55 protein-coding genes and 3 tRNA genes (2 of these 58 only partly in view) are annotated in these 56440 nt (G+C 69.7%); 26 read left to right on the forward strand and 32 right to left on the reverse strand.

Translation table 11 applies throughout. The annotated features are described in order from the left end of the window. The 4 genes from ABIC28_RS23770 to cmrA form a co-directional block, all read left to right on the forward strand. Positions 1-837: the 3' portion of a glutamine synthetase family protein gene (locus ABIC28_RS23770; RefSeq protein ID WP_354581165.1), read on the forward strand. 537 nt of this gene lie to the left of the window's left edge; the window shows 837 of its 1374 coding nt (coding positions 538-1374); its start codon lies off the left edge, out of view; the stop codon is at positions 835-837. A gap of 90 nt (positions 838-927) precedes the next feature. Beyond that, entirely contained in the window at positions 928-1455 is a 528-nt protein-coding gene (locus tag ABIC28_RS23775) for a PadR family transcriptional regulator (protein ID WP_077042177.1), read from the forward strand. 186 nt (positions 1456-1641) lie between these two features. After that, the gene (locus ABIC28_RS23780; protein WP_354581168.1) at positions 1642-3672 is read left to right on the forward strand and encodes an oxidoreductase; all 2031 of its coding nucleotides are present in this window, start codon (positions 1642-1644) and stop codon (positions 3670-3672) included. 17 nt (positions 3673-3689) lie between these two features. Beyond that, the gene (gene cmrA / locus ABIC28_RS23785) at positions 3690-4493 is read left to right on the forward strand and encodes a mycolate reductase (protein WP_097211480.1); all 804 of its coding nucleotides are present in this window, start codon (positions 3690-3692) and stop codon (positions 4491-4493) included. A gap of 263 nt (positions 4494-4756) precedes the next feature. On the opposite strand, the gene ABIC28_RS23790 is transcribed toward cmrA, so the two are convergent. Next, entirely contained in the window at positions 4757-4984 is a 228-nt protein-coding gene (locus ABIC28_RS23790) for an RGCVC family protein (RefSeq protein ID WP_245220986.1), read from the reverse strand. A 62-nt stretch (positions 4985-5046) separates the two neighbouring features. Between ABIC28_RS23790 and ABIC28_RS23795 the strand changes: the two genes are divergently transcribed. From ABIC28_RS23795 to lysA, 6 genes are all read left to right on the forward strand, one after another. Next, complete coding sequence (locus ABIC28_RS23795) at positions 5047-6225, forward strand: ankyrin repeat domain-containing protein (protein WP_354581171.1); 1179 nt, start codon at positions 5047-5049, stop codon at positions 6223-6225. After that, positions 6215-6784 carry a DUF4274 domain-containing protein gene (locus ABIC28_RS23800; protein WP_354581173.1) on the forward strand — a complete coding sequence of 190 codons (570 nt, stop codon included), beginning with the start codon at positions 6215-6217 and terminating at the stop codon, positions 6782-6784. The genes ABIC28_RS23795 and ABIC28_RS23800 overlap by 11 nt, the downstream gene beginning before the upstream one ends. Next, on the forward strand, positions 6781-7791 hold the full coding sequence (locus tag ABIC28_RS23805) for a hypothetical protein (RefSeq protein WP_097211483.1): 1011 nt from the start codon (positions 6781-6783) through the stop codon (positions 7789-7791). The genes ABIC28_RS23800 and ABIC28_RS23805 overlap by 4 nt, the downstream gene beginning before the upstream one ends. Continuing rightward, positions 7784-8647 (forward strand): hypothetical protein, encoded by an 864-nt coding sequence (locus ABIC28_RS23810; RefSeq protein WP_354581175.1) that lies wholly within the window; start codon positions 7784-7786, stop codon positions 8645-8647. The genes ABIC28_RS23805 and ABIC28_RS23810 overlap by 8 nt, the downstream gene beginning before the upstream one ends. Before the next feature lie 166 nt (positions 8648-8813). Next, positions 8814-9836: a beta-ketoacyl-ACP synthase III gene (locus tag ABIC28_RS23815; RefSeq protein WP_354581177.1), complete on the forward strand. Its 1023-nt coding sequence runs from the start codon at positions 8814-8816 to the stop codon at positions 9834-9836. Positions 9837-9940: 104 nt separating this feature from the next. Continuing rightward, entirely contained in the window at positions 9941-11284 is a 1344-nt protein-coding gene (gene lysA / locus ABIC28_RS23820; protein ID WP_097211486.1) for a diaminopimelate decarboxylase, read from the forward strand. Here the strand turns inward: lysA and ABIC28_RS23825 are convergent. Both ABIC28_RS23825 and sigJ read right to left on the reverse strand, forming a co-directional pair. Beyond that, complete coding sequence (locus ABIC28_RS23825; RefSeq protein WP_354581180.1) at positions 11281-12471, reverse strand: NAD(P)/FAD-dependent oxidoreductase; 1191 nt, start codon at positions 12469-12471, stop codon at positions 11281-11283. The two genes, lysA and ABIC28_RS23825, sit on opposite strands and share 4 nt — an antisense overlap. Positions 12472-12551: 80 nt before the next feature. Further along, on the reverse strand, positions 12552-13493 hold the full coding sequence (gene sigJ, locus ABIC28_RS23830; protein WP_354581182.1) for an RNA polymerase sigma factor SigJ: 942 nt from the start codon (positions 13491-13493) through the stop codon (positions 12552-12554). A 166-nt stretch (positions 13494-13659) separates the two neighbouring features. Here sigJ and ABIC28_RS23835 point away from each other — a divergent pair, with 166 nt between their 5' ends. Continuing rightward, positions 13660-15294, forward strand: coding sequence for an AMP-binding protein (locus ABIC28_RS23835; protein ID WP_097211488.1), 1635 nt, complete (start codon positions 13660-13662; stop codon positions 15292-15294). Between the two features lie 61 nt (positions 15295-15355). On the opposite strand, the gene ABIC28_RS23840 is transcribed toward ABIC28_RS23835, so the two are convergent. After that, complete coding sequence (locus ABIC28_RS23840) at positions 15356-17200, reverse strand: helicase HerA-like domain-containing protein (RefSeq protein ID WP_097211489.1); 1845 nt, start codon at positions 17198-17200, stop codon at positions 15356-15358. Positions 17201-17317: 117 nt separating this feature from the next. Here ABIC28_RS23840 and orn point away from each other — a divergent pair, with 117 nt between their 5' ends. Together orn and ABIC28_RS23850 are read left to right on the forward strand one after the other, a co-directional pair. Further along, positions 17318-17917, forward strand: a complete 600-nt coding sequence (orn, locus tag ABIC28_RS23845; RefSeq protein WP_209926901.1) for an oligoribonuclease — start codon at positions 17318-17320, stop codon at positions 17915-17917. Positions 17918-18006: 89 nt separating this feature from the next. Continuing rightward, positions 18007-18079: transfer RNA gene (locus tag ABIC28_RS23850), tRNA-His, on the forward strand. Positions 18080-18225: 146 nt separating this feature from the next. On the opposite strand, the gene ABIC28_RS23855 is transcribed toward ABIC28_RS23850, so the two are convergent. Then, complete coding sequence (locus ABIC28_RS23855) at positions 18226-19371, reverse strand: L,D-transpeptidase (protein WP_373560250.1); 1146 nt, start codon at positions 19369-19371, stop codon at positions 18226-18228. Between the two features lie 366 nt (positions 19372-19737). Between ABIC28_RS23855 and ABIC28_RS23860 the strand changes: the two genes are divergently transcribed. Beyond that, positions 19738-19810: transfer RNA gene (locus tag ABIC28_RS23860), tRNA-Lys, on the forward strand. A 93-nt stretch (positions 19811-19903) separates the two neighbouring features. Here the strand turns inward: ABIC28_RS23860 and ABIC28_RS23865 are convergent. Continuing rightward, a complete protein-coding gene (locus tag ABIC28_RS23865) occupies positions 19904-20389 on the reverse strand; it encodes an Rv1443c family protein (RefSeq protein ID WP_354581185.1) in 486 nt (161 codons plus the stop codon). Between the two features lie 8 nt (positions 20390-20397). Next, the gene (locus tag ABIC28_RS23870) at positions 20398-20619 is read right to left on the reverse strand and encodes a DUF3618 domain-containing protein (protein WP_077042185.1); all 222 of its coding nucleotides are present in this window, start codon (positions 20617-20619) and stop codon (positions 20398-20400) included. A 127-nt stretch (positions 20620-20746) separates the two neighbouring features. Here ABIC28_RS23870 and bcp point away from each other — a divergent pair, with 127 nt between their 5' ends. Further along, positions 20747-21220, forward strand: coding sequence for a thioredoxin-dependent thiol peroxidase (gene bcp, locus ABIC28_RS23875; protein ID WP_097211554.1), 474 nt, complete (start codon positions 20747-20749; stop codon positions 21218-21220). 15 nt (positions 21221-21235) lie between these two features. Here the strand turns inward: bcp and ABIC28_RS23880 are convergent, their stop codons facing one another. From ABIC28_RS23880 to ABIC28_RS23895, 4 genes are all read right to left on the reverse strand, one after another. Then, positions 21236-22582 carry a dipeptidase gene (locus ABIC28_RS23880; RefSeq protein WP_097211555.1) on the reverse strand — a complete coding sequence of 449 codons (1347 nt, stop codon included), beginning with the start codon at positions 22580-22582 and terminating at the stop codon, positions 21236-21238. Positions 22583-22615: 33 nt separating this feature from the next. Then, complete coding sequence (locus tag ABIC28_RS23885) at positions 22616-23113, reverse strand: hypothetical protein (protein WP_097211492.1); 498 nt, start codon at positions 23111-23113, stop codon at positions 22616-22618. Then, entirely contained in the window at positions 23113-24582 is a 1470-nt protein-coding gene (gene gadC / locus ABIC28_RS23890) for a glutamate/gamma-aminobutyrate antiporter GadC (RefSeq protein ID WP_097211493.1), read from the reverse strand. The genes ABIC28_RS23885 and gadC overlap by 1 nt, the downstream gene beginning before the upstream one ends. 171 nt (positions 24583-24753) lie before the next feature. Then, entirely contained in the window at positions 24754-25560 is an 807-nt protein-coding gene (locus ABIC28_RS23895) for a TetR/AcrR family transcriptional regulator (protein WP_306455727.1), read from the reverse strand. 66 nt (positions 25561-25626) lie between these two features. Here ABIC28_RS23895 and ABIC28_RS23900 point away from each other — a divergent pair, with 66 nt between their 5' ends. From ABIC28_RS23900 to ABIC28_RS23910, 3 genes are all read left to right on the forward strand, one after another. After that, positions 25627-26598 carry an ATP-binding cassette domain-containing protein gene (locus tag ABIC28_RS23900; RefSeq protein ID WP_354581189.1) on the forward strand — a complete coding sequence of 324 codons (972 nt, stop codon included), beginning with the start codon at positions 25627-25629 and terminating at the stop codon, positions 26596-26598. Beyond that, positions 26595-27374: an ABC transporter permease gene (locus ABIC28_RS23905; RefSeq protein ID WP_209926909.1), complete on the forward strand. Its 780-nt coding sequence runs from the start codon at positions 26595-26597 to the stop codon at positions 27372-27374. The genes ABIC28_RS23900 and ABIC28_RS23905 overlap by 4 nt, the downstream gene beginning before the upstream one ends. A gap of 93 nt (positions 27375-27467) precedes the next feature. Further along, positions 27468-28157: a TetR/AcrR family transcriptional regulator gene (locus ABIC28_RS23910; protein WP_245220990.1), complete on the forward strand. Its 690-nt coding sequence runs from the start codon at positions 27468-27470 to the stop codon at positions 28155-28157. An 8-nt stretch (positions 28158-28165) separates the two neighbouring features. Here ABIC28_RS23910 and ABIC28_RS23915 read toward each other — a convergent pair whose 3' ends face one another. The 6 genes from ABIC28_RS23915 to ABIC28_RS23940 form a co-directional block, all read right to left on the reverse strand. Continuing rightward, complete coding sequence (locus ABIC28_RS23915; RefSeq protein ID WP_354581192.1) at positions 28166-28912, reverse strand: MerR family transcriptional regulator; 747 nt, start codon at positions 28910-28912, stop codon at positions 28166-28168. A 20-nt stretch (positions 28913-28932) separates the two neighbouring features. Next, positions 28933-29412, reverse strand: a complete 480-nt coding sequence (locus tag ABIC28_RS23920) for a DUF6194 family protein (RefSeq protein WP_354581194.1) — start codon at positions 29410-29412, stop codon at positions 28933-28935. Positions 29413-29523: 111 nt separating this feature from the next. Further along, positions 29524-29940 (reverse strand): holo-ACP synthase AcpS, encoded by a 417-nt coding sequence (gene acpS, locus ABIC28_RS23925; protein WP_077042191.1) that lies wholly within the window; start codon positions 29938-29940, stop codon positions 29524-29526. Continuing rightward, positions 29940-39242, reverse strand: a complete 9303-nt coding sequence (locus ABIC28_RS23930) for a type I polyketide synthase (RefSeq protein WP_097211497.1) — start codon at positions 39240-39242, stop codon at positions 29940-29942. Before ABIC28_RS23930 ends, acpS begins: the two co-directional genes overlap by 1 nt. A gap of 354 nt (positions 39243-39596) precedes the next feature. Then, positions 39597-39947 carry a hypothetical protein gene (locus ABIC28_RS23935; protein WP_097211498.1) on the reverse strand — a complete coding sequence of 117 codons (351 nt, stop codon included), beginning with the start codon at positions 39945-39947 and terminating at the stop codon, positions 39597-39599. Between the two features lie 74 nt (positions 39948-40021). Further along, positions 40022-41521 carry an MFS transporter gene (locus ABIC28_RS23940; RefSeq protein WP_373560246.1) on the reverse strand — a complete coding sequence of 500 codons (1500 nt, stop codon included), beginning with the start codon at positions 41519-41521 and terminating at the stop codon, positions 40022-40024. Positions 41522-41663: 142 nt separating this feature from the next. Here ABIC28_RS23940 and ABIC28_RS23945 point away from each other — a divergent pair, with 142 nt between their 5' ends. The 3 genes from ABIC28_RS23945 (at position 41664) to ABIC28_RS23955 (ending at position 42829) form a co-directional block, all read left to right on the forward strand. Then, a complete protein-coding gene (locus tag ABIC28_RS23945) occupies positions 41664-42290 on the forward strand; it encodes a TetR/AcrR family transcriptional regulator (protein ID WP_097211500.1) in 627 nt (208 codons plus the stop codon). Positions 42291-42303: 13 nt separating this feature from the next. Continuing rightward, positions 42304-42388 (forward strand) — tRNA-Leu (locus tag ABIC28_RS23950). Between the two features lie 93 nt (positions 42389-42481). Next, positions 42482-42829 (forward strand): VOC family protein, encoded by a 348-nt coding sequence (locus ABIC28_RS23955; protein ID WP_097211501.1) that lies wholly within the window; start codon positions 42482-42484, stop codon positions 42827-42829. 31 nt (positions 42830-42860) lie between these two features. On the opposite strand, the gene ABIC28_RS23960 is transcribed toward ABIC28_RS23955, so the two are convergent. Further along, complete coding sequence (locus tag ABIC28_RS23960) at positions 42861-44003, reverse strand: epoxide hydrolase family protein (protein ID WP_209926932.1); 1143 nt, start codon at positions 44001-44003, stop codon at positions 42861-42863. 63 nt (positions 44004-44066) lie between these two features. Between ABIC28_RS23960 and ABIC28_RS23965 the strand changes: the two genes are divergently transcribed. Then, positions 44067-45056, forward strand: coding sequence for a helix-turn-helix transcriptional regulator (locus tag ABIC28_RS23965; protein ID WP_209926934.1), 990 nt, complete (start codon positions 44067-44069; stop codon positions 45054-45056). 160 nt (positions 45057-45216) lie between these two features. Here the strand turns inward: ABIC28_RS23965 and ABIC28_RS23970 are convergent, their stop codons facing one another. Genes ABIC28_RS23970 through ABIC28_RS23985 form a run of 4 tightly spaced genes read right to left on the reverse strand, consistent with a single transcriptional unit; the run spans position 45217 to position 46940 of the window. After that, entirely contained in the window at positions 45217-45585 is a 369-nt protein-coding gene (locus ABIC28_RS23970; protein ID WP_245220994.1) for a hypothetical protein, read from the reverse strand. Between the two features lie 22 nt (positions 45586-45607). Further along, positions 45608-46252, reverse strand: a complete 645-nt coding sequence (locus ABIC28_RS23975; protein WP_097211560.1) for a DNA alkylation repair protein — start codon at positions 46250-46252, stop codon at positions 45608-45610. A 14-nt stretch (positions 46253-46266) separates the two neighbouring features. Next, positions 46267-46659 (reverse strand): VOC family protein, encoded by a 393-nt coding sequence (locus ABIC28_RS23980; RefSeq protein ID WP_097211503.1) that lies wholly within the window; start codon positions 46657-46659, stop codon positions 46267-46269. Next, on the reverse strand, positions 46656-46940 hold the full coding sequence (locus tag ABIC28_RS23985) for an ArsR/SmtB family transcription factor (RefSeq protein WP_257017449.1): 285 nt from the start codon (positions 46938-46940) through the stop codon (positions 46656-46658). Before ABIC28_RS23985 ends, ABIC28_RS23980 begins: the two co-directional genes overlap by 4 nt. A 244-nt stretch (positions 46941-47184) precedes the next feature. Here ABIC28_RS23985 and ABIC28_RS23990 point away from each other — a divergent pair, with 244 nt between their 5' ends. The 3 genes from ABIC28_RS23990 (at position 47185) to ABIC28_RS24000 (ending at position 49197) form a co-directional block, all read left to right on the forward strand. Then, the gene (locus ABIC28_RS23990) at positions 47185-48357 is read left to right on the forward strand and encodes an MFS transporter (RefSeq protein WP_354581199.1); all 1173 of its coding nucleotides are present in this window, start codon (positions 47185-47187) and stop codon (positions 48355-48357) included. Between the two features lie 88 nt (positions 48358-48445). Then, the gene (locus tag ABIC28_RS23995) at positions 48446-48841 is read left to right on the forward strand and encodes a transcriptional regulator (RefSeq protein WP_097211506.1); all 396 of its coding nucleotides are present in this window, start codon (positions 48446-48448) and stop codon (positions 48839-48841) included. Beyond that, positions 48838-49197, forward strand: a complete 360-nt coding sequence (locus ABIC28_RS24000; RefSeq protein ID WP_027499786.1) for a DUF3817 domain-containing protein — start codon at positions 48838-48840, stop codon at positions 49195-49197. Before ABIC28_RS23995 ends, ABIC28_RS24000 begins: the two co-directional genes overlap by 4 nt. A gap of 243 nt (positions 49198-49440) precedes the next feature. Here ABIC28_RS24000 and rdgB read toward each other — a convergent pair whose 3' ends face one another. From rdgB to clpS, 10 genes are all read right to left on the reverse strand, one after another. Then, entirely contained in the window at positions 49441-50058 is a 618-nt protein-coding gene (gene rdgB, locus ABIC28_RS24005) for an RdgB/HAM1 family non-canonical purine NTP pyrophosphatase (RefSeq protein ID WP_097211507.1), read from the reverse strand. Further along, positions 50051-50839 (reverse strand): ribonuclease PH, encoded by a 789-nt coding sequence (gene rph / locus ABIC28_RS24010; RefSeq protein ID WP_027499784.1) that lies wholly within the window; start codon positions 50837-50839, stop codon positions 50051-50053. Before rph ends, rdgB begins: the two co-directional genes overlap by 8 nt. 26 nt (positions 50840-50865) lie before the next feature. Continuing rightward, a complete protein-coding gene (locus ABIC28_RS24015; protein ID WP_209926936.1) occupies positions 50866-51624 on the reverse strand; it encodes a cyclic nucleotide-degrading phosphodiesterase in 759 nt (252 codons plus the stop codon). 107 nt (positions 51625-51731) lie between these two features. Beyond that, positions 51732-52397 carry a rhomboid family intramembrane serine protease gene (locus ABIC28_RS24020; protein ID WP_097211508.1) on the reverse strand — a complete coding sequence of 222 codons (666 nt, stop codon included), beginning with the start codon at positions 52395-52397 and terminating at the stop codon, positions 51732-51734. Positions 52398-52412: 15 nt separating this feature from the next. Continuing rightward, entirely contained in the window at positions 52413-53375 is a 963-nt protein-coding gene (locus tag ABIC28_RS24025) for a cysteine synthase (protein WP_209926938.1), read from the reverse strand. A gap of 6 nt (positions 53376-53381) precedes the next feature. Next, positions 53382-53654, reverse strand: coding sequence for a MoaD/ThiS family protein (locus ABIC28_RS24030; RefSeq protein ID WP_209926940.1), 273 nt, complete (start codon positions 53652-53654; stop codon positions 53382-53384). An 8-nt stretch (positions 53655-53662) separates the two neighbouring features. Next, positions 53663-54097 (reverse strand): M67 family metallopeptidase, encoded by a 435-nt coding sequence (locus tag ABIC28_RS24035; RefSeq protein ID WP_097211511.1) that lies wholly within the window; start codon positions 54095-54097, stop codon positions 53663-53665. Positions 54098-54123: 26 nt separating this feature from the next. Continuing rightward, positions 54124-55203 (reverse strand): P1 family peptidase, encoded by a 1080-nt coding sequence (locus ABIC28_RS24040; RefSeq protein WP_307861263.1) that lies wholly within the window; start codon positions 55201-55203, stop codon positions 54124-54126. Further along, positions 55200-55775, reverse strand: a complete 576-nt coding sequence (gene aosR, locus ABIC28_RS24045; RefSeq protein ID WP_097211512.1) for an oxidative stress transcriptional regulator AosR — start codon at positions 55773-55775, stop codon at positions 55200-55202. The genes ABIC28_RS24040 and aosR overlap by 4 nt, the downstream gene beginning before the upstream one ends. Positions 55776-55822: 47 nt before the next feature. Further along, the gene (gene clpS / locus ABIC28_RS24050) at positions 55823-56158 is read right to left on the reverse strand and encodes an ATP-dependent Clp protease adapter ClpS (RefSeq protein WP_077043788.1); all 336 of its coding nucleotides are present in this window, start codon (positions 56156-56158) and stop codon (positions 55823-55825) included. Between the two features lie 96 nt (positions 56159-56254). Between clpS and ABIC28_RS24055 the strand changes: the two genes are divergently transcribed. Beyond that, positions 56255-56440, forward strand: the start of a protein-coding gene (locus ABIC28_RS24055) for a nicotinate phosphoribosyltransferase (RefSeq protein WP_209926942.1). It continues 1143 nt past the right edge of the window; the window shows 186 of its 1329 coding nt (coding positions 1-186); its start codon is at positions 56255-56257; its stop codon lies beyond the right edge, outside the window.

Below are 56440 nucleotides of genomic sequence, written 5' to 3' on the forward strand. Positions count from 1 at the left end.
GACCTGCTCACCGCGCTGCGCGAACAGGGCGTCGCGGTGGAGCAGATCCACCCCGAGTACGCGGCCGGGCAGTACGAGCTGTCCGTGGCCGCCGAGGATCCGCTCGGCGCCGCCGACACCTTCGTGCTGGTACGCGAGACGATCCGGGCGCTGAGCGCCGACCGGGGCCTGCGCGCCTCCTTCTCCCCGAAGGTGGTCGCCGACGGCGTCGGGAACGGCGGCCACGTGCACCTGTCCATCTGGCGCGGCGGGGTGAACCTGCACGACGGCGGCGACGGGCCCTGCGGCATGACGGACGCCGCGGAGTCCTTCGCGGCGGGCATCCTGCACCGGCTGCCCGCCCTGCTCGCCGTCGGCGCACCCTCGGTCGCGAGCTACCTGCGGCTCGTTCCCGGCCACTGGGCGGCCCCGTTCCAGGCGTGCGGCCACGAGAACCGCGAGACCGCGCTGCGCCTGATCACGGGCGGCCGCGGCGAGGAGAGCCGCGCGGCCAACCTGGAGGTCAAGGTCCTCGACCAGTCGGCCAACCCGTACCTGTGCATCGCCGCGCTGATCTTCGCCGGCCTGGCCGGGCTCGCCGAGCGCTCACACCTGCCCGGGCTGGTGGACGTCGACCCGGCCGGGCTGAGCGAGGACGAGCGGGCCCGGCTCGGAATCCGCGCGCTACCGGGCACGCTCACCGAGGCCACCGACGCGTTCGAGGCCGACGCCGTGCTGGGGGCGGCGCTCGGGCCGGAGCTCGCGGCCACCGTCGCCGACCTCCGACGCGCCGAGGTGGCACGCTTCGCCGACTCGAGCCCCCGGGAGATCGTGGCCGCGCTCCGCTGGGTCTTCTGACCGTCTCGGGCCGGCGTTCGCCGGCAGGAATCAACTGCGTGGATATGAACTCAGTTGCATAGTCTCCTCGTTGCATAGATACTCGATCCCGTGGCACTCGAACATGCGCTGTTGGTCTCGCTCTCCGAACATTCCGGGTCGGGATACGAGCTCGCGCGTCGATTCGACAAGTCCATCGGCTACTTCTGGAACGCCAGCCACCAGCAGATCTACCGCGTGCTCAAGCGGATGGACGAGGCCGGCTGGGTGGACGGCGAGACCGTCGGCCAGGACGGCCGCCCGGACAAGAGGGTCTACCGCGTCAGCGACGCCGGCCGCGCCGAGCTGCGGCGGTGGATCGCGGAACCGACCGAGGCCGGGAACCTGCGCAACGAGCTGGCGGTGAAGATCCGCGCCGCATCCTTCGGCGACCTCGACGACGTGCGCGCCGAGGTCGGCAGGCACCGCGACGACCACGCCCGGCGGCTCGAGGTCTACCGACTGATCGAGAAGCGCGACTTCCCCGCACCCGACCGGCTGTCCGGCACCGACCTGCACCAGTACCTGGTCCTGCGTGGCGGCATCCGCGTCGAGGAGGGCTTCACCGCCTGGTGCCAGGAGGTGCTCGATGCGCTGTGACCCCTGGTCGCTCCGCGGGCTCTGCTCCTGTGACCCCTGGTCGCTCCGCGGGCTCCGCTCCCGCGCCCCCTGGTCGCTCCGCGGGCTCCGCTCCCGCGCCCCCTGGTCGCTCCGCGGGCTCCGCTCCCGCGCCCCTGACCCCGACCCCACCACTCCAGCCCGAGTCCGACCCGAAAGGCCGCCCACGTGAGCAACCCGTACCCGAACCTGTTGTCCCCGTTGGACCTGGGCTTCACCACGCTCCGCAATCGCGTGGTGATGGGCTCGATGCACACCGGGCTCGAGGACCGGACTCGCGACATCCCGAAGCTCGCCGCGTATTTCGCCGAGCGGGCCCGCGGCGGCGTCGGCCTCATCATCACCGGCGGCTACGCACCGAACCGCACCGGCTGGCTGCTGCCCCTCGGGGCCAAACTCACCACCCGCAAGGCCGCGAAGCTGCACCGCGAGGTCACCGACGCCGTGCACGCCGAGGGCGGCAAGATCGCCCTGCAGATCCTGCACGCGGGCCGGTACTCCTACCAGCCGCTGAGCGTGTCGGCCTCCTCGATCAAGGCCCCCATCAACCCCTTCCGGCCCCGGGCGCTGACCGGCCGCGGCGTCGAGAGCACCATCGACGACTACGTGCGCTGCGCGGAGCTCGCCCAGTCCGCCGGCTACGACGGCGTCGAGATCATGGGCGGCGAGGGGTACTTCATCAACCAGTTCCTCGCGGCCCGCACCAACAAGCGCACGGACAAGTGGGGCGGCAGCGCCGAGAACCGGCGTCGCTTGGCGGTCGAGATCGTGCGGCGCACCCGCGCGGCGGTGGGGCCGAACTTCATCATCGTCTTCCGGCTGTCCATGGCCGATCTCGTGGAGAAGGGCCAGACCTGGGACGAGATCTCAGCCCTGGCAAACGAACTCGAGGATGCCGGCACCACGATCATCAACACCGACATCGGCTGGCACGAATCTCGGGTGCCCACCATCGTCACCTCCGTGCCGCGGGCCGCATTCGTCGAGTTCACCGCCAAGGTCGCCGCGGCCGTGTCGATCCCGGTCTGCGCGTCGAACCGGATCAACATGCCGGAGGTAGCCGAGGAGATCCTCACCCGCGGCGACGCCGAGCTGATCTCGATGGCCCGGCCGATGCTCGCCGATCCCGACTGGGTCCGCAAAGCCGAGACCGATCGCAGCGACGAGATCAACACCTGCATCGCGTGTAACCAGGCCTGTCTCGATCACGCATTCGTCCGCAAGAACGTGTCCTGCCTGCTCAACCCCCGCGCAGGCCGCGAGACCGAGCTGGTGCTTGCACCGACGAGGCGGGCGAAGAGCGTGGCCGTCGTCGGCGCCGGACCCGCGGGCCTGGCCGCGGCCGTCGGACTCGCCCAGCGCGGCCACACCGTCGAACTCTTCGAGGCCGGCGCCGAGATCGGCGGCCAGTTCGGCATCGCCCGGCGGATCCCCGGCAAGGAGGAGTTCGCCGAGACGATCCGCTACTACACCCGGCAGCTGGAACTGAACGGCGTGAAGGTGCACCTGGGCACCAGGGTCGATGCAGGCCGCCTCGCGGAGGGCGGGTACGACGAGGTGGTCCTCGCCACCGGCGTCACCCCGCGGATTCCGAGCATCCCCGGCATCGACCACGCCAGCGTGCTCTCGTACGCCGAGCTGGTCCGTGACGGCAGGCCGGTGGGCGACCGCGTCGCGGTGATCGGGGCGGGCGGCATCGGCGTCGATGTCTCCGAGTACCTCACCCACGCCAGCTCCCCCACCCTCGACCTGGACGAGTGGAAGCGGGAGTGGGGCGTCACCGAGTCCGACGCCGCACCAGGCTCGCTCACCGCGCCCACGACCGAGCCGTCGCCGCGGGAGGTGTACCTGCTCCAGCGCAAGCCCGGCCAGATCGGCGCACGACTCGGCAAGACCTCCGGCTGGGTGCACCGGGCCGCCATGAAGAAGAAGGGCGTGCACCAGCTCTCGGGTGTGAACTACGAGCGGATCGACGACGAGGGGCTGCACATCACCTTCGGCGAGAAGCGCGAACGGGCGCAGGTCCTCGCCGTCGACAACGTGGTGATCTGCGCGGGTCAGGAATCGGTGCGTGAGCTCGAAGGCGACCTGGCCTCGGCCGGGGTGACCACGCACGTGATCGGCGGGGCGGACGTCGCGGCCGAACTGGACGCCAAGCGGGCCATCGAGCAGGGCACCCGCCTCGCGGCGGCGATCTGACCCGCTAGCCTGAGCCCGTGAGCCTGCCTACCCCCACCCCTGATTCCCGCGCGGTCGTGACCGGCGCCTCCTCCGGCATCGGCGAGGCGCTGGCCACCGACCTGGCCGCGCGCGGATACTCGCTGATCCTGGTGGCCCGTCGCGGCGACCTGCTCGACGCGCTGGCGGCGAAGCTGACCGCGGCGCACGGCGTCGAGGTCGAGGTCCGCGCGGTCGACCTGTCCGATCGGGACCAGCGCGGGGGCCTCGTCGACGAGCTAGCCGAACGCCCGATCAGCATCCTGTGCAACAACGCCGGGATCGCCACGTTCGGCCCGGTGTCCGAGCTGGACCCCGCCTACGAGCGGGCCCAGGTCGAGCTCAATGCCGTTGCCGTGCACGACCTCACGCTTGCCGTGCTGCCCGGAATGCTCGCGCGGGACTCCGGCGGCATCCTGATGGTCGGATCGGCGGCGGGCAACATGCCGATCCCGAACAACGCCACCTACGCGGCCACCAAGGCGTTCGTGAACACCTTCTCCGAGTCGCTGCGCGGTGAGCTCACCGGCACCGGCGTGCACGTCACCCTGCTCGCACCGGGCCCGGTGCGTACGGAGATCCCGGACCCGGCGGAGGCCTCGATCGTCGACAAGCTGGTCCCCGATTTCTTCTGGATCTCCAGCGAGTACACCGCCAAGTTGTCGCTGGACTCCCTCGCGAAGAACAAGATGCGCGTGGTGCCGGGCATCCTGAGCAAGGGCATGTCGGTGGCGGGCCAGTACAGCCCGCGCGCGGTGGTCGCGCCGATCGTCGGCACTTTCTACAAGAAGCTGGGCGGCTAGGGGCCTGCGGCCAGGAGCTTGTGGAAACACAGCGCTTTCACAAGATAGCTAGGCTAAGTTCTTGGCTACGCCGGACAATCGGCGATGAGGAAAGTCGGAGGACACCGTGGAATTTGTTGGCTCTGTCGCCGGTATTGCGCAAATGGTCATCGGCACCATCCTCGCCAACACCGGATCGGGCGGTTCCGGGTCCGGCTGGTGAACGCACGACCGGATTCGGCTCGCTGCCCGCGAGCCGAATCCGGTCGAAGGCGATTTCTCGTTCAGTACCGCGTGTAATGCTGCCCGATCACCTGTTCACCGGCACAGATGCACTTCCGCTCGAGGTGACGGTCCGTGGTCGCGGCGCAGAACCGGATACCGAGCGCGTCGTGGGACTCCAGGCTGTGTGGGCACGCCGGGCAGGAGGGCGACGATTCCAGCGCCTGAGCAGGGTCGGGAGACGCAGAATCTGCTTGAGAATTCGACACATCGGTCGGGTTCGACGCCATGGCGGCGCTCCAGTTCTCGGCCCTTCGCCTGCGGACCGGTTGAGCGCCGAGGACGACATGGCTTGACCGCGCATATACGAATTGCCCTCGACATCCACGACGCTACTCTTCCCCGCCTGCCGCTCGGGTTCCGCCCGATGATCAACTACCCGGGCAGATGGACCCGATACAAGGAGGCCCTCGTGGCGAAGCGCAGGACCCTGCCGAAGGATTTCGACGAGAAGCTGAAGACCGAATCGCTTGACGATCTGAAGGCGGTGTTCGACAAGTCGATGCTCGATGCTCGCGGCGGATCCAGCAAGCAGACCGCCATCGGATTCGTCGAGTGCCCGGACGAGCTGATCATCTGGCTGGTCGAGCAGGGACTCGATGTCGACGCCGCGGACCTCTATGAGGACACCCCACTCTGGACGAGAGCATCGAGGGGTCGCGCGGAGCAGATCCCGCTCCTGCTGTCGCTCGGGGCGGACATCCAACGACCGAGCCGGTATGGCGAGTCGCCCCTGCACGCCGCCGCGGGAGGCCAACGCCCCGACGCGACGCGGGTGCTGCTCGAACACGGCGCCGATGCCCGCGCTCTGAACGGCGCGGGCGAGACCCCGATGCTGCATGGTCTTCGTCGGACGCGGAACTTCGTCATCCCTGGCATGGCCCGGGTCGCGAAGCTGCTCCTCGACGCCGGCGATCCCGTCACCGAGGAGATGCGGGCCGCGGCGACCCGGATCGGCACCGAGTTCGAGTTCCACCGGGACAGCTTCAACCCCGACTTCCTCGACGAGACCGACGCCGGCCTCACGGAGCTCTACCGGTTGTTCGGCGTCACGCCCGTTGCCGGGCGTCGGCGGCACGACGGCGTCTCGCCGATCGCGGTTCCCGCGGGCGCGTGGCAGGACCAGCATCAGGCGCTCTGGGAGTTGCTGGTGCCGTCGAACGGCCCTGCGACGACCGTGCAGGGCGAGGTGGTCCGCCTCACCGGACGGATCGCGCGGGAGATCCTCGACGACGGCAGCCCGAACTGGGGCCGCGACTTCAGGCACATGCTCGCCGCGCTGCCCGAGCACTACGCGAGCGGCACCCCGCTCCCGGCCGGCGAACTGCAGGAGGCCCAAAGCCTCTCGCGGGCCTTGAAATCCGGCGACGGGGATGACGCGCAGGTGTATCGCCTGAGCGAACTCGCGGTCGCGTGGGTCGCATCGAATCCGACACCGGTCCCGCTGGGGAAGGTGAACTATGGGCGTTGACTTCGACGAGCTGGAGCTGCGCCTGATGCGCGAGTTCCTGGAGAGTGCGTCCGCGACCGAGTGGTTGGTGACGGCACTCGCGATGAACTACGACGGCAAGTCCGACCTGATCGCATGGATGGCCGCGCATCCGAAGCTCGATCGTGCCACCGCGGCGGCCTTGTACTGGTACTCCCAGCCGGGTTACTACCAGAGGTTCCGCAGCGAGGCCGATGTGCCGTCGGTCAATCGCGCGGGATGGGCGAATGTGCATGTGCTGCAGGACCGTGTCGTCTCCGGCACGGTGGCGGGCGCCGGTGCGTCGTTCGACCCGGCGAACGACCTCTCGATTCCGACCGGGAACCCGAGGCATCCCGGCCAGGACTGGACGGCGGAAGCGCTGGGCGCACACGACGATCCGGGATGGTTGATCCCGGATGTGATGTTCGAGTCCGTCACCGGAGACGCCGTCGACATCCGCGGATACGTGGAGTCCAACGGATGGGACGAGGGTATGCCGCCCACTGTGCTCGAAGAACTTGAAGCTGCATGGCAGGCCGAAGGTGAGGACGACGAATGATGACCTGCTATGCGGAAGTCGAGAACGCCGTTCGTGAGTGTGCAACCCACGCTACGGCCCAGGCGCAGGCCGAGTTCGGGCTCGCGGTCACGCGGGAACTCCTCACAGCGGATGGCGTGGCTGCGGCGGCGGCCGCCGAGCTGACGGAGGCCGGGGCACGCGCCGTCAGCGCGGCGGCCGACGGAGCGGGTACGGCCTCTGCCGAGCAGCTTCGGGTATGGATCGGGGAGATCGACGAGGGCGATCTGTCGGATGGCGACATGGATCCGGATCTCCTGCGCGCGATCACCGCGCTGGAGGCGTGGGCCGCTTATCTGGAGGAACGATCGCCGGAGCGGATCGCCGCACTGGGCATCGCGCTGCTCGAGCAGGCGGACTTCGAGGCGAGTGGGGCGCCGTTGGATGACTTCCTGGCGCCGCCCGAGACTCGGCAGGCGTACGAGCGGATTCGTGCGGCGCTCACCGAGCCGGCGATGCACGGAAGCGAGCCACGGGCCGTGTGGGAGAACAGCATCACGATCGATGCTGTGGACAAGGCGGCTGTCCGGCGGGCCTTCGTCGCTGCGGCGGTGTCGCGTCGCCTGCGGATCGCAGGCGCGATCGCGCTCCCGATCGCGCTGGTCGTCGGCATCGTGTCGGCGGTGTCGGGTCGCCCGGTCGGAGCGTTCGCATTCGGGGTGATCGCAGCCCTCATGCTGCTGCTTGTCGTCTTCGGGGTCATCCTTCGTCGCGTTGCCACGAAGGCAATCGAAGACGGCATGGGTGTCGGATCGCGACTCACGGTGCGGATCGACGCGGACGGGCTGGGGTTGGACGGCGGGTTCGGATCATCGCGCGCCCCGTGGAATTCGCTCTCCAGCGCGGTGCGCATCAAGGGCACCATCGTGTTTCGGAACATGGCGGGGAAGGCGGCGTTCTTCGTGCCGGGTCGCGCGCTCGACGACACCGCACTTGCACTGGCCGAGAAGTACATCAAGCGGGATCGGACAAGGACCGGAGATGAGTGACGAGGGCGGCCGCGATCAGGCGTGGCGGGACGAGCTGATCCGCCTGGGCGGCAGCATCCATCAGGACGAGGCGGAGCCGCTCAGCGATGACGAGGACGCCGTCCAGCAGGCAGGCATCGACCGGTACCTCGCGATGCTCGACGCCCTCGACGGGCGGGCGATCGATCCGGAAACCATCGAGGCGATCCTGTGGTCGTTGCACCCGCTCGACGACTACGGCATCTACGAGGCCGCCTACGGCGTTCTCTCGCAAGCCGATCCGACAACGGCTGGTGCCGCCACCGCCCGGGTGCTGCCGAACTGGCTGGAGTCGCGCGGGGATCACCACAGCATCCGCACCGGCTCGATGTTCGTCACGGGTGCCGAGGACGCGAGCGGCGCGTTCCTCACGGCGACCGATACCTGGGGCGATGCGCAGCGAGCGCTCGTGCGCCGAACGGTCGGCCGCTGGGTCCGTGACGACGAACAGTGGGAACCGATCCACGAGGCACTCGGCGGCACGAACAGGAAGCCGGTGCTCGATCCGATCCCGGACGACTGGCCCGAGGACTGGAGATCCGCGGCCGAGGCGTTCCGCGAGAGCGGTCGGGTCGATCGCGCCTGGACGAACGAGAAGGACTTCCCGAGCAACTTCGACCGCGTGTTCGCGATCGTGGAGCTCGGCCACGGCGCGCGCTGGCGGGAGGTGCCCGACTTCCTCAACGCGCTGCTCATGCGTCGGAGGAACGAACTCCCGAAGTTCATCGGTGCGCTCGCCGCGCTCGCTGACGATCGCCGCGAACGGATCGTCATGGCCGTCGATGCCGCGCGCCCGGACACCGCCGAGTACCTGCGCGGGCTCTTGGAGGAGCGATGAGGGCCGTTGATGCCCTCGACGACCTCGCGGTTGGCGCGGAACGGGCCACCATCTAGGAGACACCCTCTAGGGTGCGATCGATGCCCCCTAGGGTGCCTATCGTCTGGCCCGGCCAGGACCCATGCTGAAGCGGCAAGGCAACATCCGCCCCATCAGGAGATGAACGATGGCCGCCCCGATCACCGTCACCACCGGCTCACCACACAGCGCCATCCTCGGCCTAGGGGTGTACCGGCCGTCCCGCATCGTCGACAACGCCGAGATCTGTCAGAGCATCGACTCCAGCGACGAATGGATCCAGACCCGGTCCGGGATCAAGACCCGACGGTTCGCCGGGCCGGAGGAGTCGATCCTCGAGATGTCCGTCGCTGCGGGACACCGCGCGCTGGCGTCGTCCGGGGTGGCGCCAGAGCAGTTCGGCTGCGTGATCGTCGCGACGTCGACCTACCTGTACCAGTCGCCGGCCGTCGCCCCGCAGATCGCGCACCGGCTCGGCGTCTACGGGGCCGCGTTCGACGTCTCGGCCGGGTGCGCCGGCTTCTGTCATTCCCTGGCGGTCGCCTCCGACATGGTCCGCGGCGGCAGCGCGGAGCACGTCCTGATCATCGGTGTCGAGCGGATGAGCGAATGCCTCGACCTGACCGACCGGACGACCGCGTTCATCTTCTCCGACGGCGCCGGGGCCGTGGTGGTGGGACCGTCGCACACTCCCGGGATCGGACCGGTCGAGTGGGGCTCGGACGGGTCGCAGGCGAACGTGATCTGCCAGGCACCGTCCTGGGATGTCTACCGCGACAATCCGACCGGACCACGGCCGACCGTCAAGCTGGACGGGATGGCCGTGTTCCGTTGGGCGGCATTCGAGATGGAGAAGGTGGCCAGGGCCGCGCTGGACCGGGCGGGCGTTGCGCCCGAGCAGCTGGACGCCTTCGTCCCGCACCAGGCGAACCTCCGGATCACCGACATCATCGCCAAGCGGCTGGGCCTCTCGCCCGATGCCGCGGTCGCGCGCGACATCGTCGAATCCGGGAACACGTCGGCGGCGTCGGTCCCGCTGGCGATGGACACGCTGCTCCGGTCCGGCGAGGCCCCCGCGGGCGGCACGGCCCTGCTGATCGCGTTCGGGGCCGGGCTGTCCTACGCCGCGCAGGTGGTCAGGTTGCCTGCGAACGCCGATTCGTCAGGATGACGTCAAGCCGTGACGGGTCGGCGTCAAGGTCGCGTCAGGGGCCGCGTCCACGCGCCCGAACGCGAGTACTCCGGAGGGTGAACCATCACCCCTAGGAGAACCCGGTGACCCTTCTCGACATCTTCCCGTCGCTCCGCTCCGCCATGTCCCCGCGGCTCGATCCCGCGGTGTGGCCGATCAACACCCACCACGACGAGCAGGGCCGGATCACCGTCGGCGGCGTCGCGTTGTCGGATATCGCCGACCAGTACGGAACGCCAAGCTACGTGATCGACGAGCTGGACGTCCGGCACCGCTGTCGCACCTACCGCGAGATCTTCCCGGAGGCCGAGATCGCGTACGCCGGAAAAGCGCTGATGACCAGGGCGCTCGCCTCCTGGGTGAGCCAGGAGGGGCTGGCCCTGGACGTGTGCTCGGCCGGGGAACTGGCCATCGCCCTCTCGGCGGGCGTCGACGCGCGCCGGATCATCATGCACGGCAACGCCAAGACCCCCGCCGAACTCACCGCCGCCCTCGACGCGGGCGTCGGCCGCATCGTCATCGACTCGCACACCGAGATCGCGGTCCTCGGCTCGGCGCTCGACCACAAGCAGGACGTGCTGGTCCGGGTCACCCCGGACATCGACGTGCACGGTCACCGCGCGGTCCGCACCGGTGTGGCGGACCAGAAGTTCGGGTTCCCCATCGATCACGGCCAGGCGGACGCCGCAATCGCGCGGGTACTCGACCAGCAACACCTGAACCTGATCGGCCTGCACTGCCACCTGGGGTCGCAGATCACCGATCCCGAGCACTTCGGCGCCGCGGTGCACCGGATGATCGCCCAGATGGCTCAGGTGTACCACGATCACGGACTGATCCTGACCGAGCTCAATCTCGGTGGCGGCCACGCGGTCTCGTACGGATTCGACGACATGCCCCTTGACCTCACCCTGCTCGCCGCGACCATCGAGGACGCGCTCGACGAGGCCTGCGCGCGGCACCGGTTCCCGCGGCCGCGGATCACCCTCGAACCGGGCCGTGCCATCGTCGGCAGGTCGGGCGTGACGGTGTACCGGGTCGTGTCCGTCAAGCAGATCGAGGGCGGGCGCACCTTCGTCTGCGTCGACGGCGGCATGAGCGACAACCCCCGCGTCTGCCTCTATGCGGCCAGGTACAGCGTCGCCCTCGCCAACCGGCATCCGGTGGGCGCCCAGATACCGGTCACGGTCGCGGGTCGACACTGCGAATCCGGTGACGAGCTGGCCGTCGACGTCGCCATGGCCGCGGACGTGCGCCCCGGCGATGTGCTGGCGATCCCCGGCACCGGCGCCTACCACCACGGCCTCGCGTCCAACTACAACTCGGTGGGCAGGCCGCCGATCATCGCGGTGTGCAACGGCTCGGCGCGCGAACTGATCCGTCGCGAGACGATCGACGACCTGCTCCGAAGGGAATCCTCGCTCTAGCCGCGTCGCGGGGTGACGAGGCCGGACTCCGCTACGCCGGTTGCCGCAACGTGCCGGCGGCGGCTCGGCATCAGCAGGGTCGGATGACCGATGCCCCAGGCCGCGCCCGAGCAGACGAGCTCCTTGATGCGTGCGGCGGCCCTGCCCGTGATCGCGGTGGGCTTGGCCTGGTCATCGGGAGTCACGGGCTGGATGATTCCGTCGCGGCGCCCCAGGCTGATGCACTGGAAGTTGTAGCCGATCGTGGTCTCGGGGACCTCGCGACCGGTCAAACGTGCGGCGAGGGCATCGGCGGCCTGCCACGCCGTCGGACCGCCCGAGGCGCAGGACATCCGCAGTGGCTTACCGCCCGCACCCTCGGCGAGCACAGCGTCGCCGACGGCGTAGACATCGGGGTGCGAGACCGAGCGCATGCTGCGGTCGACCACGATCTGTCCGTTGCCGGACACCTGGAGTGCGGTGGCAGCCGCGAGCGGATGCGCGGCGAAACCCGTTGTCCACACGGTCATATCGGCCGGGATCTCCCTTGCGGCACCGTCGATCACGGCGCCGGCGGTGACGCGTGTGATGTCGATGTGGTCGTGGACCGTGATGCCGAGCCGGTCGAACGTGCCGCACAGATGACGCTGGGCCTTCTCACTCAGCCAGTCGCCGACGCCTCCGCGAGCGGCGATCGAGATCGCGAGATCCGGGCGGGTCTCGGCGATCTCGGTGGCGGCCTCGATGCCGGTCAGGCCGCCGCCGACGACCACGACCGTTGCGCCCGGGGACAATTCGTTCAGCCGCGCGCGCAGCCGCAACGCGGCCTGCTTGCCTGCGACGCTGTGGGCGTGCTCCGAAACACCGGGGACGCCGTGGTCGGCGCCGACGCTCCCCAGGGCGTAGACGAGGCTGTCGTAGCCGAGGGAATCGCCGCCGTCGAGATCGACGGTCTTGCGATCGACGTCGACCGCGGTGACCAGCGCGGTCACGACCTGCACGCCGGTGCCGGCGAAGTACTCGCGCAGCGGGCGGGGGCGCAGATCCTGACCGGCCGCGAGTTGGTGCATGCGCACCCGTTCGACGAAGTCGGGGTCGGCATTGACGAGGGTGATCAGGGCGTCGTCGCTGTGCAGTCGCTTGGCGAGACGGCCGGCGGCGGTGGCTCCGGCGTACCCGGCTCCGAGGACGACAATGCGGTGCTTCATGGCTCGCTCCTATCGGTGTGGACTCACCTCATGAACCGGATAGGCGCGCGATCCCTGACACGAACGCTATGTGATGTGGGTCACCACGTCACAGCGAGCGGGCTGTGCGGACCCTCCGCCTCCCACTGGCGCGTGATGCGGCCCAGCTTCTCGGGGTTGACCTGGATGTGGACCGCCGCGATGCCGTCCGGAGTGACGTCGAGGGCGAAGACGGCGAAGACCCGCTCACCGACCTGCGCCAACACACCGGGACCACCGTTGACCACGCAGGCATAGAACACCGGATCGCCACCGACATAGCGGCGCTTGGCGTCGGTCAGACGGAAGACGTGGCTCAGGTAGCGCGCGATCTCGAGCGCACCGAGGACCGGCGTCTTGCGGGCCGGGATCCGGCCACCGCCGTCGGCCATGCCGACCGCGTCGTCGGCGAGCATCCGGATCAGCGGATCGGTGTCGCCGCTGAGGACCGCGGCGAGGAATTCCTCGACGATCCGCCGAGTGGCGGCCTCGTCGACCGTGGCGCGGGAACGCCCGGTGACGTGCTGCTTGGCCCGCCGGTAGATCTGCTGACAGTTCGACTCGCTGAGGCCGAGGATCTCGACGATCTCGCGGTGGGGGTAGCCGAACGCCTCGCGCAGCACGTAGACAACGCGCTCGTTGGGCGAGAGGCGCTCCATGAGCAGGAGCATCGCGAGGGAGACCGACTCGCGCTGCTCGGCGGTGTCGGCCGGACCGAGCATCCGGTCTCCGGCGAGCACCGGCTCGGGGAGCCACTGTCCCACATAGGTTTCCCGCCGGGCCCTGGCCGAGGTGAGCTGATTGAGACAGAGATTGGTGAGCACCTTCGTCAGCCACGCCTCGGGCGTCTCGATCCGGTCCCAGTCCGCCGCGTGCCAGCGCAGGTAGGCGTCCTGCACCGCGTCCTCGGCGTCACCGGCCGACCCGAGCAGCCGGTAGGCGATCGCCTCCAGGCGACCCCGGGAGGCTTCGAACAGGTCGGCCTCGTCGGCACTGAGTGTCATCGCCCCATGGTCGGCCATGCGCGCGGACGGTGTCCACCCGCCGGCCATCGGTCACCCACACGAGCAGTCGGGCACACGCCCATTGGCACGATCCTTACCGCCGAGTAAGTTACCGGGGGGCTGTGGCCGTCGCCATAAGACCCCAGATCGAGGAGGAACCGCCGAGATGCCGAGCGTTACCGGAGCAACCGACCTACTCAAGGGACTCGTCCCCGTCACCAAGGCGGGCATCGTCGGCCCGATGGGCCCGAGCAGGCTCGCCGGCGTCGTCTCCGCCTGGTACCAGTGGGACTTCACCGCGGGCGGCCTGCTCGCGGTGGCCGCGCGCCGCGACGGCGACCGGATCGCCGTCATCGACGACCGGGGGCCGATCAGCTACCGGCAGCTCGATGAGGACGCCCACGCGCTCGCCGCCGCGCTGCACGGGCGTGGGCTGCGCGAACGCGGGCGGATCGGCATCCTGGCCCGCAACCACCGCGGCTTCCTGATCGCGATGGGCGCGTCCGCACGGCTCGGCACCGACCTGGTGCTGCTGAACACCGGGGCCTCGACCACCCAGCTCGCCGAGGTGCTTGCGGAACAGAAGATCGACTGGCTGCTGGTCGATTCCGAGTTCACCCCGCTGCTGACGGACACGGCCCCCAGCGTCGCGGTGTTCGCCGACGCGGAGCCCGTGGAGGCTGCGAAGGCCTCGGACCTGGTGGGCTTCGAGGATTTGCTCGTGGACGGGCGGCGGAGCACCGCGCCGCTGGCCCGCCGTCCGAGGCGCGGCCGGATCGTCGTCCTCACCTCAGGCACGACGGGCACGCCCAAGGGCGCAAACCGGCCGGAACCGCGCAGCTGGATGCCCGCGTCCGCCCTGCTCTCGCGGCTGCCCCTGCGCAGCGCCGAGACCACGGTCGTCGCATCGCCGATCTTCCACACCTGGGGCCTGGCCGCCGCTCAGGTCGGCCTTGCCCTGCGCTCGACCATGGTGCTCACCCGCCGATTCGACCCGGCAGGCACCGTGGCCCAGGTCGCCGCACACCGGGCCACCGCGCTGTGGGTGGTACCGACGATGTTGCAGCGGATCACCGACCTGCCTGCCGGTGATCGGGACGTCGATCTCTCCACGCTGCGGGTGATCGCGGCCAGCGGCTCGGCGATCCCGACCGGGGTGGTGCACAAGACCTTCGAGGTGTTCGGGTCCGTGCTGTACAACTTCTACGGCTCCACGGAGGTGAGCTGGGCGTCGATCGCGCAGCCGCACGAGCTGCGTGAGCACCCCACCACCGCCGGCCGTCCCCCACTCGGGACCGTGGTGCGGATCCTCGACGATCGCGGCCACGAGGTGCCGCACGGCACCGTCGGCCGTGTCTTCGTCTGCAACGGAATGCTGTTCGAGGGCTACACCCGCAGCGGGAGCGAGAAGGAGATCAGCGGCGGGCTGATGTCCACCGGCGACCTGGGGCACTTCGACCCGACCGGTCTGCTGTTCCTCGACGGACGCAGCGACGACATGATCGTCTCGGGCGGCGAGAACGTCTACCCGCGCGAGGTCGAGAACCTGCTCAGCGAGCTGCCCGGGGTGCTGGAGAACGCGGTCGTCGGCATCGACGATCCGGAGTTCGGCGCGCGGCTGGCCGCCTACGTGGTGCGCACCGACGACCCCGACGGCGCGGGCCTGACGGAAGACGGGATCAAGTCGCACGTGAAGGCGCACCTCGCCCGGCACTGCGTCCCGCGCGAGGTCGCGTTCCTCGACGAACTCCCCCGCAACCCGGCGGGCAAGGTAGTTCCCCGCTTGCTCCCGAAGGGCTAGGCGGCTGCGCCGCCTGTGCGCGGTTGACGAGTCCATGGACTCGTCAACCGCGCACAGTGCGTCAGCGCTTGCGGCGGCGGCCGGTGCCGAAGATCGAGCGCGAGATCTCGCGTCCGGCGACGGTGGCCGCCGACCGCAGGAAGCTCTTGACCGCCGCGTTCTCCATGATCTTCTCCACCGCGCTCGGCTCGTCCGGCGGCGGGGGCGGCAGGTCCGGCAGATCCGGCAGGGCGGGCGGCAGGTCGAGGCCGTCTACGTTCGGCGCGCCGGACACACTCGCCGTCAGCTTCTCGTAGGCAGATTCCCGGTCGATGGTCTGGCCGTACTTCGCGTGCAGCGGGCTCGCCGCGGCCGCCGCCCTGATCGCCGGCTCACCGATGGTGTCCATCAGCGACCGCGGCGGCGGGATCTTCGCCCACGCCACCGGCGTCGGCGCGCCCTTCTCGGACAGCACGGTCACCACCGCCTCACCGATGCCGAGCGAGGTCAGTGCCTTCTCCAGGTCGTAGTGCTCCGTCTTCGGGTAGGTGCGAACCGTCTTGTTCAGCGCCTTCTGATCGTCCGGGGTGAACGCGCGCAGGGCGTGCTGGATCCGGGCGCCGAGCTGCGAGAGCACGTTGTTGGGAACGTCCGTGGGCAGCTGGGTGCAGAAGAACACACCGACGCCCTTCGAGCGGATCAGTTTGACGGTCTGCTCCACCTGCTGCAGGAACGCCTTCGAGGCGTCCGTGAACAGCAGGTGTGCCTCGTCGAAGATGAAGACCAGCTTGGGCTTGTCCACGTCGCCGACCTCGGGCAGCGTCTGGAACAGGTCGGCGAGCACCCACATCAGGAAGGTGGAGAACATCACCGGGCGGGCCGCCTGCGCGCCCAGCTCGAAGAGCGTGATGATGCCCTTGCCGTCCGGCCCGACCCGCAGCAGATCCTCGGTCTCCAGCTCCGGCTCGCCGAAGAAGGTGTCGCCGCCGTCCGCCTCCAGGTTGACCAGCGCGCGCAGGATCACGCCCGCGGTGGCCGAGGAGACACCGCCGATGCCCTTGAGGTCGGCCTTGCCCTCGTCGGAGGTCAGGTGCGCGATGACCGAGCGCAGGTCCTTGAGGTCGAGCAGCGCGAGGCCCTGGGTGTCCGCCCAGTGGAAGATCAACCCGAGCGTGGACTCCTGGGTTTCGTTGAGCCCCAACACCTTGCTCAGCAGGATCGGCCCGAAGCTGGTGATGCTCGCACGCACCGGGATGCCGATGCCCTCGGTGCCGAGCGAGAGGAACTCGACCGGGAACCCGGTCGGCACCCAGTCGGTGATGCCGGTCGAGACGGCCCGCGCGACCATCTTCTCGCTCGACTCGCCTGGCGCGGAGAGCCCGGACACGTCGCCCTTGACGTCGGCCATCACCACGGGCACGCCCGCGGCCGAGAGCTGCTCGCAGATGCCCTGCAAGGTCTTCGTCTTGCCTGTGCCGGTCGCGCCCGCGACCAGTCCGTGCCGGTTGATCGTGGCGAGCGGAATCCGGACGCGCGCAGCGGGATCCACGACGCCGTCGACGATCACCGTGCCCAGCTCCAGCGCCGCGCCCTCGAACGCGTAGCCCGCGGCGATCTCCTGCGCGGCAGGGCTCGGGGCGGCGGCGGTCTCGACCGGGGCGGGGGCCGCTGCGGCGGGCGTGGCTTCGGCCGCCGGACCGTCGGCGGGAGCGGTTTCGACCGGCGCCGGCTTGGCCGGGGTCTTCGCCGCCTGGACCCGCGCTGCTTCTGCGGCGGCCTGCTCCGCGGCCTCTGCCGCCGCCAGCGCCTCCGCCGCAACGCGGGCGGCCTCCTCGGCAGCGGCCTTGGCGGCCTTGGCCTTCTCCTCGAGCGATACCGAGTCCACCTGTGGAGCGGATTCACCGGATGAGGTTGGATCCACCGTCATTCATGCCCTCCTCGGAGCGACAACGTCGTCGAATGTGTCCGCCGCCGCCCAGCCGACCGGGCCCGCGAAGCGACCAGTTGACCTTAACCCGGCCATCGGCTGACTACTGTGTTCATGGTGCAGGACAAACTTGTGTGGATCGATTGCGAAATGACCGGACTGCGGCTCGGCACGGACAAGCTGATCGAGGTGGCCGCGCTGGTCACCGACAGCGATCTGAACGTGCTCGGAGAAGGTGTGGACATCGTCATCCACGCCGACGACGCCGCGCTGGCCGACATGCCCGACGTCGTCAAGGAGATGCACGAGCGCTCCGGACTGACCGAGGAGGTGCGCCGGTCGACGGTGACGCTCGAGGAGGCCGAACAGCAGGTGCTCGCCTACATCCGCGAGCACATCCCCGCCGCGGGCACCGCTCCCCTGGCCGGCAACTCGATCGCCACCGACCGCGGATTCCTCGCCAGGGACATGCCCGCACTGGACGAGTACCTGCACTACCGGATGATCGACGTCAGCTCGATCAAGGAGCTGTGCCGCCGCTGGTATCCCCGGATCTACTTCGGTCAGCCGGAGAAGGGGCTCGCACACCGAGCGCTGGCGGACATCCAGGAATCCATCCGCGAACTCAAGTACTACCGACGGACCGCGTTCGTCGCGGAGCCCGGTCCCACCACCGACGACATCGCCGCGGTCGTCGAGGATCTGGTCGCCGAATAGATATCGATTGGCATTCCGGCGACGAGTCAGGCTAATATCGTGCACGCCGATACGGAGCAGCCCGCGAGGGTGAAACCGCGCCGGCAATGGTGACTGTAGTTCAGTTGGTAGAGCACCAGGTTGTGATCCTGGCTGTCGCGGGTTCGAGTCCCGTCAGTCACCCGAAGAGAACGCCCCCCGACTCCGGTCGGGGGGCGTTCTCCGTTTCCGGGGCATGCACGGACCCTGAGACCCGGCGCACCGGTCCGTACAACGCGAAGGGCCCCGCACCCTGTTGTGGGTGCGGGGCCCTCGCTACGGCCGCGAGATCAGGCGTTGCCGGCCTTCCAGGTCGCCCACGGGATGTTCCAGTCGCCGAGGCCGTCGGTGCCGGGCAGCGTGCCGCCGACGGTGTTCTTCACGATCGCCAGGTCGCCGCGCTTGGTGTTCTCGAACACCCATCGGGCGTTGGCCGGACTCAGGTTCAGGCAACCGTGGCTCGTGTTGGTGGAACCCTGCTCCCCCACCGACCACGGCGCGGAGTGGAAGAAGATGCCGCTGTACGACATTCGGGTCGCGTAGTCGACGGGAGTCTTGTATCCCTGTGGGGAGTTCACCGGGACGCCGTACGTGGACGAGTCCATGATCAGGTGCTCGAAACGGTCGCCGATGATGTACACACCGTTGTCGGTCGGCGAGCTGTCCTTGCCCATGGACGTCGGCATCGTCATGACCACCTGGCCGTTGCGCTCGAAGGTGACCTGCTTGGTGTTGTCGTCGGCGTACGCGATCATCGAGTCGCCGATCCGGAACTCGCGGTGCTCGTTCGCCTGACCGAACAGGGTGCCGCCGAGGTTACGGCCGAAGACGTTGACGTCCACGGTCACCGCGGTGCCAGGGGCCCAGTAGTTCTCGGGGCGCCAGCGCACCTCGCGGTCGTTGACCCAGTAGAAGGCGCCCGGCACCGGCGGGTTGGTGACGACCGTGATGGCTTCCTGCGCGGCCTTGCGGTCGGGGATCGACTCGTCGAACTGCACCGCGACGGGCTGACCGATGCCGACGACGTCCCCGTCCCCCGGCATCACGTACGGCTTGGTGATGTTGCCCGGCGAACTCGTGGTGAAGCTCGACACCGTTGTGCTCGCGCCGCCCAGCCCGAAAGCGTCGGCCTGAAGACGGTATTCGCCATTGTACTTGAGCGGCTGCGTGTTCACCCAGGATTGACCGTCCGGGGCGATGGCGCCTGCCACCGGGTCGCCGGACTCGTCGAGGAGCGTCACCTTCGACAGCTTGCCGTCCGCCACCCGGACCGCGACGGGGTCGCCAGGCGAGTACCCGACCGCGCCGTCCGCGACGGCGGAGGTCACCTTTGGCTTGATCAGCTCGAACACCGGGTTCAGGTCGATGGCCGCCTGCGCGGGCGCCGCCTCGGCATCCTCACCGAACTGCACCGTGCACCCCGTCGCCACGAGCATCGCTGCCGCTGCGAGAGCCACCGCACTCAGCGTTCCCCGTATGGTCGCCACCCTGATCCCCACCCTCATGTACTCGAAGCCACTAAACACACCATCCACAACCGGCCGCCACAGGGCGCACACCGGACGCGCAGAGCTGTGAACTGCCATGATGCCAGGCTCGGCGCCATGCCAGCCAACAGCGTCCCGGCCGACCCAATAACGTTCACATTCCAATCGCCGCCCGGGCCGCGAGTGTTACCCCGTACAGGCCCCTGACCAGCCCGTCGAGTGCCGACGGGGGGCTGATTTGCATTCGCTCGGATCGCTCGTCTAATGTTCTCCACGTCGCAGAGAGCGGGGCGCGAGTCCCGAGCGAGTGACAATGCGCCTATAGCTCAGTTGGTAGAGCAAGTGACTCTTAATCACTGGGTCCGGGGTTCGAGTCCCTGTGGGCGCACACGAGAAGGCCCCGACCATCACGGTCGGGGCCTTCTTTGTTGTCGGTTGGGGGCCGGCATCGTTGAGGGAAGGGCAGACCGGGGTTCGGTGCTCAGTTCGCGAAGTGCCGTCGCAGCTTTCGGTGCCGGTGCGCGAAGAACCCGCCGATCACCCGCTCCAGCAGCCCGGGCAGCCCGGGGACCGCGGCGATCGGACCGCGCGGCTCGAAACGCACGCGGTCGTGCACGAGGGTCGCTCGCGCGCCCTCGGCGGTCAGGGTCCGCTCATGTTCCCATGTCCGCATCGAGGCCATCGTCGAGCGCTCGAGGAACCGGTGGCCCGGCTCCAATTCGGCGAGCATCAGGTCGTCATGGTCGAACGGGACGATGCCGAACAGGTACAGCCGGCATCGTCCGACCTTGCGGCCGACCTCTACGGTGTCCACCGTCAGCCCCCGAGCGCCCCTGGGCATCGCCATCCGCAGCAGCGGCATCATCTCGTCGTTGATGCCCTGCGGGGTGACGATCCGCGCCCAGACGGCCTCGCACGGCGCCTCGACGACCGAGGTCCGCTCGAAGGTGCGGAATCGGGTGGACACCGCGTCGATCAGCGGAAGATCTTGCGCAGCACCAGTACCGCGACCAAGGCGCCCGCGCCGATCAGGGCGAACTTGACCGGCGGTTCGTTGATCTTGGCGACCAGGCCCGCCTTGGCGTTCTCGACCAGTCGCTTCGGGTTGGTGCGGACGCTCAGTTCGTCGAGCGTGCTGGCGAGCTGGTTGCGCGCCTGCTCGATGTCGCGCTCGATGCTCTCGGTGTCCCTGGGCACGTGGATCCCACTTTCTCTCATCGTCGATCTTGCTTGGTCATGACCGTACCGGTGCGGCGCGCGTGTGCGCAGGGAGGAACCGCCGACGTCCGGTGTCACGGCCGGGGCTGCCAGTAACCTGGTCGGCGTGACCGAGAACATCAGACTCGCCGCCGGGGACACCGCGCCCGGATTCACCCTGCCCGACGCCGACGGCAAGGAGGTCTCGCTCGCCGACTACCGCGGACGCAAGGTGATCGTGTACTTCTACCCGGCGGCCAGCACCCCCGGCTGCACCAAGCAGGCCTGCGACTTCCGCGACAACCTGGCCGAGCTGAACGGCGCGGGCCTCGACGTCATCGGCATCTCCCCCGACAAGCCGGCGAAGCTGGCCAAGTTCCGCGACAACGAGGAGCTCACCTTCCCGTTGCTGTCGGATCCGGAGCGCGAGACGCTCAAGGCCTGGGGCGCGTTCGGCGAGAAGACCATGTACGGCAAGACCGTGCAGGGCGTGATCCGCTCCACCTTCCTGGTCGACGAGCAGGGCAAGATCGAGGTGGCCCAGTACAACGTCCGGGCCACCGGTCACGTCGCCAAGCTGCGCCGCGACCTGTCCGTCTGAGCCCGGCCGCGTAGATCAACGGGTGGCGGCGAACCGTCCGAGGAACAGCGCCTCCGCGACCGCGAGGTTCTCGATCTCGGACGGGTCGACGCTCTCGTTGGGTGCATGGATGAGGCAGCGCGGCTCCTCGACCCCGAGCATCACGATCTCCGCACCGGGGATCATGGTCGCGAAGACGTTGCAGAGCGGGATCGAGCCGCCCTGCCCCACCGTGCCGAGCGGCTTCCCGAAAGCCTCGGCCATGGCGTCGGCCAGGGCCGCGTAGCCGGGCCCGTCCGTACTGGCGCGGAACGGCGATCCGATCTGCTCCGGTTCGACCGTCACCCGCGCACCCCACGGCGCGGCGGCCTCCAGGTGTGCGATCAGCGCGTCCTGCGCCTTCTGCGGATCCATCCCGGGCGGTACCCGCAGATTCAGTCGCGCCGACGCCCTCGGCTGGATCGCGGCGGCAGACCCCACGACCGGCGGGCAGTCCATCCCGAGGATCGTCAGCGCGGGCCTGGCCCACACCGAATCCGCGACCGAACCCGATCCGGGCAGGCCGACCCCGTCGAGCACCCCGGCGTCGGTGCGGAACTGCGCCTCGGCGTATTCGGCGCCGTCCCACCGCTGCCCGGAGTCCAGGCCCTCGACCACGGTGTTGCCGTCCTCGTCGCGGAGCGTGGCCAGCATCTGTACCAGCGCGGCGAGGGCGTCGGGCGCGGGCCCGCCGAACATCCCGGAGTGCACCTCGCCCGCCATCGTCTCGACGTGCACGACGACATTCGCCATCCCCCGCAGGGTGATCGTCGCCGTCGGCTCGCCGACCTCGGCGTTGCCGGTGTCCACCACCAGGATCATGTCGGCCTCGAACAGTTCGGGGCGCTGTTGCACCAGCTCCTCGAGGCCACCGGTGCCCATCTCCTCGGAACCCTCGGCCACCACCCGGATGCCGACGGGGAACGGCGTGCCCAGCGCGCGCAATGCGAGCAGGTGCATCACGATGTTGCCCTTGCAGTCCGCCGCACCACGCCCGTACCAGCGGCCGTCGCGTTCGGTGAGCTCGAACGGCGGGGTGTGCCACAGCTGCTCGTTGCCCGGTGGCTGAACGTCGTAGTGGCAGTAGAGGAGAACCGTCGGAGCGCCCTCGGGCCCCGGCTGGTGCCCGACGACAGCGTTCGAGCCGTCCGGGGTCTCGATCAGTTCGACCTGCCCGATCCCGGCCGCGACGAACGCGTCCCGCACCCAGTTCGCCGCGTCCGTGCACCCCTGCGGCGGGAACTGACGGGGATCGGCCACCGACTTGAAGCCCACCAGCGTCGCGAGCTCCGTGCGCGCCGTGGGCATCAAGTCCCTTACCTTGGAGCGAATCTCGTCCGGCATTGCCACCTCCTGGGCTGTCACCGACGGCTCCCGCTAATTGCCGTCGACAAGTTTCAGATCGTTCAGGGATTCCTCGAACTCGGCCGACTGCTCCGGGCAGTAGACCTCGATCACCAACCGTGCCCCCGCCACCGCGTCGTGGGTCGCGAGAATGGGACGCTGGCCGGGTCCGGCGGCACCGCTGACCAGTTGCTGATTGAGCACACCGGCCTTGAGTGCGCTGCCGGGATCGGTGCACGCGGCACCGCCGTCCGATCCGAGCACCCGCGCTGTCGCCTCGACGTCGAGAGCGCCCAGGCCCGCCGCCTCGAACTGCGCCGCGAGCTCGGTGGCCTTGGCGTCCGCCTCGTCGGTGCGCTTGTTCTCGTTGAAGGTGACCAGACCCCAGGCCGCCAGCCCGACGAACACCGCGAAGGCCGCCAGGTAGAGGATCCAGTGTCTGTTCTCCGGCCGCTTGTGCAGATCGTCGACGGGGGCGACGCTCACCTCGCCGACCTCTGGCCGTGTGTCGCCGTCCTCTGGTGTGGTCATCACGCCTCCTTCTCCAACGGGTCTGCCGAGACTTCCTGTTTCCATGACGGTTTGCGCAGGGCCAGGATCAGGAGCGGGACCCCGATCCCGACGATCCCGAACCCGCCACCGACGATGAGGATGTAGACGAAGACGCTGCCGCCGCCGAACTGAGAGGGCGGCACGAACCCGATGCAGAATGCCGCGAGGCTCGAGACGATGCCGACCCAGCAGAGCAGGAAGAGCGCGGGCGCGCGGTAGCCACGCGGCTGCTCCGGCCGGTTCTTGCGCAGCCGCATCGCGGCCACGAACATCAGCAGATACACCACGAGGTAGACCTGGGTGGTGATCACCGACAGGATCCAGTAGGCGCTGGAGACCTCCGGGATGAAGGCGTACAGCAACGCGATGAGGGTGGTCACCGCACCCTGTGCGACCAGGATGTTCTGCTGGACCCCGTGCTTGTTCAACCGCTGCAGGATCGGTGGCAGGAACCCGTCCTGCCTCCCGATCATGAGCAGCCCCTTGGAGGGCCCGGCCAACCAGGTCAGCATCCCGCCCAGCGATGCTGCGATCAGCATCAACGCCAGAATCGGTGTCGCCCATCCGAATCCGAAGTGCGCGAAGAAGATGTCGAACGCCTGCATCACGCCCGCGGTGAGCGAGAGCTTCTCGGCAGGCACCACCCAGCTGATCGCGATGGCGGGCAGGATGAAGATGGCGAGCACCAGGCCCATCGCGACGAACATCGCGCGCGGGAACTCCTTGGCCGGCTTGCGCAGGCTGGAGACGTGGACGGCGTTCATCTCCATTCCCGAGTACGACAGGAAGTTGTTGACGATGAGCACCAGGCTCGCGATGCCGGTCCACGCGGGGAGCAGCGCGCTGAACTCCATCGGCGCGGCGGAGGGGTTGCCCTGCCCGAGGAACACCACGCCCATGACGATCAGCAGCACGCCCGGGATCAGGGTGCCGAGAACGAGTCCGGCGCTCGAGAGTCCGGCCACGGCCTTCATCCCTCGCGAGGAGACGAAGACCCCGGTCCAGAACAGGGTGACGATGATGATCGCGGTGTAGAGCCCGTTCGAGGCCAACGCCGGATTGATCACGTAGGCGAAGGTGCTGGCCACGTAGGCCAGCAGCGTCGGGTAGTAGAAGATCGTCATCGCGAACTGGCACCAGACGGCGAGGAAACCCGCCTTGTCGGAGATGCCCTCGCCCACCCAGCGGTAGACCCCGCCGGACCAGCCCGAGGCGAGCTCGGCCGCCACCAGCGAGGTCGGCAGCAGGAACACGATCGCCGGAACGATGTAGAGGAACACGCACGCGAGGCCGTATATCGCCATCGACGGCGCGGAGCGCAGGCTGGCAACCGAGCTCGTGGTCATCATCGCCAGCGCGATCCAGGTGATGTATTGCTGCCGGGGCGCGACGGGGAGTCGCCTCGGCGTCGCGGCGCTGTCCGCCGGACCCTCTGTGTCAACGCTCATCGGTTCCCACCAATCGACGTCGTACCGGGTCACCGACGCGACCGCGGGCTTCCCCCTTGCACTATTCCCCCGGCGCAACGGATTTGCAGCGGATCATGCACGTCCAGCGCGCGAATTCACCCGGTTCGGATGAGGGGTGCGCGCCCGCAACAACGGCTGAGGACCGGCCCGTCAGCGGTGCGCGTCGACCAACTTCTCGATGCCGTCGAGCATCAGGCCGAGCGCAAAGGCGAAGTCCGCGTCCTCCCAGTCGACCTCGGGGTCGGCGTCGAAAATGCCGTCCGCGAGCGCCCCGGTCAGGTGGGGGAACTCCGCCGGGGAGAGCAGGCGCGGCAGCAGCACCGGATAGTCCAGTGCGGCGGCGTACTCGGGCGACACGGTGGCGGAGGCAGCCGCGAAGTCCGCTGCGAAACGGGCGCGCCCGATCACGTAGAGCGAGGTGTTGAGGACGATCTGGAAACGCAGCGGCTTCGGCAGCGGCGTGTCGGCCAGGCAGCCGAGTCCGACCTCCAGCCACGCCATGTTGTTGGGTCCGGTCGGTGGCACCCCCCCGAGGGACAGCTGCAGCCACCACCGGTGCCGCATCAAGGCCTCGTACTCGGAGGTCGCCCACTGCGCCAACGCCTCCCGCCACGGCGTACCCGGCTCGATGTGCGGCGCGGGCCCCACCACCCGGTCGGTGATCAGCTCGATCAGCTCGTCCTTGCTCTTGACGTACCGATAGAGCGACATGGTCGTGAAGCCCAGTTCCTTCGCCAGGCGGGCCATCGACAGCGCTGCGGCACCCTCCGCATCCGCGACTTCGATTGCGGTGTCGAGGATCTTCTCGATGCTCAGTCCGCGGCGCGGACCCCGACTGCCCGGTTCGGCCAGCCCCCAGGCGAGCTTGACGGCCCGTGGCAGATCCCCGGCCCCCGCGTTGTCCGCACCACTCGTATCCATATCCGTACCGCTCCCGTCGTCACCTCTTGCGCTCATCGTAAAACTGTGTACCTTATAAACCAAAGTGTATGACATACACAGTTTCGTGAAAGGGACGATCCCATGACCAGACCCGAATCCACCGGCGCGATCTCCGTCGCCGGGCTCACCAAGTCCTACGGCGACCACACCGTGCTCGATGGACTCGACCTGTTCGTGCCCGAGGGCGGGGTGTTCGCACTGCTCGGCGCCAACGGCGCGGGCAAGACCACCACCGTCCGGATCCTGTCCACCCTGATGCCCTTCGACTCCGGCACCGTCAGCGTGGCAGGGCACGACCTGCCCCGATCGGCCCAGGAGGTGCGCCGCAGCATCAGCGTCACCGGTCAGTACGCGGCGGTCGACAAGCTGCTCACCGCCCGGGAGAACCTCGCGCTCATGGGCGAGCTCCATCACCTCGGCAGGCGCGAATCGCGGCGCCGCGCAGTCGAACTCCTGGACCGCTTCTCCCTCTCGGACGCGGCGGACCGGCGGTCCGAGACCTACTCGGGCGGCATGCGGCGGCGCCTCGACCTGGCGATGAGCCTGGTGGCGAACCCGAAGGTGGTGTTCCTCGACGAGCCGACGACCGGTCTGGACCCGCGCAGCCGCCGCGACATGTGGATCGTCATCCGTGAGCTGGTCGCGAGCGGCGTGACCATCTTCCTCACCACCCAGTACCTCGACGAGGCCGACGAGCTCGCCGACCGGATCGCCGTCATCGACGGGGGCCGGATCGTGGCCGAGGGCACCGCCGACGAGCTCAAGCGGCTCGTCCATGGCGGCCACATGGAGCTGCAACTCACCGATCCCGCCCAGCTGGACCGGGCCGCGGGCGCGTTGCCCGGGTCCGTCACGCGCCCCGAGACCCTCACCGTCGAGGTGCCAACCGACGGCAGCATCGCGTCCCTGCGCGCCCTGCTCGACCGCATCGACGACGACATCTCGGTCGAGAAGTTCGCCCTGCACACGCCCGACCTCGACGACGTCTTCTTCGCCCTCACCGGCTCGCCCCGCGACGCCGACGCCCCGACCACGAAAGCAGCAGCCCGATGAGCACCCAGACCCTGCCCCGCACCGCCGTCGCCGCCGACTCGCTGGCAATGCTGCGCCGAAGCCTCAAACACCTGCTGCGCAGCCCGGACTCGATGATCATGGCGGTCGCGCTGCCGATCATGCTGATGCTGCTGTTCGTGTACGTCTTCGGTGGCGCGATCGACACCGGCACCGCATACATCAACTACGTGGTGCCCGGAATCATCCTGCTGTGCGCCGCCTTCGGCGCCTCGACGACCGCGGTCGGCGTCTCGTCCGACATGACCGAGGGCATCATCGACCGGTTCCGGACGCTACCCATCGCCCAGTCCTCGTTCCTGACCGGGCACGTGCTCGCCAGCGTGGTCCGCAACCTGCTCACCACTGCGATCGTCTTCGCGGTCGCCCTGCTGATGGGCTTCCGCCCGACCAGCGACCCGATGAAGTGGCTCGGCGTGATCGGGATGATCGCGGCCTTCGTCTTCGCCCTGTCGTACCTGTCGACGGCCCTCGGCCTGCTGGCGAAGAACCCGGAGGCGGCGGGCGGGTTCACCTTCGTCATCATGTTCCTGCCGTACGTCAGCAGCGCCTTCGTGCCTGCCGAGACGATGCCGACCTGGCTGCGGTGGTTCGCAGAGAACCAGCCGATCACCCCGATCATCGAGACGGTCCGCGGCCTGCTGATGGGCACCCCGATCGGCAACAGTGCCTGGCTCGCGGTGGCCTGGTGCGCGGTGATCGCGGCGGTCGGGTTCGTCTGGGCGAACGTCCTGTACCGCAACCGCGTCACCCGGTAGCTCCCCCGGGTATCCGATACCCCGGGAAACACCCAGAACCCGGGGTTCATCGGATCCGGCGACAAAGACGGATAACCTGGACAGGTGGAGTCCATGACCAGCAGCCGAACCTCGCGCCGCGCGGACCCGGCCCTGGAGGCTGGTGCCGACCCAGCCGCGCTGGAGGAACTGCTCCCCCGCAAGAGGCCGACCCAGGAGCGCAGCCGACGAAAGTTCGACGCCCTGCTCGCCTCGTCGCGGGACCTGCTCACCGATGTCGGGTTCGAGTCGTTCACCTGCGAGGAGGTGGCGTCTCGGGCCGATGTCCCCATCGGCACGCTCTACCAGTTCTTCGCCAACAAGTACGTGATCGTGTGCGAACTGAACCGGCAGGACTTCACCTCGGTGCGCGACGAACTCGAGCAGTTCAACGGCGAGGTGCCCTCACTCGACTGGCTGCGGTTCCTGAACAACTTCGTCGATCACCTAGCGAAGCTGTGGACCTCGGACCCGTCGCGGCGGGAGGTGTGGCTGGCGATGCAGTCCACCCCGTCGACGCGGGCCACCGGAAAGATCCAGGAGCGCCAGCTCGCCGAGCAGATCTCCCGGATGCTCGCCCCACTGACCCCGCGCACCGAACGCGACCGCCGCACGATGATGGCCGAGGTCCTCGTCCACGTCGTGTACTCGATGCTCAACTTCTCGGTCCAGGACGGGCAGAGCCACGCGGATGCCGTCGACGAGCTGAAGCGGCTGATGGCCGCGTACCTGCTCGTCGCCGAGAAGGAATCACGCTCCACCTGAGCGGGCGGTCACGAACCGGCGCGATCGGCGTTCGCCACGATCGCATCGTGCACGTACCACGCGAACCCCGGTGCGATCTCGTCCCACTGCGCGACGGTCGCCGGGTCGGACAGGTAGTGCGCGGCCACCTTTCGGTGCTGCCGATGGCTGCAGGGGAAGAACCAGCGCGCCAGGTGCGTCCGGTGATCCTCGGCGGCCCGCATCGCGACCTCGCCGTCGGCGGGCTCGCCCGCGGCCAATGCGGCCGCGAAGGACGCGATGTCGGAATCGGCCTCCGCCTTGATCGCCGCCCAGTCCTCCTTCGTATAGGCCGCCGTGTGGGCGTCGACCCCCCACTGCTGCTCGACCTCCGCGAGCGCGGAACCGAAGCGGTCGGTGTCGAATATCTCGAGCTGCTCGGCGGCGGTCAGCGCGATGCCCGAGCCGCTCGCCCGCAGTTCGCGTTCGACGGCGTCGAGCAGGCCGTCGATGCGGGCCCGGCGCTCGCGCAGCAGCCGGCGCTGCCTGCGCAGGTGCGCGTCAGGGTGCACCGCGGGATCGGCCAGGATCTCCGCGATCTCCTCGAGGCCGAACTCGAGCTCCCGGTAGAACAGGACCTGCCGCAGCCGCGCGACATCGGCGTCCGTGTACCGCCGGTGGTTGGCGGTGCTGCGCGCGTGCGGCGTCAGCAGCCCGATGGCGTCGTAGTGGTGCAGGGTCCGCACCGAGACGCCGGACAGCCGCGCGAGGTCCCCGACCGTGTACCCGTCGTCCATCACTCGATCATCGCCCACCGTCACCCGGTCCGGCGGCGGCGCGCGGCGCGCGCGCGGGCCCGGTCGAACAGGTCCTGCACCAGCGGGAGGCTCGCCCGCGTGGGACACACGATCGACACCCAGGACTGCGCGGCGTACGTCGGGTGCGGCAGCAGCCGGTCGCCGACGGTGAAGTCGATCCCGTCCGCGTGCGCGGCGTGTGCGGCAGGCGGGTAGCCGAGCAGCTCCTCGAACCCGGCCCGGCCGGCGCCGAAGTTCACGCGGAACGCACCGTCACGATCCAGCGCCGAGTAGGTGTCCCAGCCGGGCACGTCCTGGGTCACGATCGTCGCGAACGGGAACTTCCGGTCCGGGTCGAGGTGGACGAACGAGTCACCCCAGGAGGCTTCGGGCGCCCCGCTCGCCTCGTCGGCGGTCACCACGACCACCCCCGGCAACCGCGTCGCCGCGTCGATCACGTCCTGCTCCGTCAACATCTCGTCGTTCTCGTCTGCAGTCATGCCGCCACGCTAGGACCTCACGTCGCGTCAGGTGCAAGGCCGCCGAACGGGGACGAGGCCGGCCCGCGGATCGCTCCGCGGGCCGGCCTCGTCAATCCGTCGTCCGTTCGCCTAGTCGGCGACCGGCACCACCAGGTCGGGCTCCTCGATGACGACCATGGCGCCCGCCATGTCGCCGTCGTGGGTCAGCGACAGGTGGATGATCGCGCCGGGCAGGAACTCCGCGGCCTCGTCGTGCAGCTTGATGCTCGGCCTGCCCCACGCGTCGTTGACCACCTCGATCTGCGCGTAGGCGTTGTCACCCACTGACGGCGGCCGGGCGAACCGGGACGACGCCCATGCCTTGATCACCGCCTCCTTCGCCGCCCAGCGCACCGCGTAGTGGCGGGCCGGGTCGGGGCTCTTGGACTCCGCGTAGCGGCGCTCCCCCGGCCGGAAGCTGGACAGCATGGCCGTTCCCGGACGGTTCATCTGCTCCGCGAACTCGGTGACGGTGACCAGGTCGTATCCGATTCCCAGAATGGCCATCACTGGCACCCCGGCAATCCGGATCGGTAGACATCGTCGGCGCCGAGCCGGGCCTGCTCGTGCAGCAGCATGTCCGCCTCGAGCTGACGAGCCGCCTTCGCGGGCACCGCATCCCCGCCGAAGCGACGGTCCGCGGGCCGCTCGTACAGGTCCGCTCCCCCGCACATCGCCGACGCGAGTCGACGCTGCCCGGCGATCGTGCGCTCCTGAGCCTTCGCCAGGTAGTCCGCACGCGCGGCCGCCGGGATCGACTCGACGAACGCCTGCGGGTGCACCACCGCGATCAGGCCGGACACGTGACCGAAGCCGAGGCTGGTCAGCAGGCCCGCCCGGAGCGGGAGCCGCTCGCCGAAGCGAAGCGGTTCACGCGGCCAGACCAGGTGCGAGAACTCGGTCATCTTCTCGTCCACGCAGTCCAGGCTGCGGTTCGGCGGGATGACGCCCTTGGCGAGCACCTGGCACAGGCCGATCAGCTGGAACGCCGCGGCGCCGCCCTTCGCGTGCCCGGTCAGGCTCTTCTGCGAGACCACGAACAGCGGGGCCCCCGCGCTGCGACCCAGCGCCGCTCCGAGCCGCTCGTGCAGCTCGGCCTCGTTCGGATCGTTTGCGGCCGTGGAGGTGTCGTGCTTGGACACCACGGAGATGTCGTCGGCGGTGACACCGAGCGCGTTGAGCGAGAGCGCCAGCTGCGAGTCCTGGCCGCCGCGTCCGGCACCGAGCGCGCCGATTCCGGGGGCCGGGATCGAGGTGTGCACGCCGTCGGCGAACGAGCCCGCCCACGCGACCACACCGAGCACCGGCAGGCCCATCTCCAGCGCCAGGTCGCCCCGCGCCAGCAGGATGGTGCCGCCGCCCGCCGACTCGACGAAGCCGCCGCGACGACGATCGTTGGCGCGGGAGAACCGACGCTCGTCGATCCCCTTGGCCAGCATGTCCTCGGACTTCGCCGTCGCGGACATGTCGCCGAAGCCGACGATGCCCTCGATGCCGAGGTCGTCGAAGCCGCCTGCGACCACCAGCTGCGCCTTGCCGAGGCGGATCTTGTCGACGCCCTCCTCGACCGAGACCGCCGCCGTGGCGCACGCCGCGACCGGGTGCACCATCGCGCCGTAGCCGCCGACATAGGACTGGACCACGTGCGCCGCGATGACGTTCGGCAGGGCCTCCTGCAGGATGTCGTTCGCGCGGGACTCGCCCAGCAGGGTGTCGATGTAGAGCGAGCGCATGGACGTCATGCCGCCCATGCCGGTGCCCTGGGTGTTCGCCACCGCGGAGGGGTGCACCCAGCGCAGCAGCTCCGAGGGGGTGAAGCCGCCGGTGAGGAACGCGTCCACCGTGGTGACCAGGTTCCACAGGCCCACCCGGTCCACCGATCCGGCCATGTCCGCGGGGATGCCCCACTTGGTGACGTCGAAACCGGTGGGGATCTGGCCGCCGACGGTGCGGGTCAGCTTCGCCTTGCGGGGCACCCGGATCTCGGTGCCGGCCCTGCGGGTGACCTGCCAATCGCCGCTGTCCGGCACGGCCGCCGCGACCGTGTGCTCCGGATCGGAGTCGACGAAGGCCCTGGCCTCCGCCTCGCTGCCGACCACGAACGTGAGGTCCTTGTCGAGGAACACGGAGGTGAGCAGCGGGGCCGTGTTGTCGACCATGGCGCCCTCGTCCCCGTAGGTGCGGATGCCGCACCGCTCGACGACGGTGTCGTGGTAACGGTCCGCGATCTCCGCCTCGGGCACGAGTTCACCGGTCTCGGTGTCGTACCAACCCGCGACCGGGTCGCTCTCCCAGGTGACCAGACCGGTGTTCCATGCCAGCTCGAGAACGCCTGCCGCCGAGAGCTGCTCGTCGACCTCCATCTCGAAGCGGGTGCGGGACGAGCCGTAGGGTCCGAGCTCACCGGCACCGACGATCACCACCAGGTCGGACGGGGCGACGTCCAACTCGGGCCACGACGGCGCGGCCGGGGCGTCCCCGATCCGCGGCGGCGCGGGCAGCGCGTCGACGGTGTCGGCCGTGTCCTCCTCGGGCTCGTCGGCCGCCGCCTTCTCGGCGTCGGCCGCCTCGCGGGCGAGGGCCACCAGGTCGAGGTCGACCTCCGCCAGGCCGCCGGTCAGGTCCAGCTGGACCGGCGCGGTGACGGCCGCGGTGACGGTCTCCTGCGTGCAGGCCGCCAGCAACTGCTCGGCCATCTCGTCGGTGGACCAGGTGCGCACGCCCTTGGCCTCGACGGCCTCGACCATCGGGTCGTTGCCGCCCATCAGCCCGGTGCCGCGCACCCAGCCGATCAGCGCGTGCACGAGGGTGACCCGCTCGGCCCAGGTCCGCTCCGCGTTCCACCGCATGACCACCGCGTCGAGCGCGGCCTTCGACTCGCCGTAGGCACCGTCGCCACCGAACAGGCCCCGGTTCGGGGAGCCCGGCAGCACCACGTGCAGGTGGGTGTCGACGTCGCGGTCGTAGCCGATCTTCGACAGCCCGCCGATCAGCCGCTCGACCGACCACAGCAGGACCCGCATCTCCATCTCGGCGCGGGCCCCCGCGTCGGAGAGCTCGCCGCCGACCCGGGGCGCGGCGAACGGGAAGAGCATCGTCGGGGTGACGGCCTCCTTGACCAGCTTCTTGGCTCCGCCTGCGGTCTCCGTCTGCTCCTCGCCGATCCAGGAGATCAGCGCGTCGACGTCCGCGTAGGACGCCATGTTGGCGGGCACCACCCAGAGGGCTGCGCCGGCACGGGCGTTGGCGCGGTACAGCTTCCGGTAGAAGCCGAGCCGCTCGGAGTCCAGGCGCGAGGTGGTCACGAAGACCGTCGCGCCGCCGCGCAGCAGGCCACCCGCGACCGAGGCAGCGATGGAGCCCTTGCTTGCTCCGGTCACGACGGCAACCTGATCGGACCAGACGCCGGGCTCGTCGTCGGTGACGGCGGCCGCCGCGGCGATGTCGGCGTAGACCTGGACGAGTTCCTCACGGCCCTCGGCCTCGGCCCGCTGACGCCACCAGTCGGCATGCGCGGCCACGGCACTGCCCGCGCCGGTGAAGTCCGCCTCGGTCACGGAGACCACGGTCGCGTGGTCGCCGATCCACAGCCGGGCCAGGTCCTCGCGGGCGGTCGCCCACCGGTCGTCGATCAGGACGGCCTTGCGTGCGTCGAAGGCCGGCGCGACCAGACGCGGCCAGTCCGAGCCCAGCTCGGTGGACACCAGGTCCACCAGCGCGGAGTCGGTGTCGGCGGGGCCGGAGGTGACCTCGTCGGACAGTCCGAGCTGCTCGAGCACCAGCCGGGCCGCGGAGGCCAGCACGCCGTTGCGGCCGGTGATGTGCTCGGTGAACTCGCCGAGCGCGGCGGCGTCCACGGTGCCGCCTGCCCCGCCACCGGTGGCGGGCAGCGACACGGCGACGCCCCGACGGGAGGCGACGGACTGGACGGCGGCGTCGATCACCGCGTCCACCGCGGCGCCGTCGGCGAGGGCGCCCTCGTGCAGGCCGCCGAGCGCCCCGCCTCGAACGCTCGACCCGTCACGGGTGCCGAGCGCCACCTCGGCGGTGACGTGGCTGGCCCAGCCGGATCCGAGCTCCCACACCTTCGCGACCCGCTCCGCGATGGCGGCGGGGCGACGGCCCGAGGGCCCGAACACCTTGCGCAGGTGGTCGTTCACCGAGTCGGTGAGCACCGGGCCGAACGGCTTGTAGGTGCGCGCCAGCTTGTTGACGGTGACCGCGAGCGAGCCCATGTCGGCATCCGCCGCGCCGTCGATGGCGCCGAGGGACAGCTCCGCGCCGAGGTCGACGAGCAGCTGGTTGCGGCGCGAGGACACACCGTCGCAGAGCGCCTCGATGGTGTCGACGGGGCCGATCTGGTCGGGACGCAGCTTGGTCCACAGCCCGATGAGCACGGCGGTGGCGTCCGAGGCCGAGAACGCGATGTCGTCGGGGCGCGGGCCGCCGGTGGCCGCCGCCGGGGCGGCGACGGGTGCGGGCGCGGCCGCGGCTGCGGGCGCTGCGGTCTCGGCCACGGGGGCCTCGGGCTCGTCGTCCTCGACGGGCGCCGGGTCGGTGTCGGTCGAGAAGACGATGCCCGCCTCGCGCTCGATGTTGAGCACCTCGACCGGGTTGCCGAAACGACCGGGCAGCTTGAGGGTCTGCGAGGCCAGGTTCGCCACGGTGGGCACCGCGCCGAGACCGATCTCGACGAAGCGCTCGACCCCGAGGCCGCCGTCGGCCTCGTCGCCGAAGAGCAGGTCCTGCGTCTCGATCCACCGGACCGGGCTGGCGAACTGCCAGGCCAGCAGCTCGGCGAGCACCACGCGGGTCAGTGCGGACGGGTCGGCGGCGTGCGCGTCGAAGTCGGCGAGCACCGCGGCCAGCTGCTCCGAGGGCACCAGGTCGGCGATCTCCTGCACGAACTCACGCTCGAGCGAGAAGGGCTTCGGCACCAGGTTCGGGATGTACCGCCCGATCAGGATCGCGGGATCGATCTCCTGCGGCAGCAGCGCGAGCAGCCGTTCGCGGAAGTCGTCCACGCCGCCGCGCAGCACGGTGGAGTGGAACGGCACGTCGATGCCGGGGATCTGGATGTAGGCCCGCTTGCCACCGAAAGCCTCACGGCGGGTGTCGATCTCGACCTCGAGCGCGTCCAGACCGGCAACGGTGCCCGCGATCGCGTACTGCGAGCCACGCAGGTTCAGGTTCACGATCTCGAGGAACTCACCGGTCTCCGAGGCGACGCCGGCCACGAACTCCGCGAGGTCCTCGTCGGCGACGCCGATCTGCGACGGCCGGATCGCGGCCAGGCGGTAGTTCGAGCGGCCCGCCTCGTCGCGGGGCACAAGGGCGTGCATCGCGGACCCGCGCTGGAACACGACCTCGAGCACTGCCTCGAGCGGCAGCACGCCTGCGACCGCCGCGAGCGCGTTGTACTCGCCGACGGAGTGGCCGGCCAGCAGCGAGTCCTCCACGAAGGCGCCGGACTCGCGCAGCTCCGCCACCTGGGCGACGCCCAGCACGGCCATCGCGACCTGGGTGAACTGGGTCAGGTGCAGCACGCCGTCGGGGTGCTTGTGGGTGACCCCGCGCGCCTTGAGGACGGTCGGGTTGTCGCGGACCACGGCCAGGATCGAGAAGCCGAGCGCCTCGCGGGTGTGCTTGTCGGCGCGGTCCCAGATCTCCCGCGCGGCCTTGGACCGGGCGCGGGCGTCGAGGCCCATGCCGGGGCGCTGGATGCCCTGGCCGGGGAAGGCGTACACGGTCTTCGGCGCGGCGGTGCGGCCGGAGGCGACCATCACCAGGTCGCCGTCCACCCGGCAGCCGACCTCGATGACCTCGGCGCCGCCGTCGTAGGCGATGCGGTCGACGCGGACGTCGATCTCGGCGCCGGGTCGGACCATGCCGAGGAAGCGGGCGGTCCACGCGGTCAGCCTGCGCGGCGGCACGACCGCCGACGGATCGATGGCGGTGACGACCTGCTGGGCGGCGGCGGAGAGCCACATGCCGTGCACGATCGGGCTGCCGAGCCCGGCGAGCAGCGCGGCCGCGTCGGAGGTGTGGATCGGGTTGTGATCGCCCGAGACGCCCGCGAAGGCGCCCATGTGCCGCGGCGCGACGATCGTGGCCTGGCGGCGACGACGGCGCGGGGTGTCGGTGACCGCATCGGTCAGCGAGCCGCCGGCCCTGGCCGGGTCGGCCAGCTCGCCGGCACCGGTGCGGCCGCGGATCGCGAAGCGCTCCACCAGCTTTGCGAAGGTCGGCGCGGCGGTGCCGTGCTCGCGCATGGCCCCCACCTCGACGTGCACCTCGACGACGCGACCCATGTCGGTGTCGACGACGGCGACGGACTCGGCCTTCACGGTGAGCACGCTGGTCTCGGTCGGGATCGCCCCGACGAGGTCAACGGCGTGGTCGAGGTGGACCAGGTCGAGCATGCCCTCGATGACGTGCGCGCCCTCTGCCGTGGTGGCGGCGCCGAGCACCGCGAACACGGCGGGCCAGCAGGCACCGACGACGACGTCCGGCACCGCGCTGGTGCCGATGGCGAGCGACTCGGGCAACCCGGCGCCGGTGACGCCCGCGTGGTCGGCGACCCGGTCGGGCACCCAGGCGAGGTTGACGCGCGCCGCACCGTTCTTGACGGCGGGCAGGTCCTGGCCTGCCGCGACCCCGAGCAGCGCCGACATGGCGGCCTCGGCGTCCGCCGCGGTCACCACCGGGGCGCCGCCGTCACGGGTCGAGGCGGGCACGGTGATCCGGATCCGCACGGCGCGGTCGGCGAGCAGCGGAACGGTCAGCTCGGCGTGCTCGGCGTCCACCGCGTTCAGGATGGCGCCGGTCCGGGCGTGGGTGGCGCTGTCGCCGTCGACCGTCCAGTCGGCGAGGTCGCCGAGACGGTGCACGGGGTTGCGGGTCAGGCGCGAGGCCCACAGGACGTCGGGCGCGGACAGCACGACACCGAGCAGACCGCGGGCCGTGGCCGCGTGCCTGCGGCTCGCGACGGCGGTCGGCGCGGCACCCGCGGCCAGCAGCTCATCGGTGGTGGCCCGCTCGAAGCGGTCGAGCAGGTCGCCGACGGGCTCGTCCACCTCGGTGATACCGGCGACGGCAACGGTGCCCGGGATGATGCACACCTGGTCGGCGGTGTAGCGCGGGTCGTGTGCCTGCCACAGGGAATCCGAACGCCACCAGCGACGGACGTCCTTGTCGATGACCGGCACGAAGTTGACCGGCTTGCCCGGGGTCTTGCACAGGGCGGTGAAGAACGGCACGTCGGCCGGGTGCAGCACGACCGATCCCGCGTCCGGGTAGGCGGCCTTGAGGGCGCACAGCGCGGCCTCGGGGCGCTCGAGGACCAGCTCGTCGTTGAACAGGGTCCGGATCGGGCCGCGGTCGTTGCGGTGCAGCCGGGCCTCGGCGCGGCGCAGCATCTCGGCGAAGCGGTCGCGCCAGGTGCCGTCGAGCCAGACCGACTCGGTCGCGTCGGCGTATGCCTCCGCCCAGTCGGTGCCGCAGTCGAACGTCTTGGCCGAGTCGATCCCGACGGCCAGCTCCAGGTAGCGGCGCAGCCAGCGCTCGTAGGTCATGGTGGCGACGTCGCCGAAGTACGGCTTGGCCGTGATGTCGAGCGCGGCGATGATCTCGTCGCGGCGCTGGGCGACGGCGTCGGCGTCACCGGCGACCTCGTCGAGCAGGCGGCCGGTGCGCGAGGCGGCGTTGTCGATCTCGTGGATGTCGGCGCCGAGCTGGCTGCGGCCGGAGGCCATGCCGCCGGTCGCGGTGCCCGCCCCGACCCAGTCGGGGGTGCCGGGGGTGTCCACCAGCAGCTGCTTCACGTCGGGGGCGGTGGTGGCCTCGAGCGTCGCCATGGCGGCGGTGCCCACGAGGATGCCGTCGACCGGCATCGCCGGGTAGCCGGCCTCGGTGGACCAGCGTCCGGTCAGGTAGTCGGCGGCCCGCTCAGGGGTGCCGATGCCGCCGCCGACGCAGATCACCAGGTTCGGCCGGGCACGCAGCTCGGCGTAGGTGGTGACGAGCAGGTCGTCGAGGTCCTCCCAGGAGTGGTGTCCGCCTGCCTTGCCGCCCTCGATGTGCACGATCACCGGGAAGTCGGGGACCTCGTTGGCGATCCGGATGACCGAGCGGATCTGGGCGACCGTGCCGGGCTTGAACGCGACGTGGCCGATGCCGACCTCGGACAGCTCCTCGATCAGTGCGACGGCCTCGTCCAGCTCGGGGATCCCTGCCGTGACGATGACGCCGTCGATCGGGGCGCCCGCGGAGCGCGCCCGCTGCACCAGCCGCTTGCCGCCGAGCTGGAGCTTCCACAGGTACGGGTCCAGGAACAGCGAGTTGAACTGGACCGCGCGGCCCGGCTCGAGCAGGGTCTGCAGCTCGGCGACCCGGTCGGTGAAGATCTTCTCGGTGACCTGGCCGCCGCCGGCCAGCTCGGCCCAGTGGCCGGCGTTGGCCGCCGCGGCGACGATCTTCGCGTCGACGGTGGTCGGGGTCATGCCTGCGAGCAGGATCGGTGACCGCCCGGTCAGCCGGGTGAACGCGGTCTCGACGCCGACCTTGCCGTCGGGCAGCGACACCAGGGTCGGCTTGAACTCGCTCCAGGCCTTCGCCACCTCGGGCGCCGCGCCCGGGGTGATGAGGTGGCGCTGGCCCACGCGCGTGGACGCCGCGACGATGCCGACGCCGTGCCCGCGCAGCGAACCGGCCGTCATGCGGGTGAGCAGGTCGCCGGGGCCGAGGTCGAGGACCCAGGCCGCGCCCGCGTCGACCACGGAGTCCACGGCCGCGACCCAGTCGACGGGGTCGACGAGGCAGAGGCCGGCCAGCTTGCTGGCGAGCTCGGGGTCGAGTCCGCAACGGACGGCCCAGGCGCCGACCGTGTCGACGGCATCCGCGAGCGCCGGGTGGTGGAAGCCGATCTCCACCGCGAGCGGCTCGAAGACCGGCGAGAACACGGCGCCGCCGCGCTTCTTGGCGTCGCGCTCGCGCGCCTCGTCCTCGGCGATCTGCTCGGCTCGCTGCTGGACGCGGGCCAGCTGCGCCGGGGTGCCGGAGACCACGACGCGGCGACGGCCGTTGCGGATGGCCATCACGGCGGCGCGCTCGGCGTCGACGCCCGTGGCGACCTCGTCCACGATGGCCTGGATGCGATCCGGGTCCACATCGGAGATGGCGAGCATGGGGGCGCGCTCGGCGCCGCCGATGACGCCGCGGCGCCGGCCGACCAGGACCGCGGCCGCGCCGATCAGCTGCGCGATGGCCAGGAGGGAGCCGTCGGTGGCGCCGCCGTCGGCGACGGCCTGCACGCCGAGCATGCCCTGCGAGTGGCCGATCACGGCGACAGGCGCGTGCTGGGCGGGGTCGAGGCCCTGCAGGCGCAGCGACCGCAGGGCGGCGAGCTGCGCGAGGAAGACGCCGGGCAGAGACACCGAGGCGGAGGTGAGCGCCGCGGCCGAGGGACCGGCCGGGGTGACATCCTCATCCACGACGTCCTGCTCGAGGATCCAGCCGATGGGGTCGAAGCCCGCGGGCCGGACCACGAGCAGGTCCTGCGCGACGGGCGCGAGGAGGGCCGCCGCCTCGTTGACGAGGTCGGTCATGTCGGGTTCGAGGCCGTTGTCGCGGATCAGCTCCTCGAGGGGGGCCAGCCATGCCGCGCCCTGGCCGCCGAACGCGAGCGCGTACGGCTCACCGGCCACGAGCCGATCGCGCAGCGCGGACTTCGGAGACCCGGCGCGCGCAGAAATCCGCGACCCTCCGGTGCCGCTTCCCTTACCCACCGGCGTGCTCTCGTCGATCGTCACGATTGACTGTCCTCTCCTGGTCGATGCCCACCGAGATCTCGGGCCACACGCGGCCATCGGCAGGCCACGGACGGATCTTCGGGGACGCGATCAGGCTCGCACAGAATGGTGAGGATTTCCTCACGTTTGCGACCTGGACAAGCGTTCTACCAGGTAGTAGGCGTGACGCAGGTCACAAATCGGCTTCACAAGTGACTCGCGGGTAAGGAGAGAACGCGCTGGCCGGACCGAAAACGACCCGGCGCGAAACCTGAGGAACCCCTCATATTGATCGTTACCAACTCGTTATCAACGGCTCCGCCGCCCGTGCGCGAGTTGCACCCCGGTGGGGGTGAAAAGCGCGCACGGTTCCGACTACCCCGACAGCCCGCCGAGTCGCCGCGCGAGAGCCTGCGGATCGTCGACTCCGACCAAGAGCGCGGCGAACGACTGACCCGCGAGTTCGACCCGCACCGCCGGCTGCCCCCTGCGCACATCGACGAACTCGCGGCGCCCCCGCGATCGCCAGGTGCCGAGTTTGCGCCATCCTGGCACCCCCAACCCCGGCGCACGCATCCCGCGCGGTGCCGACAGCCCGTCCGGACACACGTCGACGGCGAGGATCGAACTCAACGGGACCTCGACGTCGCCGTGGAGCGCACCGATCTTCTCCAGCGTCGAAAGAGTCAGGTGGAGCGCGTTGTCGGTGACCTTGAGAGTTCCCATGCCGTCAGCTCTACCAAACGGGGCGTGGCCCCGACGCGCGACACCGCCGGAACCACACCACGTGACAGCAGCCCTCAGACCGGAATTGCGGCCTCCTGCTCGCTCGACTCCAGCTCCCCCGACGCCTCGACGAAGTCGCGGGACCGGATGAGCAGCAGCGTCGCGATCGCCGCCAGCGCCGCGGTAACCGAACCGATCAGCAGGATGCTGTCGAGCGCCTCCGCATATCCGGTACCCGCGGCCTGCGCCGCGAGCCCACGGAGTTCGGGCGGCAGCGAACCGATCGCCGACGCGGTACTGCCGCTGCTGACCGCGTCCGCGAACTCCCCTGCCCTGCCCGCGAGCGGACCCTCCGACAGGGCCGCTCGTACCGAGTCGTCCATCCGCGAGGCCAGCAGGCTGCCGAGGGCGGCGACGCCGGTCGCGATGCCGACCTGCCGGAACGTCGAGTTGATGCCCGAGGCCATGCCCGCGCGGTCCTGCTCGACGACGCCCACCGCGGTCGAGGCGAGCGGCGGGTTGATGAGCCCGGCCCCCGCTCCGGCGACGAGGAAGCCGGGGACGAACTGGGTCCAACTGGCCGCCGGGTCGACATCGCGCATCAGCCAGAGCCCGGCCGCGACCAAGACGAACCCGGGGCCGATCAACCAGCGCACCGGGACCACGTCGCTGAGCCGGCCTGCCACTCCCGCGGTCACGAAGATCGCAAGGGTCAACGGCAGGAACCGCAGCCCGGTCTCGACGGCCGAGTAGCCCTGGATGCCCTGCAGGAAGATGACCAGGTAGGTCAGCAGCGAGAACAACGAGGCGGAGATGGCCCACGCGGCGATCAAGCCGCCGCCGAAGGTCGGCACCCGCAGCAGGCTGAGGTCCAACATCGGAGCGGCCGAGGTCTTTTCGACGACGACGAAGGCCACGAGGAGGACCACGGAGGCAATCAGCGAACCGGCCACCGTGACCGACCCCCAGCCGTCGACGTGGCTGCGGATCAGCCCGAACACCAGCGCGCCCAGCGCGGCGCTGAACGTCACGCAGCCCGCCCAGTCCACCCGGTGCGCTGTCGGCGCCCGCGACTCGTCGACCCGCAGCAGCGTCACCGCCAGCGCGGCGATCCCGATCGGGAGGTTGACGAAGAAGATCCACCGCCACGACAGCCCGCTCGTGAGAGCTCCGCCGAGCACCGGGCCCACCGCCACCGCCACACCGGTGACGGCGCCGAACACGCCGAAGGCGACGCCCCGCTCGCGAGGCGCGAACGCGCCCGCCAGCAACGCGAGGGAAGTCGCGAACATGATCGCGCCGCCCACGCCCTGAACCGCCCGCGAGACGGACAGCAGCACCAGCGAGTTGGCCACCCCGCACAGCAGCGAACCGACGGTGAACACGACGAGGCCGACGGCGAAGACCAGCCGCCTGCCGTACTTGTCCGCGATCGTTCCCGCGGTGAGCAGGAAGGCCGCGAGGGTGAGCGCGTACGCGTCGATCACCCACTGCAGATCGGTGAGCGAGGCGCCGAATTCGCGCTGGATGTCGGGCAGCGCGACGTTCACGATCGTCACGTCGAGCAAGAGCATGAACACCCCTGTGCATACGGCAATCAGGGTCCACCATTTCCGAGCCATGACCCCACCCCTTTCCTGAGTGTGAACTCAAAAATAACATCATTTCTGAGTGTTGGCTCAATAATCTTTTCGCGCCCGGTAGGCTCGGCTCACCATGACCACCGCACCCGCCCCGCGCCGCGGCAGGCCACCCTCCGGCGGCCGCGAGGAGATCCTGTCCGCGACCCTTGCTGTACTGCGCGAACGCGGCGTCGCGAAGCTGACCACCCGCGAGGTCGCGAGACGGGCCGGGGTGTCCGAGGGCAGCATCTACTACCACTTCACGGACCGCTTCGGCCTGCTGCTGGCGGTGTTCGAGCGGGGCCTGCGCCCGCTGGCCGACCTCAATCAGCGGGGGTTCGCCGGGCCCGACCTGCGCGGCACCCTGGCCGGGTTCATGGCGGCGGTCGAGGCGTTCCTGGACCCGGCCGTGGATGTACTCACCGCGGCGCAGTCGGACGCCGACCTGCGCGAGGCGCTCGGCACACACATGCGGGACAACGACCTCGGCCCGCATCGCGGGATCACGATGTTGGGCGCCTACCTCGAGCAGCAGCAGCGCCTCGGCGTCGTGCGCGCCGACGTCGATCCGGAGACGGTCGCCTACACGCTTGTCAGCGGCTGTTTCATGCGCGCCTCACAGGAGCGGATGGTCGGTCACACGCTCGGCGTCGCCTCACGCGAGCAGCAGCTGGACCTGCTCATGACGCTGCTCGCGCCGACCGAGGACGCCGTGAAGTAGTCTGTTTCGGCACGCGCGAGTGGCGGAATTGGCAGACGCGCCAGGTTTAGGTCCTGGTGTCTCAGGACGTGGGGGTTCAAGTCCCCCCTCGCGCACCACCAGCAGTTCCACGAACTGCACACGACGAGGTCACGAACTCGGAAGAGTCCGTGACCTCGTTTCCGTCTTGTGCCGCGAACTAGGGTCAGAACATGATTCGTGGAGCGCATGTTGTCCTCTACAGCACCGACGCCGAGGCAGACCGGGCGTTCTTCCGCGACGTGCTCGACTATCCGTCCGTCGATGCCGGGCAGGGCTGGTTGATCTTCGCCCTTCCGCCGGCCGAGCTGGCCATACATCCAGCCGACGCCGATGGCGTGCACGAGCTGTTTCTGATGTGTGACGACGTCGAGGCGTTCGTTGAGCAGATGGCTGAACATGGTGTTGCATGCTCGGACCTGCGGCGCGAACGGTGGGGATTGATCACCCACCTCACGCTGCCCGGTGGCGGAGCACTCGGTGTGTATGAACCCACACATCCCTCGCCGCTGAACCCGTAGAGACCACTGCTTGACCACCGCGATTTCGTGTCTATTGGCGGTAGTCGCGGAACGCGGCGCGCAAGTCGTCGATGATCAGGTCGGGTTCTTCCATAGCCGCGAAGTGGCCGCCCCGGTCGAATTCGGTCCAGCGCACGATGTTGTGGTTCTGCTCTGCGATGCGGCGGACGGGGATTCCCAGGTCTTGCGGCAAAACGGCGACCGCGACCGGCACATCGGTCTCGGGTTCGGGTCCACCCCAGGTCGCGGCGCCTTCGTAGTAGTAGCGCGCCGACGAGCCCGCCGTGCCGTTGAGCCAATAGATCATGACGTTGGTCAGCATCGTGTCGCGGTCGACGGCGTCCTCTGGCACGTCTGTCGAGTCGGTCCAGTCCTTGAAGCGTTCGACGATCCATGCCAGTTGACCCACCGGCGAGTCGGCGAGCGCATAGGACAGGGTCTGCGGGCGGGTGGCCTGCAGCATCGCGTAGGCGCCGAGCTCGTACTGGGCGCGTTGCGCCAGCTGCAGGGCGCGCTTCTCGGCGGGATTGTCGAGGTCGGCCGTCTCGGGGGTGACGGTGGCCGAGGCGATCATCGTCACGTGCAGTGCCACGACGTGCTCGGGATCGATCACCGCCAGCTCTCGGGAGATGGCCGCGCCGGTGTCTTCGCCATGCGCGGCGTAGCGGTCGTAGCCGAGCCTGTGCATCAGCTGCACCCAGGCGTGCGCGGCCCGGGTGGTCGACCAGCCGACAGCAGGCCCGGACAACCCGAATCCAGGGATCGTCGGCACGACGACATGGAACGCGTCCTCGGCCCGCCCGCCGTGCGCGACCGGGTCGGTCAGCGGACCGATCACGTCGAGGAACTCGACGATCGATCCGGGCCAACCGTGGGTGAGGATCAGAGGCATGGCACCGGGTTCGGCCGACCGGACATGGATGAAATGCACGTCGTGGCCGTCGATCTCGGTGCGGAACTGCGGGAACGCGTTGAGCCGCGTCTCCTGCTCTCGCCAGTCGTAGGTGGTGCGCCAGTACCGCGCCAGCTCCTGGGTGTAGTCGAGCGGAATGCCCTGCGCCCAGCCGACTCCGGTGACGCCATCCGGCCAGCGGGTCTCGTCCAGTCGCCGATGCAAGTCGTCGAGCTGGGCTTGGGGGACATCGATACGGAAGGGAGTGATCTCTGCGCTCATGAGAATCACCGTACGGAGCGGCTAGGACAACTTTCGCCCTAGGTTTGCTGGAGAATGCGCGGTGTGTTGGAAACCTCGGCTCGACTCCTCGAACTCCTGTCGCTCCTGCAGACGCCCCGCGTGTGGACCGGCGCCGACCTGGCCGAGCGCCTGGGGGTCGATGCGCGGACCATCCGCCGCGACATCGACAAGCTGCGCAACCTCGGCTACCCCGTGCATGCGGTCGCCGGAGCGGCCGGCTACCGACTGGGCGCGGGAACCAAGTTGCCCCCGCTGCTGCTGAACGACGACGAGGCGGTCGCCGTCGTCCTCGGGCTGCGCACCGCCGCGGGCGGAACCATCACCGGCATCGAGGAGAGTTCGCTGCGGGCGCTGACGAAGTTGGAGCAGATCCTCCCGCCGCGACTGCGCCACCGCGTCTCGGCGCTACAGGCCGCGACCGTCAGCATGCCGGCCGGAACCCCGGCTGTGGACCCGGACGTGCTCACCACGATCGCCGCCGTGATCCGCGACCACGAACATCTCCGCTTCGACTACCGCACGCACGACGGCACCGAGATCCGGCGGGCGGCCGAACCGCATCGGCTCGTGCACACCGGGCGGCACTGGTACCTGGTCGGCTGGGATGTCGAGAAGAACGATTGGCGCACGTACCGTGTCGACCGCCTGCGTCCGCGCATCCCCAACGGACCGCGATTCACCCCGCGCGAGGCCCCCGAGGTGGACCTGACCGGCTGGGTGTCGCGCGGGGTCAGCACCGCCCCCTATCGCTATCAGGCGCGCATCACCCTCGAGGTATCGGCGGCCGTGGCTGTGGATCGCATCCCGCCGACCGTCGGCGTCATCGAGGCGATCGACGAGGGGCACTGCCTGCTGCACACCGGCTCGAACTCACTCGACGAAATAGCCGTCTACACCGGACTTTTCGGGTTCGGCTTCCGAGTGCACGAACCACCCGAACTCATCGACCACCTGCGCGCACTGGCGCACCGCGTCACCGCGGCCATCGCGCCCCCGGACGATGCGCCCGGTTCGGCTGAACACACATCATGATCCGACCCCACCGCCATAGGGGGCGGCACGCCGTTCCTGCCGCCGGTCACCGAAGACGTCCCGCGCGACCTGATCGAGACCATGACGTTCGGCTCGCGCGTGATCTACGAGCACTACCGGCGCGTTCGCGCTGACTCGGACTGACACCTCCGGCGCGCGCCTATTGACCGAAGGTGAAGCGCAAGTTGGCGTTGATGAGTACGTTCAGCCGCTTGCGCATACGAATGATCGTCGCGGCGTCGGGGACCGGATCGTCGAGGATCAACGTCCAGGTCAACGTTGCACTGCCGCGTGACGGCCCCTCGATGTCGAATCGGATGTTGGCGTCTGGGCGAAGTGGCCACAGCGAGGTCCACACGACGAGGTTCGGCTCGACGGATTCGGCGATCGTGGGGCGTTGTTCGTCCTCCTGGAGAAGTAGCCACGGGCGTGTCGGGTCGCGATCGGGATCGGTCAGCGCTTCGTAGAGGACATGGGGCGGTGGCGGCTGGGTGCGGCGCTTGCGAGCTACTTCAGGCACCCGGGCCATCCTTCCTTCGTACTGACGGAAATCACCGGACCTGTTGCCGGCGCACCATCTCGTTGATCCAGGTGGGCGCGAACGGAGACGTGCAGTTCGGCGGCGTCGGGTAGTCCTTGAGCACCTCCAGGCGCTCCCCGATATCGATTGCCCGGGAACGGAGCTCGGGGTGCTCGATCCCGATCTGAGCCAGGCAGTGGTTCATCGCCCACTGCAGACGGTCCGGGGCGTCTGCCATCTCCGCCTCGATGACGTCGAGCAGGCCCGCGAGGTCGAGGCCCTCGGGCTTCTTCGCCACGCGTTCGGTGGTCAGGGCCCAGCCGGCACTCGCGACAACGGGATCCGGATCGGCGAACCAGGCGAGGCGCAGCTCCTCGGAGTGCGGGTTCTTCTTCACCACATAGTTCACGAGCCAGTCGTGCACCTTGGGGGTGCGCGCGTCGCGCATCATGGCATCCAACTCGTCGCGGTCGAACGCCTTGGGGCGGCAGATCAGGAGCGCCAGCAGTCTCGCCGCGGTGTCCCCCGTCGCCCAGAGCTGGCCCGAGAGTTCCTGCTGCGTCTTCAGCCGCTTCGCGATCGCGCGCAGTTTGCCGAGGTTCACACCGTGATCGTCACCGTGCTTCTCGTTGACCGCGCGCGCCTTCGGGTCCTCGAGCGCGGCGAGTTCGGCCATCACCTCTGCCAGGGTCACGTCGACTTCTCCGTGATGATCTGGATGAGGTTGCCGCACGTGTCGTCGAAGACGGCCACGACCGCGGTCCCGATGTCGGTCGGCGGTTGCGTGAACACCACGCCCCTTCCGGTCAGCCGGGCATGTTCGGCCTCGACGTCGTCGACGGCGAACTGCGCGAGCGGAATACCGTCCTCGGCGAGTGCATCCCGGTACGGCTTCACCGCCGGGTGCCGCGCCGGCTCCAGCAGCAGTTGCGGGCCGTCGGGCGATTCGGGCGACACGACCGTGAGCCACGAGTCGTCGCCGAGGGGAATGTCGTGGTGCTTCGCGAAGCCGAGCACATCGGTGTAGAAGGCGAGTGCCGCTCGCTGGTCGTCGACGAACAAACTCGTCAGGTTGATTCTCATTGATCGTCACTCTCTCGGACAGGCCATCGTCTGCTGATCTCGGCGAGTGGCTCGGAATCGAAGTAATGAAATTTGGATCGTCCACGCCGCTCCGTCACGACCAGCCCCGCCGACTCGAGCACGCCGAGGTGCTGGGAGATCGCCTGACGTGTGAGGCCGAGACCATGCCGCACCAAGAGCAGGGAACAGATCTCGAACAGCGTCTGGCCGTCGCTCGTCGCCAGTTCGTCGAGGATGACACGCCTCGTCTCGTCGTCGAGAGCGCGATAGACGTTGACCACGACCCCACCATAGGCAAGTTGCCGCTTGCATATCAATCGTTCGGCGCTCGACCCAATAAGTAACAGTTCCATAACGTTACCTACCGCACACTCGGCTCATTCGCCATACTCCGTTGCGGTGTCGAGCGCGACACCGCCGAATCAAAGCGGGAGATGCCGAATGACAGCCGTTGGTGCCGAAGGGCTCGAAGACAGTCAATCGGATCTGGATGGGTCACCGCGGGCGTTTCCCGCCAGGCTGGCGATGGCGAACCTGGGACTCTTCCTCTCCGTGCTCACGCCGGTGGTCGTCACGCTCCAGCTTCGCGTCGAGCACCTCGATCCGGCACAGAAGGAGAACACCCTCGGCCTGGTACTCGGGGTCGGCGCCTTTCTCGCCCTGATCGGGAACCCGCTCGCCGGTCGCCTCTCCGATCGGACGTCCTCACGTTTCGGTCGGCGCAGGCCGTGGCTGATCGGCGGCGCCGTGGTGGGCACGGCGGGCCTGACGATCGTGGCGTTCGCACCGTCGATCCCGGTGCTGCTGGTCGGATGGTGCCTGGCGCAGCTGGCCTTCAACGGGGTGATGGCCGCACTGACGGCGACCATCCCCGATCACGTTCCCCCCGCCCAACGAGGATTGGCCTCGGGCGCAATGGGATTCAGTCAGATGCTGGCGCTCATCGTCGGCGTCGCGCTGGTCACCGTGGTGCCGGGCACCGCGAAGATCCTGGTGCCCGCCGTGGTCGGCCTGATCCTGATCACCGCCTTCGCGGTCACCCTCCCCGATCCGCAGGTGCCCGCCCCCCGCGATCGGTTCTCCCTGCGGATGTTCGCGGGCAGCTTCTGGGTCAATCCGCGGCTCCACCCGGACTTCGGATACGCCTGGCTCACCAGGTTCCTGGTCATGCTCGGCGTCTCGATGCCGATGACGTTCCTGTTGTTCTTCCTGCAGGATCGGCTCGACCTCTCCACCGATGAGGCCGCCACCGCACTCGCGACCCTGGTCGGCGTCAGCTACACCTGCACGGCGATCGCCGCTGCCGTCGGCGGCTACATCTCGGACCGGGCGGCACGCCGCAAGGCCTTCGTGATCGGGTCGGCGCTCATGCTGTCGGCGGGACTGGCGGTCCTGGCCATCGCGGACAGCTTCGCGATGGTGATGGTCGCCGAGCTCCTGCTGGGGATCGGCACCGGGTTGTTCTTCGCGGTGGACATGGCGCTGGTCACCGAGGTGCTGCCCGATCCGAAGACCGCGGCGAAGGACCTCGGTGTCATCAACATCGCGAACACGCTGCCGCAGTCGCTGGCGCCCGCCATCGCGCCGCTGATCCTGGCCGTGGGGCCCGACAAGAACTATCCGCTGCTCTTCACCTTCGCCGCGATCAGCGCGCTGATCGGGGCCCTGCTGGTCACCCGGATCAAGGCAGTGTCCTGACCACGGTCATCGCGGGGCCCGTGGGAGGGTGATCCACGCCTCCCCGGCTCCGTACCTGCGGCTCCGACGGCTCGGGTACCGTCGTTGTGTGGCCAGTTCACCCTCCCGTCGCAGACCAGCGCTGATTCTCTTCGTCGTCATCGCTGCGGCCGGGTGTCTCGCGCTCGGCTGGTGGCAGTGGACTCGCTTCGAGGCCGTCGGCGGCACCGGGCAGAACCTGGGCTACGCCTTCCAGTGGCCGCTGTTCGCGGCGTTCGTGGTGTACGCGTACCGGCGGTTCGTGCAGCTCGAGGACCGTGACCCGTCCGAGGACGCGGCCTCCTCCTCGGAGGTCCGCGAGATCCCCGCCGACGTGTTGCCCACGCGCACCCGGTCGGGCAACCAGAAGCTGGACGCGGACAACCCGGACGACGAAGCCCACCAGGCGTACAACAACTACCTCGCGCAGCTCAGAGCCGGCGAGGCCGATAGGAGCAGCACGTGAGCACGGCCCCCGACGAGACCGTCACCGCGACCGAAGTTCGCGACACCAAGAAGATCGCCTCGGCGCTGCTGCGCTACCGCGTCCTCGCCTACGCCACCGGCATCTGGCTGCTCGTGCTCACCGCGGAGATGGTCGCGAAGTACGTGTTCAAGGTGGACAACCTGCCGAGCTGGATCGCGATCGTGCACGGCTGGGTCTACTTCGTCTACCTGATCCTCACGATGGACCTCGCGGTGAAGGTGCGCTGGCCCGTCGGCCGCACCATCGGCACCCTGCTCGCGGGCACCGTCCCGTTCCTGTCGTTCTTCGTCGAGCACTGGCGCACCCAGCAGGTCAAGCGCGACTTCGGCGTCTGATCGCCCGGCGGCGATGCCCTAGGACCCGCCGCCGCCCAGGATCACGGGCTGACCCGTCAGGTACGCGATCAGGTACGTGATCCAGCCCTGCGGCGTCACGGGAATCATCATCGGCGACATCTGCACGTCCTCACAGCGATGGTCGGGGCGCAGGCCGCCCCGCTGGCCCGTCGAGTGTGCACCTTCCGACGCATCGCCCGAAAGGGGACGCGCGGAACTGCACACTCGACGGGCGGGCGGAACCTAGCTGCCGGCCAGCGCGGCGATCGCGGGCACCAGCTGCGCCAGCGCCCGGCCGCGGTGCGAGGCCGCGTCCTTCTCCTCGGGGGTCAGCTGCGCCGCCGAGCGCGACTCCCCCTCCGGCACGAACACCGGGTCGTAACCGAATCCGCCGTCGCCGCGGGGCTCCCTGGCGATGGCCCCGGGCCACGTTCCGCGCACCACCGACTCCTCGCCGCCGGGCACCACGAGCGCACATGCGGAGACGAAGGCCGCTCCCCTGCGCTCGTCCGGCACGTCGGACAGCTGCGCGAGCACCAGCGCGGTGTTCGCCGCGTCGTCACCGTGTCCGCCCGACCACCGCGCAGACAGCACCCCCGGCATCGCGTTCAGCGCGTCCACCTCGAGCCCCGAATCGTCCGCGACGCACGGCAGCCCGGTGGCCGCGGCGCCGTCGCGGGCCTTGGCCAGCGCGTTGCCCTCGAAGCTCGCCTCGGTCTCGGGCGCCTCCGGGAACGGCGGCACCTCGTCGAGGCCGACGAGCTCGATGCCGCTGACCCCGGCCGCCTCGAGCACGCGCCGAAGCTCCTTGAGCTTCTTCGCGTTTCGGCTCGCGACGAGAAGTCGGACGGCCTCAGGCACCGAACTTCTTCTTCGCCGCCTCGGGCTCCTTCGGCTCGGGCAGCTCACCCGGGTACGGCAGCGCGAGCGCCTGCTTCTGCACCTCGAACAGCTGCTCGCAGCCGGCCAGTGCCGAGTCGAGGAGCTTGTCCAGCGTGGTGCGCGGGAAGGTCGCGCCCTCTCCGGTGCCCTGCACCTCGACGAGGGTGCCGGTGTCCGTCGCGACGACGTTCATGTCGACCTCGGCGCGCGAATCCTCCTCGTAGGGCAGGTCAAGCCGCACCCGGCCGTCGACGACGCCGACGCTGACCGCGGCGATCGCGCAGGACAGCGGCTGCGGGTCGGCCAGCCGGCCGGCCGCGCGCAGGTAGGTGACGGCGTCGGCCAGCGCGACGTAGGCGCCGGTGATCGCCGCGGTCCGGGTGCCACCGTCGGCCTGCAGCACGTCGCAGTCGATGGCGATGGTGTTCTCGCCGATCGCGGCGAGGTCGATGCAGGCGCGCAGCGAGCGGCCGACCAGCCTGCTGATCTCCTGGGTGCGTCCGCCGACCTTGCCCTTGACCGACTCGCGGCCGCTGCGGGTGTGGGTCGCGGCGGGCAGCATCGCGTACTCGGCGGTCAGCCAGCCGAGGCCGGAACCCTTGCGCCAGCGCGGCACGCCCTCCTCGACGCTCGCGGTGCACATCACGCGGGTGCCACCGAATTCGACGAGAACCGATCCGGCCGGATGGCTCGTGAAGCCCCGGGTGATCCGTACCTCGCGGAGTTCGTCGTCCGCCCTGCCATCCAGTCGTCTGCTCACGGGCGCAAGCCTAGACGTCCCGCGACTCAGATCTCGAAGACGTCCCCGGGCGAGACGGCGTGGACGGGTCCGGAGAACTCGGCCTTGGCCTCGGCGATGACGTCCTCGCGGGAGGTCCACGGCGGGATGTGCGTGAGCAGCAGTTCGCCGACCCCCGCCCTTGCCGCGACCTGTCCGGCCTCGGTGCCGGAGAGGTGGATCCCCTTCGGGCGGTCGGGGTGATGGGTCCAGGAGGCCTCGGCCAGCAGCACATTCGCGCCGCGGGACAGCTCGACCACCTCGTCGCACATCCCGGTATCGCCGGTGTAGACGAGGGTCCGGCCCGCGGGATCGCTGATCCGCAACCCGTACGCCTCCGGCGGATGGAACACCCGGCGCGAGGTGACGGTGAGCGCGCCGTGGCTCATGGATCCGCCGTCGGTGAAGGCGCGCAGGTCGATCGTGTCGGAGATGTCGTCGTACTCGCCGCCGCACTCCGAGGAGGCGGCACCGATCCGGCAGGCGGTGTCCGTCGGCCCGCAGACGACGGCCCGGCCGGGCGGCGGGTTGGGGTGGTACCGGCGCCACACCAGCAGCCCCGGCAGGTCGAGGCAGTGATCCGCGTGCAGGTGGGTCAGGAAGATCGACACCTGACCGGGGTCGGCGTAACGCTGCAGCGCTCCGAGCACGCCGGGGCCGAAGTCAAGGACCGCGGGCGGGGTGTCCGGAGCGGTCAAGAGGTAGCCCGAGGCGGGCGAGTCGGGACCCCCGACGCTGCCCGAACAACCCAGGACGGTGATGCGCATGTTTCCCATGCTGCCACGACCACCTGATCCGGAAAAAGCTTCGAGTGGAATCGAGACCAAATGCCGCCCCGTGATCCGCTGCGCCGGGCGTCACACCTGCGCGTTCGCTACCGGTTCAACGCCTTCGCCTCGCGCGCCTTGCGGACATCGGAGGCCAGCACCCAGGCGGCGACGACACCGCCGATCGCGCCGAACAGGTGCCCTTCCCAAGAGATCCCGGGCTGGCCGGGCAGCACGCCCCACAGCGCCCCGCCGTAGATCACCAGCACGACAAGCCCTAGGGCCATCTGCCCGAAATGCCGGGCGAAGATGCCGCGGGTGATCAGGTAGGTCAGCCAGCCGAACACGAGCACCGAGGCGCCGAGATGGTTGTTCACCGAGCCGAACAGCCACACCCCGACACCGCCGATCACCCAGATGATGCCGGTGGCCGCGAGCCCGCGCCCGATGCCCGAGAGCATGACCAGGAATCCGAGCACCAGCAGCGGGATGGTGTTCGCGACCAGGTGCGCCCACCCGCCGTGCAGCACCGGCGCGAAGACGATCCCCCACAGGCCGTCGACGGTCCTCGGCTGGATGCCGCCGTTGTCGAGGCTGCCCTTGACGAGCATGTCGATGAACTCGAGGACGTACAGCCCGACCACGAAGCCGCCGATGACCGCGGCCGCCTGCTGCCACATCGGGCGCTCGGCCGCAGGCCTGGTCGCGGGCGGGTTCGACGGCACCGACAGAGCGGGGTTGGTGTACTTGAACGGGTCACCCGGGGTGCTCATCCGAACCTCTTTCCGTCACGCCCACAGCTGCCCCTCCAGGGCCGCCTCCGCATCCTCGAGGGTACCGGCGTACGCACCGGTCGACAGATACTTCCAGCCGCCGTCGGCCACGATGAAGGCGATGTCGGCGCGGGCGCCTGCCTTGACCGCCTTGGCCGCGACCCCGAGCGCCGCGTGCAGGACGGCCCCGGTCGAGACGCCCGCGAAGATGCCCTCCCGCTCGATCAGTTCCCGCGTCCGCCGCACCGCGTCGAACGGGCCGACCGAGAACCTCGAGGTGAGCACCGACTCGTCGTACAGCTCGGGGATGAAGCCCTCGTCGATGTTGCGCAGGCCGTAGACCAGTTCGCCGTAGCGCGGCTCGGCGGCCACGATCTCGATTCCCGGCACGTGTTCGCGCAGAAAGCGTCCCGTGCCCATCAGGGTGCCGGTGGTGCCGAGTCCGGCCACGAAATGAGTGATCTCCGGCAGGTCGCGCAGCAACTCCGGTCCGGTGCCCTCGTAGTGCGCGGCCGGATTCGCCGGGTTTCCGTACTGGTAGAGCATCACCCACTCGGGGTGCTCCGCGGCGATCGCCTTCGCCCGCGCCACCGCCTCGTTGGAGCCGCCGCGCGCGGGCGAGTCGATGATCTCGGCGCCGAACATGGTCAGCAGCTGCCTGCGCTCGATCGAGGTGTTCTCCGGCATCACGCAGATCAGCCGGTAGCCCTTGAGCTTGGCGGCCATCGCCAGCGAGATCCCGGTGTTGCCGCTGGTCGGCTCCAGGATGGTGGCGCCGGGCGTGAGCAGTCCGTCCCGCTCGGCCTGCTCGATCATCCGCAGCGCGGGCCGATCCTTCACCGAGCCGGTGGGATTGCGATCCTCCAGCTTGGCCCACAGCCGCACCGGCGCCTCCCCCGTCCAGCGCGGGGAAAGGTGCGGCAGCCCGACCAGCGGTGTGTCGCCCAGGGTCTCGATCAGCGAGTCGTACCGGGCCACCGCGGATCAGCCTCCGGCGACGGCGGGCAGGATGGTGACCGAGTCCCCGTCGGCCACCGCGGTGTCGAGTCCGCCGGAGAAGCGCACGTCCTCGTCGTTGACGTACACGTTGACGAACCGGTGCAGCTTGCCCTCGTTGATCAGCCGGTCCTTGAGCCCGGCGTGGTTGGCCTCGAGGTCGTCGATCACCGCGGCCAAGGTGGAACCCGTTGCCTGCACCCGCTTCTCACCGTCGGTGTGGTTGCGGAGGATGGTGGGGATGGAAACGATGACGGCCATCAGGGCTCCTAGTGGGGGTTCTGTGCGTACGGGTAGCTCGGCACCACGTCGACCGGTTCCTCGGTGACCACGCCGTCGACGATCCGGAAGCTGCGCAGCTCGTGCGTGTCCGGATCGCGGGTGGAGATCAGCACATAGTGCGCGTCGGGTTCGGAGGCGAAGGAGACGTCGGTGCGACTGGGATATGCCTCGGTGGCGGTGTGCGAGTGATAGATGACCACCGGCGCCTCGTCGGCCGCCTCCATCGCACGCCACAGCCGCAGCTGCTCGCCGGAGTCGAAGCGGTAGAAGGTCGGCGAGCGCTCGGCGTTGATCATCGGGACGTGCCGCAGCGGCCGATCGCCGCCCTCGGGGCCGGCGATGATGCCGCAGGCCTCATCTGGATGATCGGCACGAGCGTGCGCGACCATCGCCTCGACGAGGTCGGATCTGATCACCAACACCTGCGCCTCCGATGTGTTCGCCCAGCTTAGACGTCGAATGCTGACGGAAACAGCTCCCGATAGCTCGGTATTCCCGCGACCGCCGTTGCCGCGAGGACGGCACCGACGATCGCCCGCGTCACCGCGTCGGCCGCGGCCGCGCACACCGCGTCGAGCAGCGCCAGCTCCGCGGGAAAGGCGGCGGGCATCGGGACTGGGGCGGGCGCGGTCGCCCTGGTGCCGGTCGCAAGGGCGAACAGCGTGTCCCCGTCGAGCGGTGAGTGCGCGGGCCGGATCGCCCGGGCCAGGCCGTCGTGGCCCGCGACGGCGACCCGCCTGCAGCCGGCCTTGCTCAGCGCGGCATCGGTCGCCACCACCCCGATGGTGGTGTTCAGGACGGTGCCCTTCTGCCCGAGCTCGATCGCCGCGGCCAACTCGGCGGCATCCGGGACCCGCAGGCCCCAGCTCGCGGCCTCGGCCACCCCGACCCCCCACGGCAGACCGGTGCCCGGATCGAACACGGAGCCAACGGGATTGGCGACGATCAGCGCCGCGACCGTGACGCCTTCGGCCGCCCCTGCGCCGAGCACGAGGCTGGCAGTGCCGACACCGCCCTTGAGCACCCCGGCGCGCGCACCGACCCCGGCACCAACGGATCCGACCGCGAACTCCGCAGCCGCCGCCTCCGCCGCGAGAAATCCGTGATCCGCGGTCGGCCGCACCGACCAGTCCCCCACCGGCAGGTCGAAGATCACCGCTCCCGGCACGATCGGGACGACATGGCCGTCGGCGTCCATCGGGATCCCGCGACCGTGCTCCTCGAGCCAGCGCATCACCCCGTCCGCGGCTGCCAGCCCGTAGGCGCTGCCCCCGGTCAGCAGCACCGCGTCCACCTGCTGGACGGTGTGGCTCGGATCGAGCAGGTCGGTCTCGCGGGTGCCGGGCCCGCCGCCGCGCACATCGACGGACGCGGTGGCGCCGCCTGGCGCCAGCACCACGGTGCAGCCCGTCGCCCGGCCCGAGCCGAGTCCGGCGTCCCGGTCCAGCTCGTGGTGGTGCCCGACCAGCAGGCCCTCGACATCGGCCAGCGAGTTCCGCGGCCCGCTGCGCACCCCCGCGCCCGTCACGGGACCAGGACCTGCACCAGGGAGTCCTGCATCCAGGTGAGCCAGTGATAGACGTCCAGGTGCGGCGCCCGCGGGTCGTCGGGCTCGAGCTCGTCCGGGGTGTCGGCGTCGATGCCGATGGTGGTCCCCAGGGCCAGGCGCACGTCGTTGAGTCCTGCGAGCCACGCGTCGGCCTGTTCGGGGGTCAGCGAGACCTTGCCACCCTCCGGCGGCACCGTCTGCAGGATCACCGATCCCGCCGCCAGCTTGGCGTCGATGATCTCCGGCTCGTGCAGACTGCGCAGTGCCGCATTCATATTCGCGCCCTGTGCCGGTGTGCCCTCGCGGTCGGCCTCGGCCCGGTAGAAGTTCGGCAGCAGTCGGGCCAGAGTGGCATCCGTTGGGGCGTCACTGTTCCCGGTACGCAGACCGGTCAGCTCGGCGAGGTCGTCCTGCGGCACCGCGGCCGCCCGGTCCTCGAGCAGCGCCAGGACAGACGAGACCAGCGACCTGAGGACCGAGGCCTCTCGTGCGTCCATCTCGGAGCGAATCTTCACGCCGCCCAGCGAATTCTTTCGGCTCCATGTGCGCACGTTGCGTACCTGCGGGTCCTTTCAGGATCGGTGGTCGGGGATCTCCGCTAGCTGTCGCGCTGCATCGTCGCCCACAGGCCTGCCTGGTGGAGACGGTTCACATCGTGCTCCATCTTGTCGCGGGATCCGGACGACACGACGGCTTTGCCCTCCTTGTGGACCTGCATCATCAGGTCGGTGGCCCTCGCCTTGCTGTAGCCGAACAGCTTCTGGAAGATGAAGGTCACGTAGTGCATGAGGTTCACGGGGTCGTCCCAGACGACGGTCACCCAGGGCTTGTCCTCCGCTTCCAGGATCTCCTCGACCTCGGATTCGGCTGGCGTGACCTGCGGCGACGCTGCGGGCATCCTCGCCATGGGAATAGTTGTCGGGCACTGGGCCATGACTCCAGAGTACGACGTGCTCAGGAAAGAGAAAACCTCCGAACGCAGGACGGGCACGTCCGCGCATCACGGGTCCGCGACTCGTAAGGTGGGCGCGTGACGAACAACGCCTCGGACTGGTCCCAGCCGAAGACGAGCACCGCGCTGCTCACCGACCAGTACGAGCTGACGATGCTCTCGGCCGCGCTCGGCGACGGTTCGGCGCACCGCCGCTGCAGCTTCGAGGTCTTCGCGCGCAGGCTGCCCGCCGGGCGCCGGTACGGCGTCGTCGCCGGCATCGGC

It is taken from the genome of Rhodococcus sp. PvR044 (genome assembly GCF_040548995.1).
Lineage (GTDB): Bacteria > Actinomycetota > Actinomycetes > Mycobacteriales > Mycobacteriaceae > Rhodococcus_G > Rhodococcus_G oryzae.

What these genes read in the sequence shown, in the direction of transcription:
- ABIC28_RS23790 (WP_245220986.1), bottom strand. Translation starts at nt 4,984, where the DNA reads ATGGCGTCGAACCCGACCGATGTGTCGAATTCTCAAGCAGATTCTGCG.
- ABIC28_RS23800 (WP_354581173.1), top strand. Translation starts at nt 6,215, where the DNA reads ATGGGCGTTGACTTCGACGAGCTGGAGCTGCGCCTGATGCGCGAGTTC.
- ABIC28_RS23805 (WP_097211483.1), top strand. Translation starts at nt 6,781, where the DNA reads ATGATGACCTGCTATGCGGAAGTCGAGAACGCCGTTCGTGAGTGTGCA.
- ABIC28_RS23810 (WP_354581175.1), top strand. Translation starts at nt 7,784, where the DNA reads ATGAGTGACGAGGGCGGCCGCGATCAGGCGTGGCGGGACGAGCTGATC.
- ABIC28_RS23815 (WP_354581177.1), top strand. Translation starts at nt 8,814, where the DNA reads ATGGCCGCCCCGATCACCGTCACCACCGGCTCACCACACAGCGCCATC.
- ABIC28_RS23825 (WP_354581180.1), bottom strand. Translation starts at nt 12,471, where the DNA reads ATGAAGCACCGCATTGTCGTCCTCGGAGCCGGGTACGCCGGAGCCACC.
- sigJ (WP_354581182.1), bottom strand. Translation starts at nt 13,493, where the DNA reads ATGACACTCAGTGCCGACGAGGCCGACCTGTTCGAAGCCTCCCGGGGT.
- ABIC28_RS23835 (WP_097211488.1), top strand. Translation starts at nt 13,660, where the DNA reads ATGCCGAGCGTTACCGGAGCAACCGACCTACTCAAGGGACTCGTCCCC.
- ABIC28_RS23840 (WP_097211489.1), bottom strand. Translation starts at nt 17,200, where the DNA reads ATGACGGTGGATCCAACCTCATCCGGTGAATCCGCTCCACAGGTGGAC.
- ABIC28_RS23855 (WP_373560250.1), bottom strand. Translation starts at nt 19,371, where the DNA reads ATGCTCGTGGCGACGGGGTGCACGGTGCAGTTCGGTGAGGATGCCGAG.
- ABIC28_RS23880 (WP_097211555.1), bottom strand. Translation starts at nt 22,582, where the DNA reads ATGCCGGACGAGATTCGCTCCAAGGTAAGGGACTTGATGCCCACGGCG.
- ABIC28_RS23885 (WP_097211492.1), bottom strand. Translation starts at nt 23,113, where the DNA reads ATGACCACACCAGAGGACGGCGACACACGGCCAGAGGTCGGCGAGGTG.
- gadC (WP_097211493.1), bottom strand. Translation starts at nt 24,582, where the DNA reads ATGAGCGTTGACACAGAGGGTCCGGCGGACAGCGCCGCGACGCCGAGG.
- ABIC28_RS23895 (WP_306455727.1), bottom strand. Translation starts at nt 25,560, where the DNA reads ATGAGCGCAAGAGGTGACGACGGGAGCGGTACGGATATGGATACGAGT.
- ABIC28_RS23900 (WP_354581189.1), top strand. Translation starts at nt 25,627, where the DNA reads ATGACCAGACCCGAATCCACCGGCGCGATCTCCGTCGCCGGGCTCACC.
- ABIC28_RS23905 (WP_209926909.1), top strand. Translation starts at nt 26,595, where the DNA reads ATGAGCACCCAGACCCTGCCCCGCACCGCCGTCGCCGCCGACTCGCTG.
- ABIC28_RS23910 (WP_245220990.1), top strand. Translation starts at nt 27,468, where the DNA reads ATGACCAGCAGCCGAACCTCGCGCCGCGCGGACCCGGCCCTGGAGGCT.
- ABIC28_RS23915 (WP_354581192.1), bottom strand. Translation starts at nt 28,912, where the DNA reads ATGGACGACGGGTACACGGTCGGGGACCTCGCGCGGCTGTCCGGCGTC.
- ABIC28_RS23920 (WP_354581194.1), bottom strand. Translation starts at nt 29,412, where the DNA reads ATGACTGCAGACGAGAACGACGAGATGTTGACGGAGCAGGACGTGATC.
- acpS (WP_077042191.1), bottom strand. Translation starts at nt 29,940, where the DNA reads ATGGCCATTCTGGGAATCGGATACGACCTGGTCACCGTCACCGAGTTC.
- ABIC28_RS23935 (WP_097211498.1), bottom strand. Translation starts at nt 39,947, where the DNA reads ATGGGAACTCTCAAGGTCACCGACAACGCGCTCCACCTGACTCTTTCG.
- ABIC28_RS23940 (WP_373560246.1), bottom strand. Translation starts at nt 41,521, where the DNA reads ATGCTCTTGCTCGACGTGACGATCGTGAACGTCGCGCTGCCCGACATC.
- ABIC28_RS23945 (WP_097211500.1), top strand. Translation starts at nt 41,664, where the DNA reads ATGACCACCGCACCCGCCCCGCGCCGCGGCAGGCCACCCTCCGGCGGC.
- ABIC28_RS23955 (WP_097211501.1), top strand. Translation starts at nt 42,482, where the DNA reads ATGATTCGTGGAGCGCATGTTGTCCTCTACAGCACCGACGCCGAGGCA.
- ABIC28_RS23960 (WP_209926932.1), bottom strand. Translation starts at nt 44,003, where the DNA reads ATGAGCGCAGAGATCACTCCCTTCCGTATCGATGTCCCCCAAGCCCAG.
- ABIC28_RS23970 (WP_245220994.1), bottom strand. Translation starts at nt 45,585, where the DNA reads ATGGCCCGGGTGCCTGAAGTAGCTCGCAAGCGCCGCACCCAGCCGCCA.
- ABIC28_RS23975 (WP_097211560.1), bottom strand. Translation starts at nt 46,252, where the DNA reads ATGGCCGAACTCGCCGCGCTCGAGGACCCGAAGGCGCGCGCGGTCAAC.
- ABIC28_RS23980 (WP_097211503.1), bottom strand. Translation starts at nt 46,659, where the DNA reads ATGAGAATCAACCTGACGAGTTTGTTCGTCGACGACCAGCGAGCGGCA.
- ABIC28_RS23990 (WP_354581199.1), top strand. Translation starts at nt 47,185, where the DNA reads ATGGCGAACCTGGGACTCTTCCTCTCCGTGCTCACGCCGGTGGTCGTC.
- ABIC28_RS24015 (WP_209926936.1), bottom strand. Translation starts at nt 51,624, where the DNA reads ATGCGCATCACCGTCCTGGGTTGTTCGGGCAGCGTCGGGGGTCCCGAC.
- ABIC28_RS24020 (WP_097211508.1), bottom strand. Translation starts at nt 52,397, where the DNA reads ATGAGCACCCCGGGTGACCCGTTCAAGTACACCAACCCCGCTCTGTCG.
- ABIC28_RS24030 (WP_209926940.1), bottom strand. Translation starts at nt 53,654, where the DNA reads ATGGCCGTCATCGTTTCCATCCCCACCATCCTCCGCAACCACACCGAC.
- clpS (WP_077043788.1), bottom strand. Translation starts at nt 56,158, where the DNA reads ATGGCCCAGTGCCCGACAACTATTCCCATGGCGAGGATGCCCGCAGCG.